The sequence below is a fragment of the Paenibacillus sp. A3 genome, assembly GCF_001399685.1.
In the GTDB taxonomy this organism is placed as follows: domain Bacteria; phylum Bacillota; class Bacilli; order Paenibacillales; family NBRC-103111; genus Paenibacillus_G.
Window position 1 is genome coordinate 1 of record NZ_JTHN01000069.1, and the last position, 52,554, is coordinate 52,554.

32 protein-coding genes and 1 pseudogene are annotated in these 52,554 nt (G+C 54.2%); 7 read left to right on the forward strand and 26 right to left on the reverse strand.

Going from position 1 to position 52,554, the window contains the following annotated elements; translation table 11 throughout:
• Positions 1–82: 82 nt before the first annotated feature.
• The 6 genes from QJ48_RS10105 to QJ48_RS10130 all read right to left on the reverse strand — a co-directional run bounded on the left by QJ48_RS10105 (position 83) and on the right by QJ48_RS10130 (position 9,265).
• The gene (locus QJ48_RS10105) at positions 83–1,717 is read right to left on the reverse strand and encodes a response regulator (RefSeq protein ID WP_054973498.1); all 1,635 of its coding nucleotides are present in this window, start codon (positions 1,715–1,717) and stop codon (positions 83–85) included.
• Positions 1,692–3,542 carry a sensor histidine kinase gene (locus QJ48_RS10110; RefSeq protein ID WP_054973499.1) on the reverse strand — a complete coding sequence of 617 codons (1,851 nt, stop codon included), beginning with the start codon at positions 3,540–3,542 and terminating at the stop codon, positions 1,692–1,694. The genes QJ48_RS10105 and QJ48_RS10110 overlap by 26 nt, the downstream gene beginning before the upstream one ends.
• Before the next feature lie 158 nt (positions 3,543–3,700).
• Complete coding sequence (locus QJ48_RS10115) at positions 3,701–4,426, reverse strand: response regulator transcription factor (RefSeq protein ID WP_054973500.1); 726 nt, start codon at positions 4,424–4,426, stop codon at positions 3,701–3,703.
• Between the two features lie 35 nt (positions 4,427–4,461).
• Positions 4,462–6,609: a cell wall metabolism sensor histidine kinase WalK gene (locus QJ48_RS10120; protein WP_054973501.1), complete on the reverse strand. Its 2,148-nt coding sequence runs from the start codon at positions 6,607–6,609 to the stop codon at positions 4,462–4,464.
• Positions 6,610–6,782: 173 nt separating this feature from the next.
• Positions 6,783–7,112 (reverse strand): hypothetical protein, encoded by a 330-nt coding sequence (locus QJ48_RS10125; RefSeq protein ID WP_054973502.1) that lies wholly within the window; start codon positions 7,110–7,112, stop codon positions 6,783–6,785.
• 251 nt (positions 7,113–7,363) lie between these two features.
• Positions 7,364–9,265: a DUF2334 domain-containing protein gene (locus QJ48_RS10130; RefSeq protein ID WP_054973503.1), complete on the reverse strand. Its 1,902-nt coding sequence runs from the start codon at positions 9,263–9,265 to the stop codon at positions 7,364–7,366.
• A 213-nt stretch (positions 9,266–9,478) separates the two neighbouring features.
• Here QJ48_RS10130 and QJ48_RS10135 point away from each other — a divergent pair, with 213 nt between their 5' ends.
• Entirely contained in the window at positions 9,479–9,670 is a 192-nt protein-coding gene (locus QJ48_RS10135) for a hypothetical protein (protein WP_054973504.1), read from the forward strand.
• A 407-nt stretch (positions 9,671–10,077) separates the two neighbouring features.
• The gene (locus tag QJ48_RS10140) at positions 10,078–11,622 is read left to right on the forward strand and encodes an ATP-binding protein (RefSeq protein ID WP_054973505.1); all 1,545 of its coding nucleotides are present in this window, start codon (positions 10,078–10,080) and stop codon (positions 11,620–11,622) included.
• A gap of 88 nt (positions 11,623–11,710) precedes the next feature.
• Here QJ48_RS10140 and QJ48_RS10145 read toward each other — a convergent pair whose 3' ends face one another.
• From QJ48_RS10145 to QJ48_RS10165, 5 genes are all read right to left on the reverse strand, one after another.
• Entirely contained in the window at positions 11,711–13,645 is a 1,935-nt protein-coding gene (locus QJ48_RS10145; RefSeq protein ID WP_054973506.1) for a hypothetical protein, read from the reverse strand.
• A 27-nt stretch (positions 13,646–13,672) separates the two neighbouring features.
• Positions 13,673–14,989, reverse strand: a complete 1,317-nt coding sequence (locus QJ48_RS10150; protein WP_054973507.1) for an efflux RND transporter periplasmic adaptor subunit — start codon at positions 14,987–14,989, stop codon at positions 13,673–13,675.
• Between the two features lie 21 nt (positions 14,990–15,010).
• The gene (locus QJ48_RS10155) at positions 15,011–18,118 is read right to left on the reverse strand and encodes an efflux RND transporter permease subunit (protein WP_054973508.1); all 3,108 of its coding nucleotides are present in this window, start codon (positions 18,116–18,118) and stop codon (positions 15,011–15,013) included.
• Between the two features lie 123 nt (positions 18,119–18,241).
• Positions 18,242–19,627, reverse strand: coding sequence for a HAMP domain-containing sensor histidine kinase (locus tag QJ48_RS10160; RefSeq protein ID WP_054973509.1), 1,386 nt, complete (start codon positions 19,625–19,627; stop codon positions 18,242–18,244).
• Positions 19,624–20,301, reverse strand: a complete 678-nt coding sequence (locus QJ48_RS10165) for a response regulator transcription factor (RefSeq protein ID WP_054973525.1) — start codon at positions 20,299–20,301, stop codon at positions 19,624–19,626. The genes QJ48_RS10160 and QJ48_RS10165 overlap by 4 nt, the downstream gene beginning before the upstream one ends.
• Before the next feature lie 194 nt (positions 20,302–20,495).
• On the opposite strand from QJ48_RS10165, the gene QJ48_RS10170 reads away from it, so the two are divergent.
• Positions 20,496–24,428 (forward strand): Ig-like domain-containing protein, encoded by a 3,933-nt coding sequence (locus QJ48_RS10170; RefSeq protein WP_054973510.1) that lies wholly within the window; start codon positions 20,496–20,498, stop codon positions 24,426–24,428.
• A gap of 292 nt (positions 24,429–24,720) precedes the next feature.
• Here the strand turns inward: QJ48_RS10170 and QJ48_RS10175 are convergent, their stop codons facing one another.
• The 4 genes from QJ48_RS10175 to QJ48_RS10190 form a co-directional block, all read right to left on the reverse strand.
• Positions 24,721–26,616: a PrkA family serine protein kinase gene (locus QJ48_RS10175; RefSeq protein WP_054973511.1), complete on the reverse strand. Its 1,896-nt coding sequence runs from the start codon at positions 26,614–26,616 to the stop codon at positions 24,721–24,723.
• Positions 26,617–26,968: 352 nt separating this feature from the next.
• The gene (locus QJ48_RS10180) at positions 26,969–27,532 is read right to left on the reverse strand and encodes an RNA polymerase sigma factor (protein WP_054973512.1); all 564 of its coding nucleotides are present in this window, start codon (positions 27,530–27,532) and stop codon (positions 26,969–26,971) included.
• 177 nt (positions 27,533–27,709) lie between these two features.
• The gene (locus QJ48_RS10185; protein ID WP_054973513.1) at positions 27,710–28,816 is read right to left on the reverse strand and encodes a cell wall metabolism sensor histidine kinase WalK; all 1,107 of its coding nucleotides are present in this window, start codon (positions 28,814–28,816) and stop codon (positions 27,710–27,712) included.
• Complete coding sequence (locus tag QJ48_RS10190) at positions 28,806–29,501, reverse strand: response regulator transcription factor (RefSeq protein ID WP_054973514.1); 696 nt, start codon at positions 29,499–29,501, stop codon at positions 28,806–28,808. Before QJ48_RS10190 ends, QJ48_RS10185 begins: the two co-directional genes overlap by 11 nt.
• Positions 29,502–29,855: 354 nt before the next feature.
• On the opposite strand from QJ48_RS10190, the gene QJ48_RS10195 reads away from it, so the two are divergent.
• The gene (locus QJ48_RS10195) at positions 29,856–30,491 is read left to right on the forward strand and encodes a HutD family protein (protein ID WP_054973515.1); all 636 of its coding nucleotides are present in this window, start codon (positions 29,856–29,858) and stop codon (positions 30,489–30,491) included.
• 42 nt (positions 30,492–30,533) lie between these two features.
• Here QJ48_RS10195 and QJ48_RS10200 read toward each other — a convergent pair whose 3' ends face one another.
• The 8 genes from QJ48_RS10200 to QJ48_RS10235 form a co-directional block, all read right to left on the reverse strand.
• Complete coding sequence (locus QJ48_RS10200) at positions 30,534–31,613, reverse strand: lactonase family protein (protein ID WP_054973516.1); 1,080 nt, start codon at positions 31,611–31,613, stop codon at positions 30,534–30,536.
• 475 nt (positions 31,614–32,088) lie between these two features.
• Positions 32,089–32,766 carry a deoxyribose-phosphate aldolase gene (gene deoC / locus QJ48_RS10205; RefSeq protein WP_054973517.1) on the reverse strand — a complete coding sequence of 226 codons (678 nt, stop codon included), beginning with the start codon at positions 32,764–32,766 and terminating at the stop codon, positions 32,089–32,091.
• Positions 32,767–32,808: 42 nt separating this feature from the next.
• Positions 32,809–34,110, reverse strand: a complete 1,302-nt coding sequence (locus tag QJ48_RS10210; protein ID WP_054973518.1) for a pyrimidine-nucleoside phosphorylase — start codon at positions 34,108–34,110, stop codon at positions 32,809–32,811.
• Positions 34,111–34,149: 39 nt separating this feature from the next.
• Positions 34,150–35,343, reverse strand: a complete 1,194-nt coding sequence (locus tag QJ48_RS10215) for a NupC/NupG family nucleoside CNT transporter (RefSeq protein WP_054973519.1) — start codon at positions 35,341–35,343, stop codon at positions 34,150–34,152.
• Positions 35,344–35,822: 479 nt separating this feature from the next.
• Positions 35,823–36,767, reverse strand: coding sequence for a sugar-binding transcriptional regulator (locus QJ48_RS10220; RefSeq protein WP_010496337.1), 945 nt, complete (start codon positions 36,765–36,767; stop codon positions 35,823–35,825).
• A 146-nt stretch (positions 36,768–36,913) separates the two neighbouring features.
• Positions 36,914–40,591 carry a carboxypeptidase regulatory-like domain-containing protein gene (locus QJ48_RS10225; protein ID WP_054973520.1) on the reverse strand — a complete coding sequence of 1,226 codons (3,678 nt, stop codon included), beginning with the start codon at positions 40,589–40,591 and terminating at the stop codon, positions 36,914–36,916.
• A 22-nt stretch (positions 40,592–40,613) separates the two neighbouring features.
• A complete protein-coding gene (locus QJ48_RS10230; protein ID WP_054973521.1) occupies positions 40,614–42,062 on the reverse strand; it encodes a glycosyltransferase in 1,449 nt (482 codons plus the stop codon).
• 74 nt (positions 42,063–42,136) lie between these two features.
• Complete coding sequence (locus QJ48_RS10235; RefSeq protein ID WP_237762862.1) at positions 42,137–46,558, reverse strand: hypothetical protein; 4,422 nt, start codon at positions 46,556–46,558, stop codon at positions 42,137–42,139.
• Positions 46,559–47,058: 500 nt separating this feature from the next.
• Here QJ48_RS10235 and QJ48_RS10240 point away from each other — a divergent pair, with 500 nt between their 5' ends.
• Positions 47,059–47,838, forward strand: coding sequence for a DUF2161 domain-containing phosphodiesterase (locus QJ48_RS10240; protein ID WP_054973523.1), 780 nt, complete (start codon positions 47,059–47,061; stop codon positions 47,836–47,838).
• Between the two features lie 60 nt (positions 47,839–47,898).
• The gene (locus QJ48_RS10245) at positions 47,899–48,669 is read left to right on the forward strand and encodes a polysaccharide deacetylase family protein (RefSeq protein ID WP_054973524.1); all 771 of its coding nucleotides are present in this window, start codon (positions 47,899–47,901) and stop codon (positions 48,667–48,669) included.
• A gap of 86 nt (positions 48,670–48,755) precedes the next feature.
• Here QJ48_RS10245 and QJ48_RS10250 read toward each other — a convergent pair whose 3' ends face one another.
• From QJ48_RS10250 to QJ48_RS10260, 3 genes are all read right to left on the reverse strand, one after another.
• A complete protein-coding gene (locus tag QJ48_RS10250; protein WP_054973526.1) occupies positions 48,756–49,679 on the reverse strand; it encodes an NAD(P)/FAD-dependent oxidoreductase in 924 nt (307 codons plus the stop codon).
• A 103-nt stretch (positions 49,680–49,782) separates the two neighbouring features.
• Positions 49,783–51,114, reverse strand: a complete 1,332-nt coding sequence (locus QJ48_RS10255; protein WP_082420446.1) for an MFS transporter — start codon at positions 51,112–51,114, stop codon at positions 49,783–49,785.
• A 240-nt stretch (positions 51,115–51,354) separates the two neighbouring features.
• A complete protein-coding gene (locus QJ48_RS10260; RefSeq protein ID WP_054973527.1) occupies positions 51,355–52,038 on the reverse strand; it encodes a helix-turn-helix transcriptional regulator in 684 nt (227 codons plus the stop codon).
• 133 nt (positions 52,039–52,171) lie between these two features.
• Here QJ48_RS10260 and QJ48_RS10265 point away from each other — a divergent pair.
• Positions 52,172–52,554: pseudogene (locus QJ48_RS10265) on the forward strand (flavin reductase family protein); the annotation flags it as partial.

Sequence of the window (52,554 nt, forward strand, 5' to 3'; positions counted from 1 at the left end):
GTAAACTCTTACGGGACATACCCCACCTCTATTAGTCTGAGTTTTTCTATTTTCAAGGCTTCCCAACACTTTAGGGGAGGATTTACTCCTCCCCTGTCGAGGTGCCGAGCCGCTGCTCGCGGTACTCGGACGGCGTAATGCCGTTCTTTTTCTTGAAAATTTCGCGGAAATATTTGCGGTCATGGTAGCCGAGCCGCTCGGCAATCTCATAGATGGGAATGGCGGCGTCCTCCAGCCAATCTTTGGCCTGGGCCAGCTTCAGATCGGTGACGTATTCCACGAAGGAGATTCCCGTCTCCCGTTTAAACAGGCCGCTGAAGTAGTTGGGGCTGACGCCGACATAATCCGCTACCGCCGACAGCCCGATCGGCTGCAGCAGGTTCTGCTCAATGAACGCCTTCGCTTCGCCGACAATCGATTTGGAGCCCGCTTGGACAAACTGCTTGACCTGCAGCGCCGCTTGATGGAACCAGAGCGGAATATGCTCCTTCAGCTCGCCCAGCTTCGCGCGGTTGCACAGCTCAAACCACGCCTCGGGCAGCGGGCCGCTTTCCCCTTCCGCCATCCCCAGATCGTGCAGAAGCCGGTTCAACGCAGTGACAAGCTGAATACAAGAGAAGCGGAAGTCGGCCGGCTTGCCCTCCTCCCCCTCGAGCGCACGGAAGAAGGAAGCCGCCGCTTCCTGGGCCGATTCCGCCTGGCCCCGCCTGACGAGCGTCAGCAGCTCCTGCTCCTGAAGCGCTGGGTAACCGGTCCGCTTCATCCGGAACGGGATCAAGTCCTCCACGTGTACCACCTGGTTGTTCCCGAAAAAATACACATGCTCGATCGCCTCGCAGGCTTCCCGGTATGCGCCGGGCAGCTCACGCAGCTCCGGACATAACGAGCTGATGCCGATCGTTACCGTAAGGCCCGAATGCTTCTCCACCGAAGTGCGGCACCAATCCGCAAATTTCAACAGCTTTTCCTTGATCTCTTTGGCCGGCTCGGCCGGATCGTAATTGACGAGCATCGCCAGCAGGCCCCACTCGGCATAAAAAGCGATGCCTGTCCCCCACGACGACAAGCAGTCGCCGATAATGTTCTCGACGATAAAGCGGCTGAGCTCAACCTCCTCTACGGGCTTATGCGAAATTTCATCGAAACGGTCGATCGCGACAGCCAGCAGCGCGAAGCTCGAAGGCTTGAGGGGGATTTCCGCAAAATCCCATTTATCCCGCAAACGCACCTGCCGCTCGTCCCGAAACCGGATCATCTCGTTCAAATATTGCTGCCGCAGGGCCGGCAGGCTGCGCCGGATCGTTTGCTGAAACTTCACCCGCTGCGCGTCCCGCTCCTGCTCCTTGCGAAGCTCGCTGAGCAGCTTGGCGATAATCCCGGTCATTTCTTTAATGTCAACCGGCTTCAATACATAGTTCGAAGCGCCGAGCGCAAGCGCTTGCTTCGCGTAGTCGAATTCCTCGTAGCCGCTAAGTACGACGAAACGGACGGCCCGCTCGAAGCGTGCTCTGATGTGCTCCATCAGCTCGATGCCGTTCATATTCGGCATCTTGATATCCGTCACGATGAGATCGGCCGGATCGGTTGCATAGCGGTGCAGCGCCTCCTTGCCGTCGAGTGCGATTTCGACCTGCGATACGCCGAGCGTCTCCCAAGGAATATGCTTGCGGATGCCCTGCACGACGCTCTCCTTATCGTCCACCAGCAGTACTTTCATGCGGTACCTCCTCCTTCGCATCGCGGATGCGGATCTCGAATCGCGAGCCTTCCCCTACCCGGCTCTCGGCCTGGAACGATGCGCGTTCCCCAAAAAAGTAACGAAGTCGTTCCTTGATATTCATAATCGCGTAGCCTTCTCCGCTCCGAGAAGCGACACCCGTCGCTGCGTCCGCGGTATGCAGCGGCGCGTTGAAAAGGCCGATTAGCCCCGGATCGATCCCCGAGCCGTTGTCTTCCACGGTCAGCACCGTCGTGTCCGTTCCTTCCCGGAAGCTTTTCACCCGGATCCGGTTATTTTGGTACTCGTTATCTCTGAACGCGTGCAGCACCGCATTTTCCGCCAAAGGCTGCAGGATGATTTTCGGTACGACAATTTCCTTCGTTCGCTCATCCACCGACACCTCGAACGCAAACTGCCGCTTATATTGATAATTGACGAGCTTCAAATATTGCTCGACGTGTTCCATTTCTTTCCCCACGGTCGTCGCTTCCTCGCCACGGTTCAGACTGAGCCGGAAGAAGCGGGACAACGACAAAATAATATCGCTGGCCGACGAATCGTTGAATTCGAGCGACTTCCAATAAATTTCATCAAGCGTATTGTACAGAAAATGCGGATTGATCTGCGCTTGAAGCGCACGCATCTCCGCCCTCCGCTTCGCGAGGCTCTCCTCCACCACCTGCTTCAGCAGCCGCTGAATTTGGTCCAGCAGCTCGTCAAACCGCCGCCCCAACTCTCCGATCTCGTCCCGGCTCTCGGAAGCGAAGCGCACGTCGAGGTCGCCTTTTTTCGCTTGGGACATGAGCCGCTGCAGCCTGCGCACCGGAAGGGTGACCCAGCGGGCGATCGATTTGTTCATGAAGAAAGAGAACGCCAGCAGCGCCACCGTCAGCAGTACGGTAAAATATTTAATGTAAGCGATCTTGACGAGCAGCTGCTTTTTCGGCTGAACGACTAGCGCCTGCCAGCCGGCAATCGGAATCGGCTTATGATTGACCAGATACGTTTGATCTCCCAGCTTTACTTCGAAAAACGACGGTTTCACCGAGAAATCCGGCACCTGCGCCTGCTCCAGAAACTGTTCCGTCACCTCGCTGCGGGAGGACAGCAGGATCGGCCGGCCGTTCTCGTCCAAAATCATCGAGAACCCGTCGGGCACCAGTTGGATGCTCTGCAGATTGCGTTCGAAATAGTCTGCCCGCAGCGAGATCACCAAATAATTGTCCAGCTCCAGCGCACCGGTGGCCGTCGCTGGTCTGCTGACCAGACCGATCACCGCCCCTTCCTCGACAAAGAGCGGATTTTCCCCGGCGTAGACCCAACGGTTCGTCGACGACGGCTTAATCGCTTCGTAATACGCCGTCTCCTTAAAATCGGTTTCCTTTCTTGCCGCCGGAACCCCTTCGAAAAATTCTCCCTTGGGCGTGTATAAATAAATTCCGCGAATCGTAGGAGAGGACAGACTCGCTTTCGAGAACAGCGAAAATACGTTATTGAAAATGACGGAATACGTTTCGTCCGACCGGTTCTGGCTCCATTCGATCGCCCGTGCCAGCTCGTCGCTGGAATTGATCCAGTACAGCTTGTCGCTGACGTTCTTCAGCTCGTTGCCGACATTGGCGCTAAGCTGGCTGACCGTCCGGTCTGCGGCGTTATAGGCGTACTCTTCGATATAGCGGGCCGCCTGATTGAACGAGAATGCCCCCGTCAGCGGCACGGCGATCAGAATGACGATGGACGTCATCAGAAACACCTTCCATTCGAGCCCCCAATCGAGGAAACGCTCCGCCGCCCTGCGCATGCGGGCTCCGAACCACCGCATAGCCACCACCTCTTTCTAGTCTGTTGTAGCATAAACCTCAGGGGCCGAAAAGGGATAAAAATTACAGGCTCTCCTGCTTCGAGCGTAAATATACCGCCTCTCTCCCTAACGCCCGGCAAAAAAAATAAACCGTGCCTTGAATGGCTCAAGGTTACGGTTTACAGTTTCAGTGCATGGCTCGCGCCGGCGGCGATGAATTTATAGCCTACGCCATGGACGTTGATAATATATTTCGGATTCGACGGGTCCGGCTCGATTTTCTTGCGAAGGTTGCTGACATGTACGATAATCGTTCTCGTGTCGTTGAAGCTTTCCTGTCCCCAAATTTCGCGGAACAGCTGCTCGTGGCTGAACGTCTGCTCCGGACGCGAGGCGAGAAAGCTCAGCAGATCGAATTCCTTGCGGGACAGCGTTACTTCTTGCCCGTTCACTCGCACCACACGGCTTAACCGGTCGATCCGCAAATTGCCGACGACCAGCTTGTCGGGCTGTCCTCCCGCCTGCTCCGCCGCAGCCAAATGCGGCCTGCGCAAATGCGCGCGTACCCGGGCCATCAGCTCGTTCGGGCTAAATGGCTTCGTAATATAATCGTCGCCGCCCAGATTCAACCCGGCGATTTTGTCCGCTTCGTCTTTTTTGCAGCTCAAAAATAAGATCGGCACGGGAGAAACCGCCCGAAGCTCCCGGCATACTTCAAAGCCGCTTCGCCCCGGCAGAAGTACGTCCAATATCGCCAGATCCGGCCGCTCCGCCTCAGCGATCTTAAGCGCTTCTTCGCCGCTGGTTGCGAGCAGGACACGGTAATTGTTTTTTTCCAAGTAAAGACGGATCACTTCCCGAATCTCGGGATCATCTTCCACAACTAACACTGTTTGCTCCGTCATCCGTTTCACCACCGCATCGATGTAGTTCCCTGGTCCTAAGAAGAGAATAAACAATTGGACTGTTGCCGGTCAAGCTTTTTTTGGGGATTGGCAACGGGTATCGTGAAGCAGAACACGGTTCCTCGTCCTGGTTCGGTCCGGTCTACCCAAATGCGTCCCCCATGGTATTCTATGATTTCTCTGGATATGGAAAGCCCGAGCCCTTTGCCGCCCGCAGCGGAATTGCGCGATCGGTTGCTGGTATAGAACCGGTCGAACACGTAAGGCAAATCTTGTTCGTTAATACCGCCCCCCGTATCGTTGACCCGGCACAGCAGTTGTTCCCCGTCGTCGACCATTTCTACCTGAATGGAGCCGCCTTCCGGCGTGAACTTGATCGCATTGAAGATCAAATTGCTGAACACCTGATGCAGCCGCTCCAGATCAACCTCCACCGCGGAAAATTCACGCGCCGGATCGTCTCCTTCGGCCCGGAGCGCCAGCGTATAATGAATGCCCGCATTGCGCGTATCCAGCTCGTAGCGGCTGAACAGCAGCTCGATCAGGCGGTCGGTGCGCATGAGCTGCTTTTTGAAGGTCACCTGTCTCGCTTCAAGCTGGGAGAGCTGGAACAGGTCCTCGATCAACCGGTCCATGCTGACGACTTTGCTGTGAATAAGCCGCAAATAACGCTCCTTCTGCTCCTCCGTATCCACGATGCCATCCAGCACTGCCTCCAAGTAGCATTGAATCGTCGTCAGCGGCGTGCCCAAATCGTGCGATATGTTGCTGAGCAACCGGCTCCGGGACTTCTCCATCCGCGACAGCTCGTCATTTTTCCGCTGCAGCTCCAGATTCGCCTGCTCAAGATCGGCCGTCCGTTCCTTGATCTTGTCATGCAGCCCGCTGTTCAGCTGCGTCAAAGCGGCCGAAAGCTTCTCCTCGCTCCCATACCCCCGCGACAGCTTGACCGACAGCAGCACCGATTGGGAGAAAATAAAGATCAGCAAGCCAAAAGCGGACATCTTGTCCGTCGTCTGCACCAGTTCGTGAGCATACAGCATATCATTGACGAGTGTAGCCGCAAAGATCAAGCTGGCGAGCAGCAGCAGCCCTCCGCCCTCTCTTCTGCGCAAAAAGGCGAGCACGATGATGCATAAAATGTAGCCGACACCCGCTCCCACAATGAGCTGCAATACGATAAGCCATTTCGTAATCAGCATGGTTGGCAGCAGCGGAACGACAACGGCGTACAGCAGCGTTACCGCGCAGAAATACGTCGTTATTTTCCGCGAGCTTTCCCTCGGATACATGCTGGCGAAAAACAAGACGAACAGCGGCATACTCAAATCCGCCGTCAAATACTCCAGAACCAGAGCCAGCGTCCAATCGAAGCGGGGAAACGCCTGAGTCACGACCATTTCCCCGATCAGCGCCATGCGCAGGCAGAAGACAAGGCAAAATAATCCGAAATAAAGCATGGCCAGCTCTTTGGTCCGTACGACAAACAGGCCGAGATGGTAAAGTCCCATGATCAGCAGGCTGCCGATCAGCAGCGTATCGAAGCCGACCGACAGCTGCTTCGCCCTCGCCACCGACTCGAACAGGCCGAACTCGATCGGCTGCCGGATGCCGCCCTTCTCGTGCGAATAGTTCGATACTTGAAGAACCAGCACCAGTTCGCTCGTATGGGTATGAGCGACGGCCAGCTGGGTTAAAAAATGAGGCTTCGATTCCGGTTCAGACTTGTTTGCGGTTCCGGCGGACGCGATTTCTTTTCCATTCACCCAGAGCTTATAAGACGTATAGATTGGAGGAAGCCGCAGGGCGAGCATCCGCTCATGATCGGACAACAAAATCTTGAGGCGGTATGTGGCGTACCCTTCGCCTCCCAGCACCGTTCCGTCCTTCGTCGTGCCGTTCCAGGAACCCGGAAGGCTGGCATAGCTTGGTGCTCCGAAGCGTTCCGCAGACAAGTCTTCGGGATGCTTGAATTCGTTCCAGTAAAACTCCCACTCGCCATTTAGCGGAAGATGTCCTTTCCGATCCCAGTTCCATTCCCGCAGATCCAATTCGCCCCGAACCGCCGTCGGCGAATTGCCGTAGGTGAAGAACAACCGTTCTCCCGCAATCAGTCCTACGATCAAAAATACGATAATGGTGAAAAATGCGGCAACCCGCCTCGATATTCGTTCCAGCGGCATGTGCTACCTCACGCTCCTCCGGCTTCGAGATACCGGCGGAAGCCGCTTGCGATTCTTTCAGCCAATTTCGTTTGGTATTCTTGTTGACATGATGATGGTTTAAAACTGATCCGTTCGATCAATTGTGTATTCGCCCCTCAAGCGTTAAATCCTGCTTTTTCCAGACTCCGGCCTCAGGCATGCGGAGCCGACTGCTTCGAGCGGACCGACGTCCAATCCGTGCGGTAGAACCGAATGCCCAAGGCCAGGGCAAAGGATGCAAGGAACGCGTAGAGCGACAGCCAGGCGCCGGTGCTGCCAAGATCCGCGACAAAGGTTAAGACGTAGGCCAGCGGCACAAAGAACAGCCAATTGAGCACCAGTGACGTCCGCAGCAGGAAGGTCGTGTCGCCCAGACCGCGCAGCGCTCCCGCATGTGCCAGCCAACCGACCGCAACGGCCAACAGCGCAACCGCGATGCCGACGTATAGCGCAACATACGTCCGGCGGACCGCTTGATCCATTTGTCCGGCCCCGTAATGTCCTCGGTTTATATGAGAATTTTAACCTATCTCTTCCCATTGTGCCTGAATTTGCCGAACTGAACAAGGGAGAAAATACTATAGTCATTTCTTCCTATTCCAAGGCAGTTTCCTGCCGCTTTCTTTCCTATGTAAAACGGCCCGGCGTAATCCGCCGGGCTGGGTAACAGCTCAATGAAATGAAAATATGCAATAGGATAGCTGACGCTCTGTAGTACTTTTCCATAGCTTGATTATTTGCTTTGGTAAGATAGGGCAAAATCCAAGTTGCCGCCGGAGCGGTCGATCAATACCAGGTCGGCTTTTCCATTGCCGTCGGCGTCCCGGACCATCAGATTAACGCCTTTTCCCGGCGTCCCCCACGGCCCGAAGGTGGAAAGGAGCCTCCACTCCCGGTCCTCGTCCCTTGAATAGACGGTGCAGCGCATCGTCTTCGGGTCCCAGCGGAGCGCGTCTTCCCGGCCGTCCCCGTTGAAGTCCCCGAGGCGGATCAAGCCGTCTTCATTCGGGAGACCGAGATCCACACGGGTCAGCTGCCACGTCATGTCGACGGTATCCGGCTGAAGCTGAATGCCGCCCGAGGCGCCGTTTTTAGAAGCAAACAGCGCGGGGCCATCCTCCATGCGAATCTGAAGCTCCTGATTCATTTCGCTTCGGAGCTTATACGGTTTAATCGGCTTCAGCTCCTTCCCCCGGATTCGCCAGCCGTACAGTTGGAGCTTATCCTTCGTTAGTCCGGCCACAATCACTTCACCGTTCGATAACGGGAGCGTATATAAGGAGCTCCAAGCTTTGGCTTCAATTTTCCAGCTCTGCGCCAGATGGAACTCCCGCCCGTCCGATACATAGCGGTCCAAGCGCCCGCCCGGATTCGCAGTCCAGAAGCTGCACGGCCCTTCCGTATCTTTGCCGCTGACGGCGGCGGCAGCCCCGTTCGCATATCCCGCCTGCCCCCATCGCACCGGCGCTGGCTGCGCCTCATTGCGCAGTCCCTTGTACCGGCCGGGAATCACGCTGATCTCCCCATTCGTCGCATTCCACTGCACCGTATCGGCTTGCCCGTCGCCGTCGGCATCTTCAAGGAAAACGTTCGTTTTGCCGCCCGGCAGCAGCTTGACGCTCTGAGCTGGCGTGAACGGAACATAGTCGTGGATAGAGCGGAAGGCGTACCCTTTCGCCCGAAGACCGGCGATGAGCTTTTGCAGCACGCTTTTATTCTGTTCGGGGTACCGATATTCCGGAAGGCCGTCCCGCATGACCGGTTCGCCTCCCGGGTCCAAGACGGGGGTCAGGTATTTAAACTCAAGAAAAGGATGATAAAAAAAGGAAGCCACGTGATTCGATTGACCGACCCGGTCCACAATCATTTTCTCGTCTTTATTGGAAGGGATGTAATCGTAAGGTGTCGGAACGTAAGCGGCGCCAAGCGTCGAACTTCCGTAGACGGAATTGCGCTGATTCCAATAAAAGACGGCTTCGGCATTGTTGTGAGACTGTACCTCCGCCTGATAATTCAGGCCGAAGTAGGATCGGAACACCCCATCCTGTTCGGCGGTGGTCCGGTAATGCGGCGCCTCCCAGAACTGCGGCTTCAGTCCTGCTCGCTCGAATATCGCAAGCCCGGCCTTGATACGCTGCTCGGCATACGATGCCTTCATCGTTTCTTCCGCATCCTCCACTTGGAACTCGTTGCCTATCCCAGATTCGTGGTGGCCGTCATCCCGGCGCACACTGCCGACTTGGTGCGTATAGCCGTGCATGCCAATGACCGCGCCGCTGTCCGAAGCCTGTTGGAGCACCTTGCGAAAAGCGGCCGCGTACGGGTTGCCCTCTTGGTCAAGCGGTACGTCGTACCGCGATCCGTCCGGGGGCAGATTGATCCAGCGGGGAATCACCGCCATATGATACGCCACCTTCTGGTCGCGCAAATATTCCAGCACGGTTCTCAGCTTTCCAAGCTCCTCAAGCGAAGTATATTGTCCGCCGGGACCGATGTCCTCCAAACGCATCAAGACGAACTTCGGCGTGCGGGCCTCGCCTTCTACGGTAAAAATCCGATACGCCGACAGCAGCAGCGTAAGCACGATTACAGAAATAACAAAACGTAGCCATTTCGAATGGCGCAAATAAGTCATCGGGTGTCCGGGGCTCCCTTCTGGCTGCGTAAATCTACACCCGAATTGTACCAGATTTCCCGCAGGGCGAGTATGTTTTTTTGTGGCGCTAGGGACGAAAGCATCGTTTATTCACTATATTTTCCTCCTCTCCCTGCCGACGGACCTAAACAGATCTGCGCCGCCCGAATCATATGAAGAACGAAAAATCCGAGAGAGGGGTGCTTTCGACGCATGGAAAATCAACTGCAAGCGATAACGAAAGAGCTGACGGACCTGCATAAGCGGTATGCCGGAATTTCCTTAAGCTTTGCCGCCCTTGAGCGGAAATTGTCAGCTATGGAGCACCGTATGAACACGCTTGAAACCGAGTTTGCGAGGCAAGTCCCCTTTCTGCCGGAAGAAACCGGCGCACCAGCCCACTAAAGGTACCTTCAGCCGCTGTTCTCCATCAGCCGTATCCTTATCCCGCCAAAGAAAGAAGCTCTTCCCCCTGTTGTCCGGAGGCTTGCGACTATGCGCAAGCTTCCATGCGCAGCTTGTCCTTCCCACGTTGCCTGTTTCAAAATAAAGACTACACGCCGTTTCCCCCTGCAAAAGTCCGCTATCCAAGGCTTGGCATTTACTTCCCGATTCGGCACGCTATATAATGAAATGGCCGCTTCTCCGCGCCTTTACCAGGCCTTGACAGATCGTTTGGAAGCCTGCTTGGCGCTTACGCTCCGAAGCACCTGACCCCCGTTCGGATTGCCTTTGGGCCTATTTTTAATCTGTTACGATGGGGGCAAGCATGGTATAATGAATCGAATGCGACAGGCAGGTGATATCAAAATATGCAAAAAATCCCAGTCATTCGTGATAAAAAAAGTTCTGACATCACCATCATTTCTTCCGATGAAGTCGTTAAAATCGAATGCGTACGGGATAAAGAATATATCATTCATACGGTTTCCGATAAATATTACTGGGCAGCGTCGCTGGAAGCTTTCGAAGAATGGCTGTACGAGGAGGGCTTTCGCCTGATCGATCAGATGAATGTGGTCAATATGAACCACGTAACGGAGTACGAGCCGCGCAAAGGAATCGTCACATTGCAGCACGGTCCTACGCCCCATTATAAAACCGCTTCCGCCGCCTGGATTCACGGCGAGCATATTACAAACGTCATGAATCTTCTAGGCAAGATGAAGGATCTCGACAAAGGTATCATCGACGATGAAGCCGATCGCATCTTCGAGAACGTGCTGGCCCAGGAAGAGGATCATCGATTCGCCCGGTCTTACGCGATGATCAAGGCGCTGTACGACAAGAAAAAGACCGAACTGCTGCTTGAAGAAAGCGAGCTGCGCTATAAATCGCTGTTCGAGCACAATCCCGATCCGATCTGCTCGCTGAATCTGGCGGGCCTCATTACGAGCGTCAATCCCGCCATGTTCGGGGTCACCGGCTACGCGGAAGCGGATTTGCTTCACCGCACGATCAATCCGCTTATTCTTCCGGAAGATTACATGCGGTGGCTCGACCATTTCGAGGAAACGCTCAACGGCATGACTCCTCATTATGAGATTACGTTTGTGCGCAAAGACGGCACCCCGGTCGAGCTCAGCGTATTTAACTTTCCGATCTTCGTCAACAAACAAATTGCCGGCGTTTACATGATCGGTCAAGACATCAGCGAGCGCAAGCGGGCCGAGGAAATGATTCTCCGCTCCGAGAAGCTGTCGATCGTCGGCCAGTTAGCCGCCGGGGTCGCGCATGAAATCCGCAATCCGCTAACCTCGCTCAAAGGATTCGTCCAACTGCTCCAAAGCAAGGTAAGCGGCTACGACAATTACTTCGAAATCATGATCGATGAGCTGGAGCGGATCAATTTTATCGTCAGCGAATTTCTGGTCATTGCGAAGCCGCAAGTCGTCAAGTACCAGCCGAAGAACGCCTTCGCCATTCTGGAAAATACGATTATGCTGCTCGGCTCTCAAGCGATGATCCATAATGTCGACATCGTCACGGAAGCGGACCCCGATCTTCCCGAAATCAATTGCGACGAAAATCAAATCAAGCAAGTATTTATCAACATTTTGAACAACTCCATCGATGCCATGCCGGAAGGCGGACAAATCCGCGCCGAATTCCGCAAAATGGAGGGTGGAAAGCTGCTGATGCGATTTACCGATCAAGGCTGCGGCATTCCGGAAGACCGAATTCCCCGACTGGGGGAACCGTTCTATACGACGAAGGAGAAAGGTACAGGGCTCGGTCTCATGGTCACCTTTAAAATTATCGAAAATCACGGGGGCAGCATGAAGATAAGCAGCGAGCAGGGAAAGGGCACGACCGTAGACATATATATACAGGGCGTCCGAAAAATCCGGTCTTAGCAAGCGATGCGGAAGCCCGATATAAGCAAACAGCCTTTTGAGTCCGACAGGATTCGAAAGGCTGTTTTGCGTTTTGCAGCAGCGCCGCTTATCGTTTGAGCGTGGTGATGTATCTTTTGGCCAACCCGTTTGGCGTATCGAACGCTTCGTAGACACGGATCGTAAACGGATTTTCGAACTGCTCCGTTTTTGCGGTGAAGGTCAAATTCTGCTTGCCTGTAACCAGCTTGTTCGGACCGGTGAACGGGCCATCGGCCGTGCCGAGCATGCGTCCTTGCGAGTCCACCAGCTCCATATAAAGCCTGGAGAAGTTCTGGTCGACCACGACGTTGTCGGTCTGCTTCACATCCAGCGTGAACGACAGCTTATAGCCGTAGGACAGGCCGGTCATTCCGGGGGAGGTTGTAGCAGACAATGCCCAATCGACGATTTTCAGATCAAACGGATACATAGCGAACGTATCCCCCGCCACCTCGCTGCTTGCAGCCGTCTGCAAGGAAGCAATCGTGCTCGTGTAAGGAGCTGAGGACTGCGTATCCAACAGCTTGATCGTCAACTGCTTGCCGTTCTCCGTCTTCGGCACGTTGAACGAATAATTCACGACATAGCTCATGTTCGGGTTCAACGCAGTCGCGACCCCGGATTGCCGCGCTCCGGCATAAGAGGCTCCGTCTCCTCCGAGGATCTCGGTCTGGAAAGCGGGCACCGGCACCGGTTTATCGCTCTTGTTCGTGATCCGGAATTTTGCGACTACCGAATGAAAGCCGTTGTCACTCTCATGAAGGTGCATTTCCATCAGGGTTACTTCCGTATTAGCATCGATCATCTTATTCAACGGATCGAAGACGATCGGGCGGCCGATCCGGTAAGAAATCGCAGGCGTCGTATCCGTCTTCGCACCGTCCGGAACCGCAATCTGCACGCGGCCGACGTCAAATCCCGTTGCCGTAGTGGGCGCACCCTGTCCTCCCCCCGAAACGAACGTTTCGGTCGTCGTAACGAATAAGGAGGTCAGCGTCACGTTATTTTCGACCGGTATGGCGAAATGAATATATTTTTTCTCGCCGGCATCGACCGTCACGGCGCCGTGCTCCGTACGGCTGCCGGTATACGTCTTCTGCTCCGATTGCCCGTCGATACGGAATTCGGGTACCGTTTCCCGCCCGATGCCAGGGTTTTCCACCAACAAGGTGACGAGCGCCACCGGACCTGTTGCTGCTGCTCCAGTTCCTGTTGCTGCCCCAGTCGCCTTCGTTGCGCCTGCCGGAGCTCCACCGGGCGCACCCGTCGCACCGCCGGGAGCCGCCGCAGCTCCTCCCGCTTCCGGCGCGGCTGCGCCACCGGAGGTCTCACCGGTCCCGCCGGCGGCCGCTCCCGCGGAAGCGCCGCCGGACGCTCCCGCAGAATTGCCGCCTATCGGATACTGGATCTTGATAGCCGAAGGGGTATAGCGCAGGCTGGAATTCAAGCCCGGAATCGTAAACGCTTCTCCCCAACCCTTCGGCTCGGCGGCTTTATCCGCTCCTGCCGCCGACGCGTACCACACTTGCCTCGCGCCTAGCGGAATCGTCAGCAGGTTCGTTTCCTTTTTCGGATAAACATACTCATCCACATTGACGAAGGACAGCTCCGACAGTTTAATCGCCGGCGTGCCCTCGATAACGGTCATATACACGAGCTCGCCGATTTCGCCCGGCTCGAGCGCCGTCTTGTTCCCAGCGCTCGCCTTCAGCGTATATTGAACTCCGTCCGCCGTGCGGACGTGCAGCTGATGATCGGGAACCCGTTTTTTTTGCGTTCCTCCATTATACAAGCGAACGGATGCGCCTATGCGCGTGCCGCCGGCGGTCGTTTCGATCGCCAAACTTTTCACAGCGGCACGGATCGAATCCGTTAAGCCGAAGTTGCTCGGAGCGGCCACAGTCGCTTGGGTCGTATCGGCCGCAAGCGCCGGCAGATTTGCCGGAAGGAGTGTCGTCCCGATTATGACGAAAGTTAGCGCTGTTTTCCAAGGTTGTTTCATCGATGCTTCCTCCTTATGCAGTGGATTTTATTTTTTAGCCGGCTCTTGAGCCGCCGGAGCGGGTTGGCCTTGAGGGGCCGGTTTGGCCACCTCCACCTTCTGGCCGTCCTTCAGCTGGTGCTGCCCACTCGTTACGATTTGCTCTCCTTCCTTGACGCCCTCCAGTACTTCCTGATAAGCGTCGCTGATACGTCCAAGCTTGATTTTACGCTTCTGAACCGTATCCCCTTGAAGCACGAAGACGAACGAATTCGATTCTTCGCGGACAATGCTGAGCGTCGGAACGGCAGCAACCTGCTCCTCCGCCTCGGTCGTGAGCTGAACCATGGCCCGGGTACCCGGTTTCAGCTTCTGATCCGCGTTCTGGACTTCCAGCTCCAGCGAATACGATTTGGTCGCAGCGCTCATGACGTTCGATAAAAACGTAATTTTGGCCATGCCTTTCTCGGCCGGATTATCCGGGCTGTAGTAGGCAAGCTCCTGCTTGTTTTTGACCAGCTCATACGACGGCTCCGACAGCTCGACCTTCAGCTTGATCGGATCGATCTGCTGGACTTGCCCTATCTTGCCGTTAGGCGAAACGGTCCCGCCAAGCTCTATCGTATAATCCGTTAGCACCCCGCTGACAGGCGCTTTGACGTCATAATTCTCAAGCGACCGCTGCGCCTCCTCCAAGCTGATCCGCGAGGACTCCACCTCCGTCTGCTGGTCGGCCAGCGAATTCGTTTTGTCCAGGGCTGTCAGCTTGTTGCGCTGCGCCTGCACATCCATGCGGGCATTCTTCAGCGCCTGCTCGGCCTGTTCCAACTGGCGCTGCGTTGCTGCACCACCGTCAAAATCGTTGCGCAATTTGTTGTAGTCTTTCTCCGCGTCGCTCGCCTTCTGCTCCGCCTTCGTAATCTCGTCCTGCAAATTGCGGCGGGAATTGGCGTTGTCCTCCACTGTTTTCGCAAGCGTCTGCTCCGAGCTCTTCAGCTTGAGCTGGCTTTTTTTCAAGGACGTTTCGGCCCCGCGATTGTCGATTCGGAACAACACCTCACCCGCCTGCACAACATCTCCGCGTTTCTTCAAGACTTGCGTAATCTGGCCGCTCGCCTTCGGGATAACGTCCATGGCGGACATCCCCACCACTTCCGCCACCTGCTCGCGCGGATCGCTGATTTTACGCTTGGCGATCGCCTCCGTCTTCACCGGGCGGTTATCCAGCTTAAGGTCAACCGTGGATTCTCCCTTGGCGCCTGGGGCCGAGCAGCCTGCTGCAAGCAGGGCAGCCGCTGCCAATAAGGCGAAGACCCGAAGCGTGAGGGCTTTCTTCATCGCAACGTCTTTTCTAACCTTTCTCATCTTTCCGTGCCTCCTCCTTCGTTACATCTCTATTGTCGCCGGCTTCGAACCGTCGTCTGGTTTTTTTCGATTAAACCAACCGGAAATCCGGTTTTTCCAGTTCTCAATCATTTCATAGACAATCGGCACGACGACCAGCGTGAGAATGGTCGAAGTCGTCAAACCGCCGATAACGACAACTGCAAGCCCTTTGGAAATCAAGGTGCCATGCGCAAATCCGAGCGCAAGCGGCAGCAGAGCCACGATCGTAGCCGCGGCGGTCATAATAATCGGACGCAGGCGGACCTTGCCCGCTTCCATCAGCGCGTGGCGCACCGTGTACCCTTCCTCCCGGAGCTGCTGCACACGTTCGAGCAATACGATGGCGTTCGTAACGACGATCCCGATCAGCATCAAAAAGCCAATCATCGACGTGATATTAAGCGATTCCCTTGTGATGAGCAACGCCAGCAGACCGCCGATAGCCGCAAGCGGCAGCGAGAACAGAATGGCGAACGGCGCCGAGGCGTTGCCGAAGGCCAGCACCATGACCAGATACACGATAAATACCGCAACGCTCATCGCCATATACAGTTGACCGAAGTTTTCGTCGGTGTCCTTGTTGACTCCTCCGAGCTCACGGGTTACCCCCTCCGGGAGCTCAAGGGTCTTCAGAGCCTCGTTCACCTGGAGACTGACGCCGTTTTTGTTCGCGCTATTAATTTTCGCCGTGATCGAGACCTCTTGCTTTTGGGTTTTCCGGGAGATGCTCGCCGGAGCCTCCACCTCGCGGATTTTGGCCACTTCGTTCAAATAGACGGTTCCCGTCTTTGTAGAAATCGGAAGCCGGCCAAGCTTCTCCAGCGTATCTTTATCTTTTTTACTAAGCGAAACGGTCGTCTTGTACGTGACGTCGTCCAGCTTAACATCGCCGAGCTGCTGCTTCTGAACCCAGCCCCGCGCCGTTTCGCGGATCGTGCTAACATCCAAGCCGTACGTTCGCGCCTTTTTCTGGTCCACGACGATATCGACTACGGTTTTGGCGTCGCTTAACGCGTCCTTCACTTCGTAAAGCTCCGGGAACTCCGCCAGCTTCTTCTTGACGATCCCCGCCGCAGCAATCAAATCCTTCTGATTGTTTCCGTACAAGGTGTACCCGAAGTCAGTCGTCGCCGGACCTCCTCCGCCGAGGGAAGAAGGGAGAACCTCGGAGCCCTTCGGCAGCTCGGCCAAAATCGCGTTCTTGAATTGATCCCTGACTTGATCGGGCTTCACGTTCTCGTTCATTTCCATAAAGAGCTGGAACGCATATGGCACCCGGTCGTTATTCACTCCGTCTCCGCCGTTATATCCGACAAGCGCCTCCACGTAACGGAATACGGGATCGCCGTTCGAATCCTTGCTCTCCATCAGCATCTTTTCCAATTCCTTGGATTTGAGATCGGTCGCGGCATAGGAAGTCTCGTAGGGCAGCTTCACGGTATAATAAATATTGCGCGGTTGAGCGCCGCCCGGGAATAGCGCGATAGCCAAATTAGGTACGACGATGACAATCGAAAGGATAAACAGCAGGCCCGATATGAGCAGCGACTTGATCCTGTGCGTCAAAGACCACTCCAGAGCCGATTCGTACATCGAGGTAAACCGGCCGACTTTCGTTTCGTCGTGCGCTTTGAACTTGCCCCGCAGCACCAGCAGCTTGGCAAGCATCGGAATGACGGTCAACGCCACCAATAACGAAGCCATCAAGGCAACGGCTATCGTAATGGCGAACGGCCGGAAAAATTCACCTACCATCCCGCTGACCATCCCGATCGGAGCGAATACGGCCACGGTTGCAACTGTCGAGGACGTAATGGCCATGGCCACCTGCTTGGTCGCCATCAGGATGACCGATTCGTTGCGCTCCTGCGCTTTTTCCAGCGACGTATAGATATTCTCGATTACGACGATCGAATCGTCTACGACCCGTCCGACAGCGATGAACATGCCGCCGAGCGTCATCATATTGAGCGTGATGTTTAAATAATGCAGCAGCATCAGCGTGATCAGCATGGACAGCGGAATCGAGACGAGAACCACAAGCGTCATCCGGACGTTGCGCAGGAAGATGAGAATCATGAGCGAAGCAAGTATCGCCCCCATCACGCCTTCCCGCAGCATGCCGCTGATCGATTCCTTCACTTCGTCCGCCGTATTAAAGATCGAGCGGAAGGTGACGTTCGGCATCGTCGTCTTCCAATCGCTCATCAGCTTGTCAGCGGCATCCGAGAATTCCACAGCGTTCGCATCGCTTGTTTTAAACAAATGAATGCCAAGCGCTGCCTTGCCGTCGAGTCTGGCCATGAATTTGGATTCCGTCACAGCGGAAACTTTCGCCACCTGAGACAAGAGGACCGTTCCACCGGAGCTCACGGTCAGCTCCAGCTGTTCCACAGCATACAAGCTTTCCAAATCGCCGAATACGCGGGCCATCTTCTCGTTGCCGCTCAGCTCGACGGAGCCGATCGGTCCTTTGGACAGCGCGGATTCGATCGAAGCGGTCACCTGCGATGGCGTCAAGCCGAAGGCGCTCAGCGCGTCGGCATTAAGCTGAATGTCCATCGTCGTTTCCCGGTTGCCGATGGCCGTGATATGGTCGATGCCTTTAATGCCTTCGAATCCCGGCTTGATCTTGTCCTTATACAGCTTGTCGAGCTCGGTTTGACTCACGCCTTCGTTCGCCGACACGACCAGATAATAGGCCGGTGCCGACGAAAATCCGAACGTCATCGCCTTCGGTCTTTGTGCCGTAGAAGGCAAACTGACTTCCTGGAGCAAATTTTCAACTTCCCGCTTTTTCTTGTCCAGGTCCACCCCATGCTTGAATTTAACCTCAAGAAAAGAATTGTTGTCGTTTGAGGTCGAAGTCAGCAGTTCGAGGTCCGGCATATTCGCCAGCTTATCCTCGATCGGCTTCGTCACGTTGTCCATTACATCCTTTGGCGAGCCAGGGTATGTGGTAGTAACAAAGACGCCCGGATAAGTGATATTGGGATAGTTCTCCTTCTTCAGCTTCGTTGCCGAAAACATCCCGCCGCCGAGCAGCATGGCGACGATGATGATCACTGCCGCGACGTTCTTCATCGAAAATTTAATCAGTCCGTTCATTCCACTCCTCGCTCCTTTATAAATGTCCATCCGATTCTGGAAAATACTTTACCTTGCAAATATGAACGGAGCGTGAACCGGACAAAAAAAAGATCAACCCGATTTGGATTGATCTTTGAGCTGTTATTTCTTATCCGGGGCGTGACGCTTGCCGGAGAAGCTGGGTAGCGTAACCGTAAAGACGGTGCCCTGCCCGGGCTTGCTGCGCACCTCGATCGTGCCGTGATGCAGATCGACGATCTTTTTCACGATGGCAAGTCCAAGTCCGCTGCCGCTTTTCTCCCGGTTCCTAGCCCGGTCCGCCTTATAAAACCGGTCAAAAATGCGGGCCTGATCCTCCTCGGAGATCCCAATGCCCGTATCGCCGATCCGGACCTGAATCCGGTCGGTGGCCGGAAGAAGCCGCACTCTGACCATGCCGCCCTCCGGCGTGAACTTCAAGCTGTTGGTGATCAGATTCATCCACACTTGGCTGAGCTGATCCGCATCGGCATAAATTTTCGCCGAGGGCAGCCTTAAATCAAGCTCCAGCTTTTTGGCCGACCAGATTGGCTCTGTGGCTACGATGACACTGCGAAGCTGCTCATCCAGCGCATACGTCGTAGGGTGAAACGGATGATGCTCCGATTCAAGCGAAGCGAGCTTGAGCAAATTCTCGCTGAGCCGGGACAACCGTTCCGCCTCCGTCTGAATGATCTCCAGATATTTCCGGCGTTCCTCCTCCGACATCGCCTTCTCCCGCAGCAGCTTGGAAAATCCGGCGATCGACGTAAGCGGAGACTGAATCTCGTGCGAGACATTGGACACGAAATCCTGCCGCATCCGCTCCATCTGCTTAAGCTCTCCGGCCATCTCGGTGAAGCTTTGGGCAAGCTCGCCCAGTTCGTCCTTGCGAAATTTCCAATCGAAGCCGATATTGAAATCGCCCTTGGCCATCCGCCTGGCCGCTTTGGTCATGCGCTTGATCGGTTTGACCAAATAACGGCCGGCCACCATGATGAAGACGCTGCCGATAATCAAGGCGTTGATCAGCGAGATGTTCAAATAGCTTTGCAGGAGCCGGTCGGACTTGTTCGAGGCCGGCTGCAAAAACATCGCATACGAATGCCCTTGGATCTTCACCGGGTAACCCAGTATGCTGACATCCATACTCGACTCGTTCCAAAGCTGTTCCCCGTGCAGCACCTGAGCAATTTCTTGCGGAGTAATGACCTTTCTCGTCTCGACGTCGGTATATCCGTATAACGCTTCTTTGCCTGCCTCGTCATATACCCTGATGAAGAAAGGCTTGGCAAGCTTGCGGTTAAGCATGTACGAGTCGAAATCGACATTATCCGTCGCTTTATAGGTATCGATCAAATCTTGCGCCACCAGCCTCATGTCATCCCGAAGCTGCGCGTTCAGCCTCTCCGAGAAAATGAAACCCATGATCACAAAGGCCACGACCAATCCGAAGATGACCGCCGCCAAATAAACGAGCACCATCCGCGTGTAAAGCGTCTTGATCATCCGCTCACCTCAAGCTTGTAGCCAAGTCCCCGGATGGTGCGGATGGTGAAGCTGTCCGTCTCGTCCGCAAACCGTTCTCTGAGCCGCTTGATATGAACGTCCACGGTACGGTCGTCTCCTTCGTAATCGTGCCCCCAGATTTGTTCGATAAGCTGGTTCCTCGTGAAAATTTGGTTCGGATGGCTCGCCAGCTTGTAGAGCAGCTCAAATTCTTTGAGCGGAAGCGTCAGCTTCTCGTCGCCTTTCAGAACCTCATGGCTTTTCTTGTTCAGCTCGATCCGGCCGAATTGCACGGTATCCGACGCATGGATCCGGTATCGCTTCAGCAGCGCCTTCACCCGCACGACCAGTTCCAGCGGATCGAACGGCTTGACCAAATAATCGTCCGTTCCCAGCTCGAAGCCCTTGACCTTGTCTCCCGTCTCGCCCTTGGCGGTTACCATCAGAAGCGGAAGGTCCGTTTGCTGCATCCGAATATGACGGCTCAGCTCCCAGCCGTCCATAAACGGCATCATAATGTCGAGAATGACCAGATCTACCCGGTTCTCCTGCAGCAGCTTCCATGCGTCCTGCCCGTTCTCCGCCTCCAGCAGGCGGTAGCCCTCCTCGCGCAGACTGACTCGGATCAGCTCCCGAATATGCCGGTCGTCATCCACGATCAATACGGTAATCATCAACAGTCCCCCCAAAAACCGAAAAATCCGGTAAATCACAGTACCTTCATGATAATGGACCCGCAGGCCGTATTTCAAGCAAACCTATTCTAAACAAAACTTTAAAAACCAATTAACACTTGACGAACAGTTCTTTTTTAAACTAGAAAAGGTTGCCATCTATAACCCAAGATACCGTTAAAGGAGCGAACACGATGTTAACCCGATTTGTAAGAAAAAGCGGTAAACTGCTGGCGCTGATCAGTGCTGCCGTCATGCTGGTGACAGCCGTTCTCGTACCGGCCGCAAGCCAGTCGGCATTAGCCGCAAGCGCGCCATCCGCGGGAAGCTTCCAGCTTGCCGTTCTTCCCGACACGCAAATGTATGCCCGTTACAAAAAAGAAATTTTCTTGTCGCAAACCGAGTGGATCGCAAAAAATCAGTTCAACGAACGCATTGCATTCACAGCCCACGTCGGCGATATCGTGGACAGAAGAAATCAAGATTACGAATGGCAGGCTGCCGACGAGGCGATGAAATGGCTCGACAAATACCACGTTCCTTACGGCTATGTGGCCGGAAATCACGATATTAACGAATGGCAATGGGATGACCAGCGCAATAACAACGCCGAGAAATTTATGCAGTATTTTAACCCTGCGACCCGCATGTCTGGCAGCCCGGGCTTCGGCGGCGTGTCCCCGAGCGGATATTGCTCCTACTACACCTTTGAAGCGGCCGGCAAAAAATTTCTCGCTCTCTTCCTGGACTGGCGTACCTCCGATGCGTCCATTCAATGGGCGCAGCAAGTCATTGACGCTCACCCGGATCTTCCTGTCATTTTGATCACTCACCAGCTGCTGAACATTGCCGAGGACGGAAAAACGGCCTTCATTACGGCAGAGCACGGCCAAGGCTTGTGGGACAAGCTGATTAAGAAGAACGATCAAATTTTCCTGACGGTGAACGGACATCATCACGGGGCCGCCCATATGGTGAAACCGAACGACAACGGGAAAGACGTGCTCATGATGGTCGTGGATTACCAAGGCGGCTACATGGGCGGCAACGGCTGGATGCGGATGCTCAATATCGATTTGAAAGGCAACCAAATCAAAGCTTACTCCTTCTCTCCCTGGGTGATGAACATCCCCGAAGAAGAGCGGGACGAATTCGATATGGAACGTTTGACCGACGCAAACAACGAATTTACCGTATCCATGAACTTCGAGCAGCGATTCGGCTCCTTCTGGGGATCGCAGAATAAAGTTCCGATCGCCAAAAATGTCGATTTCGATACGCTCCAGGACAAACCGGTCAGCGGCAAGCTGAAAGGGGCCGATGCCGATTTCGATACGCTCACTTACCGCATCGGCAGTCAGGGGTCCAAAGGCACGGCGACGATTACCGATCCCGTATCCGGCGCCTTCACCTACACACCGAATGCCGGTCAAACCGGGATGGATACGTTTACTTATGTGGTCAATGACGGGAAAGCCGACTCCCCTCCCGGGACGGTATCCGTTCGTATCAAAAATCCCGACGAAACGAATCAAGGTACGGTCGCCCATTGGCGTATGGAAAGCGACCAAACGGTCGAGGGACAGCCGCTCCCTGACGGTATCACGGTCGTGAAAGATCTGTCCGGCAATCATAACGATCTATATCGTCATAATGTCGGAAACAGCAAGCCGGGAGACTTGGTCTGGTCCTCGGATGCGCCGTTCAAAAGTCAAAGCAAGGCCAGCATTCGCCTTTTCGGCGACAAATCTCAAGGCAAAGCTTCCTATCTGAAAACCGCCGATCAGGCGGCCATCAATAACATGACGTTCGAACAAGGCTACACCATCGAAGCATACGTCAAGCTGGCTCCCGACTTCGATAAGGACAAGCATGGATGGATGGGTATTCTGGCCCGCGACGAAACCGGAGCCAACGCCGGCAAAACAGGCGGCGACCCCGCCGAGCCGACGGCCTCGCTGGCAATTTCCACGTTGAAAGAGATGCAGTGGGCCGTTTACCCGCAGAACATCAACGATACGGTGACCAACTGGTCGGGCGAGCTTTTCTTCAAGTGGTACCATGTTGCCGTGGTCAATGACGGTCAGACGACGAAAATGTACATCGACGGAGCTCCCGTGCTGCGCAACCCGGACGGCAATCCGGTAGGAATTGCGACGGCAGGCAAGCCGTGGACTATCGGCTCCGGTCATTATGATAATGTGCACGAGCTTTCCTTCAACGGCTGGATCAGCGAGATTCGCATTACGGACCACGCTTTAAAAAGCAACGAGTTTCTCATGGTGCAAAATCAGACACCGGTCGCAGAGAACGCGTCCATCAGCGCCGATCAGGATAAGTCTGCCTCAGGGAACATGAAAGCTACCGATCCGGACGGCGATAAGCTGACCTACAGTATCGTTAACAAGCCGGCCAAAGGGGTAGTCACCGTTACAGACGAGGTTTACGGCGCATTTACGTATACGCCGAATCCTGGCGCAACTGGCACCGACTCTTTTACGTTTAAAGCCAGCGACGGTAAAGCCATGTCCAACGAAGCGACCGTAACCGTCGACATCCGGACGAATCACGCGCCGAAAGCAGAAAACGCCATGTATACCGTTATCGCAAGCGGACAGCTAAGCGGTAAGCTGGCTGCTGCGGATGCGGACAGTCAAGACAAGCTGACCTATTCGATCGTTAGCCAGCCGACCAAAGGCACGCTCACACTTGAAAACGCCGTTCTCGGAACGTTTGCGTATAAACCGAATCCGGCGGCTGCAGGCATCGATTCCTTCGTTTTCCGGGCACACGACGGCAAAACGAACTCAAACGATGCGCTCGTCGTTATCGACATCGAGAAGCAGACCGATGGCAGCGGCAACCGTAAACCAACCGCAGAATACATGACATTCAAGACGAATGAAAGCTTGTCGCTTCAAGGAAAGCTGATGGCCGCCGATCCGGACGGCGATCCGCTCTTCTACCGTATCGTGAAGCAGGGGGCTAAGGGAACGGCGGCGATAACGGATTCCGTATACGGAGCTTTTACTTACGCTCCGAATCCGAAGCAATCCGGAAGCGACATGTTCACGTATGAAATCAGCGACGGCAAGGGCGGCACAGATGAAGCTGCCGTCGTCATCGAAATTAAGCCTAACCAATCGCCGAAGGCAGACAACGTTACTTACACCACGAACCAAGGCGTTGCGTTAAACGGCGAGTTCAAAGCAACCGACGGCGATCAAAACCGGCTTACGTATTCGATTGCCAAAGAAGCGGACATGGGAACCGTAACCGTTACGGATGCGACCTACGGCAAATTCACGTACAAGCCGAAACCGGGTCAAACGGGGACCGACGTGTTCCACTATAAAGTAACCGACGGCTTGGCCGAAGCTTCGGCCACTGTCACGATTACGATCACGGAGCCTGACTCGGACAGCGGTTCCTCCCCGGCTCCGAGCACTGGCAGCGGAACGAACACAGGAAGCGGCAGTACTGGCGGAGGCGGTGGCGCTCCGGGAACGAAGCCGAGTACGGACAAGCCGTCCGATGAAGTAAAGCCGGGTAAAGGCGCTGGCACGAATACGGGGAACAACAACGGTTCCGTTCCTGCCGTAACCTTCAATGACATGAACGCCCATTGGGCGAATGAGGCGGTCGGTAAGCTGAGCACGATGAAGCTGTTCGACGGTTTTCCCGACGGCTCCTTCAAGCCGGAGCAAGCTATGACCCGGGCGGAATTCATTACCGTCATCGTTCGGGCTTTGAAATTAAACGCGAACTCGCAGGCGGCATTCTCGGACACCAGCAGCCATTGGGCCAGCCAAGCGATTGCAGCCGCCGTCGCCAAGGGCGTCGTCGACGGATTCGGGGACCAATTCAAACCGGACCAGCCGATTACGCGAGAGCAAATGGCCGTCATTCTGGTGCGTGCCTTCGGACTACACGCTAACGGAGCCGAAGCAAAGCTTTCGGATAGCTCGGCTATCTCCGAGTGGGCCCAATCGGCAGTTTCGACTTTGATAAATCAAAAGCTCATTCAAGGATACAATGACGGCTCCTTCCAACCGAAGCGTGCCGCCACAAGGGCTGAAGTCGCCACGATGCTGCTGCGCCTGCTCGAATTCAAAGCACAGCCATAAAAGAAAAAGATCGCCCCTCGGGCGATGAGCTTGTTGAGAAAGTGGTCAATTGAGGTAATAGAGGTGTACGAGGGGGTGGGGTATCTACTTCCGACCGCTCTTGTCATCGGGAAATTTGATTGAAAAGCCGCTTATTAGCGGACATTTCCCGATGACAAAGGCGGACGCTATCGCTTCTCCAGTAGATACCCCACCTCCGTAAGTTTCTCTATTTCAGTCAAAATCCTCTTTTTCAACACTCTGATCGCCCCTCGGGCGATCTTTTCTTCATTGGTTACCCCAGGCAAGCAAATTACCGGTTCAACAAGCTGCCGACGTAACGCAACAGCTCATTGGCCGAAGCAGTCGTATAGCCGTGCTCCTCGACAAGACGCTTAATGACCTCGTTGATTCGCTTCAGTTGGTTCTCATCAGGGGTTTTCGTCGAAGTCGTAATTTTGACGATGTCCTTCAGATCGGCGAACAGCTTCTTCTCGATCGCTTCGCGCAGCCGCTCGTGGCTGCTGTAGTCGAACCGCTTCCCTTTGCGCGAATACGAGGACATCCGGATCAGTATCTCCTCACGGAACGCCTTCTTCGCATTTTCCGAAATGCCGATCTGCTCTTCGATCGAACGCATCAGCCTCTCGTCCGGGTCCATCTCTTCGCCGGTCAGCGGGTCTTTGATTTTGGTCCAGTTGCAATACGCCTCGATGTTGTCGAGGTAGTTGTTGAACAGCGTCTTCGCCGACTCGTCGAACGAGTAGACGAATGCTTTTTGCACCTCTTTCTTGGCCAGCTCATCGTACTCCTTGCGCGCGATGGAGATGAAGTTCAAGTACCGCTCCCGTTCCTCCTTCGTGATGGAAGGGTGCTGGTCCAGACCGTCCTTGAGCGCCCGCAGCACATCCAGCGCATTGATAAATTCCAGACCTTGCCGGATCAGCGCGCTGGAAATCCGGTTGATGACATAGCGGGGATCGATTCCGCTCATGCCTTCCTCCAAATATTCGCTCTGCATTTCCTTTAAATCCGCTTCCTTGTACCCTTCGACCTCTTCGCCGTCGTACATGCGCATTTTTTTGACGAGATCCATCCCCTGCTTCTTGGATTCCTTCAACCGGGTCAAAATCGAGAAAATCGCCGCGGCCCTCAGCGAGTGAGGCGCGATATGCACATGCTTCATGTCGCTTTGCTGGATCAGCTTGGCGTAAATTTTCTCTTCGTCCGACACCTTCAAATTATAAGGAATCGGCATAACGATCATCCGCGATTGGAGCGCCTCGTTCTTTTTATTGGAAATAAACGATTTATATTCGGATTCGTTCGTATGGGCGATAATGAGCTCGTCTGCCGAAATCAAGGCGAACCGTCCGGCTTTAAAGTTGCCTTCCTGCGTGAGGGACAGCAGGTTCCACAGAAACTTCTCGTCGCATTTCAGCATTTCCTGAAACTCCATCAAGCCCCGGTTAGCCTTGTTCAGCTCTCCGTCGAAACGGTAAGCCCGCGGATCGGATTCCGAGCCGTACTCGGTAATCGTGGAGAAATCGATGCTCCCCGTCAGGTCGGCGATATCCTGCGATTTCGGATCGGACGGACTGAACGTCCCGATGCCTACGCGGCTATCTTCGGACAGCAGCACGCGCTCTACCAGTACGTCTTCGATGCGTCCCCCGTAATCATCCCGTAAGCGGATTTGGCAGGAAGGGCAAAGGTTACCCTCGATCCTCACGCCGAATTCCTGCTCCACCTCGCTTCTCAGCTCATGCGGAATTAAGTGCAAAGGCTCCTCGTGCATCGGGCAGCCTTTGATCGCATATACAGCGCCTTGATCCGTGCGCGAGAACTGCTCAAGTCCGCGCTTGAGCATCGTGACAATGGTCGACTTCCCGCCGCTGACCGGCCCCATCAAAAGCAAGATCCGCTTGCGGACGTCCAACCGACGCGCCGCCGAATGGAAATATTCTTCCACCAGCTTCTCAATCGCAGAATCGAGCCCGAAAATCTCTTTTTCGAAAAAGTTATACTTTCGACGCCCATTTTCTTCCAGGATGCCGTGGGAGGCAATCATTTCGTACACCCGTGCATGCGCCGTCATAGCCAGATGCGGATGCCGGCGGAGCAGCTCGATGTACTCGGCGAAGGTTCCGGTCCAGGCCAGCCTTTCGGTTTCCGTGCGATAGTCGGCGATTTTCTTGAATATATTCATGATCTTACCTCCTGAGGGTTTTGCGCTAAGCAAAACCGGCTTCGAAAGGATACGCTTTGAGTTTTGCTTTAGCAAAACTGGCTTCGTAAGGATATGCGCTTCGAAACGATGCGTAACGCCGTTAGCCGCCGCTTCCGGGCTTTTGCCCCGGCTTCTTCTTCGGATTTGAAGTGTAATAAATACCTATGCAGAAAGCAAAGGGAAGTTGACCGAAAATTTCTGGCAAATTCGGAAAAGAAGCCGTAGGCTTGTCCGGACGGAAATAACGAAAGGAAGGGCGAAACGGAGGGAACTTTTAAGCGCGACAGGGGGCATACCGGGGTGCGGGAAGATCCGGCGAGACGGGGAGCCGTTATGGGCGCCCCTCGACTTGGAGGCGCCGGACAGCTTCTTTCCGCGCCCGATGCAGTCTTGTTTTGATCGTCGTCAGCGGGAGCTTTAAGTAGGAGGCGATTTCACCGGGCTTCAGTTCGTATTTGGCCTTAAGCAGCAGCACGTCCCGAAACGCCAGAGGCATCTCCAGAATCATCCCGAACATTTCACGGCTATCCTCGCGCTTTAAATATTCCTCCTCCGCGGACGTATGGGCCTTCTCCGTCTCGACCCTGTCCACAACCGTCACTTTGCGAAAATAGGAGCTTCTCCGATAATCGAACACGGTATTGCGGGTGATCGTGAGCAGCCACGCCCGCACGGAGCCGTCGCCCCGAAACGAAGCGATTCGGCGGTAAGCCTTCAAAAACACATCCTGGGTAATATCGTCGGCCACATCGTGTTTACGGGTTAATCCATAAGCGTAAGCCCATACCTCGCGGCGGTGCTGCTCCATCCATGATCTAAAAAGAACCTCATCCTTGGCGGACGGGCGATTTTCCAAGTTAAGGCAATTTCTGGTTTTCTCTAATTGTTGCGGCATCTCTATCCAAGCCTCCTCCGACAAACGAGCGCTTCCGGAGCGCTTTTTTTCTTTATTATGAACTTCATTACTTAACGATCAACTAAGAAAAGTTAACGAATTTCTTAAGATTTTCTATATAAAGACGAAAAAAACGCGCCTACCCCTGCAGGTTCGGCACGTTTCATGTACAGTTTCTTAAGAATTAGCCTTCTCTCCCAGGAGATTCAGGCGTACCGTAAAGACGGTCCGCTCCTCGTCGCTGGACGCGGAAATGGTGCCTCCGTGCAGCTCGACGATGCTTTTGGCGATGGCCAAGCCGATGCCGGAACCCCCGGTATGCGTCGCACGGGATTTCTCCACGCGGTAAAACCGTTCGAAAATATGAGGCAAATCGGTTTGCGGGATCGTTTCGCCGTAATTGATAATCTGGATCACGGCTTCATCCCCTTCCTTGAAGCCCATCACTTCAAGATATTTCCCTTCACTGCCGTACTTGATCGCATTGGAGATCAAATTCTCGAATACCCGCCGCAGCTTGTTGCCATCGGCCATGACCAGCAGCTGCGACTCGAAAAAGGTCATATGCTGCTCGATCCCGACCTCCTGAAGCTGCAGCCGGAACTGCGCGAAAAGCTGGCGCATCATTTCGACCAGATTGATCGGGGCCTTCTGGATCGTCGCGCCCGTAATATTGCTTAAGCGGGTGTATTCGAACAAATCCTGAATTAATTGAAACATCCGTAGCGATTCCTCGTACGCCATGTTGACATAATAACGCAGCTCCACTTCGTCCCGGTAACGGTCCTGCTCGATCAGACCGAGATAGCCGGTAATCGAGGTGAGCGGAGTCCGCAGATCGTGGGATACGTTCGTAATCAGCTCGTTCTTGGTGGACTCGGCCCGCCGTTCCTCGTCGATCGACGTTTTGAGCCGCTCGACGACCTGGTTGATGTTCCCGGCCAATTGGCCCAGCTCGCCGATAGACTGCACGGGCACCTTATGATCGAAGTCGCCGTCGGCGATCCGCTGCACGTCCTCGATAATATGGATCAGGTACCTGTGGTAGCGGGCGTCTTTTTCCCGTTTGAAAAAATATAAGGCCGACAGCATGAACAAAGGCAGCGCCGTAAGATAGTAAATATCCGGATAACCGATATAATAATTAATCCAAATAAACAGCGAATTTAATGACAGCTTGGAAAAATAAATCGACTTGGCGATCGTCGAAATGACCGCCAGCACGACCGCGGTCGTTAATACGCTCCAGAAGAGCGGCACCGCGACTCTCCAGTTAGTTCTCAATTTTGTACCCTACCCCCCACACCGTGTGAATCAGCTTTTCTCCCGCCATTTCCTTCTCCAGCTTCTCGCGCAGCCGGCTGATATGAACCGTTACGGAGTTGTTCGTCTCAAAATATTTTTCCTTCCAGATCAGCTCGAAAATTTCCTCCGATCCGAAAACCCGGCCCGGATGGCTGGCAAGCAAAAATAAAATGCCAAATTCGATCGGCGTCAGCTTGATCGGGCGGTCGTCGATCGTGACGGCATGGTTGCGCTTATCGATTTGCATCGACTTGATCTTGATGATCCCCTCCGCATCCGGCTGTGCCGTCTGCGCGCTGAAATACGACCGCCGCAGCAGCGACTTGACCCGTGCCACCAGCTCCAGCGGATTGAAGGGCTTGCCCATATAATCGTCGGCCCCCGTCATCAGGCCCAAAATTTTGTCCATATCCTCATCTTTGGCACTCAGCATCAGGATCGGCGTCGTCTTGTCCTCCCGGATTTTGCGGCAAACCTCCATCCCGTCCAATTCGGGCATCATTACGTCCAAAATGACCAGATGGACGGTTTCCTCCTCCATCCGTCTTATGGCGTCGATTCCGTTATGCTCCTTAAGAACCTCGTAGCCTTCGTTTTTTAAGTAAATCTCAAGTAAATTCGCGATTTTATGATCGTCGTCGACGATGAGGATGCGTTTGTTCATACAAGTCTACCTTCCTTAACCGGTTAGTTTAACGGCAGATTACCACGTTCCGGGAAGGAAATCAACGACTTGGCTTTCCTCGATGCCGTACGGCCATACAGTTTCTTCTTTTCTCATGCTGCGGACATAGCGCTTCTCCTCCCCTTTCCAGCGGCAACAACCCGATCGTCCCCGTCATGACTATTGAATTCCATAGCAACGCGCGCTTCCTTACTTTACCGCCTGTTCGTTAACCGAAAGCTAAGCAAAGCTTACGAAAAGGTTACGCTTCCTTGCTAAAATCTTACAATACCGGACAAGCCTTGATTCCTGAGCCGTCCCGTTGTATGTTCATCCTAAGAATAAGAAAGCGATGTGATCGATTCGATGGGCTTTTCGGTCAAAATCATTCGGCAAGAGGATCAAAAAACGGCGAGCTGGTCGGGAGGAGCCACGACGCAAATGGCGATCTATCCGGAAGGCGCGTCGTATGAGCAGCGGAATTTCGACTGGCGGATCAGCAGAGCGGCAATTCACGCGGAGGAGTCCAGCTTCACGAGTCTGCCCGGCTACCGAAGATTGCTGATGGCAACGCAAGGCGAATTTGTGCTGGAGCACGAACAGCGGCATACGGCCGTGCTGAAGCCTTTTGATCAAGACCGCTTTGACGGGGCTTGGACGACCCGGTGCCGGGGAAAAGGGAACGACCTCAACGTGATGCTGGGGCCCGGATATTCGGCCGAAATGCTGCCTGTTCTGATCCGTGATTCTCACAGAGAAGATGTGCAGCGTTCGGGGCTGGCCGCGGATATGGTGAGCTACGAATGCATACATCCGGTTGACGGGGATGTGGAATTTTCATCGGGCGACGATTTATCGGTTGTGCTGCGTCAGGGGGATTTGCTCCTTTATAAAATCAACGGATGGCCGGAGAAGCCGCTAGTGTTCCGCTATGCGAAGGTTGGGGCTCCGGTTCATGTGGTACGCATCTCCATCCGCGGTTCAAAATAAAAAACGACGGGGTCCTTGGTGAACAAGGACCTCCGTCATGAACTAACCGATTGCCGCAAACTTGATGCACACGGGCTTTGACACATCCAGTCTGTCCCCCGTAGGCCGAAGCTTCCCGGTAGCCGCGTCCCGCGAGAACGTCACGATTTGATTCGAATCCCGGTTGGCTACGAGCAGGAAGCGACCGTCCGGCGAGAGCGCGAAGTTACGCGGATGTCCTCCAAGCGTCGAAGCATGCTCGACGAGCGTGAGTTTGCCGGTTGAGGAATCGATGGCATACACCGCGATGCTATCATGTCCGCGATTGGAGCCGTACAGAAATTTGCCGTCCGGCGAGACGTGAATATCGGCGCACGCATTGTCCCCTTCATAAGAAGCGGGCAGCGTCGAGACGGTCTGTATTTCGCCAAGCTTGCCCTGCTCCCGATCGTAGGAGAATGCCGTAATCGTTGAACCCAGCTCGTTGATGACGTAGCCGTAAGACAGCGACGGATGAAAAACAAAGTGCCGCGGTCCCGACCCCGGCGCTACCCGAACTTCGTCATGAGGAAGCAGCTGTCCGGCAGCGACGTCGAGTTTGTAAGTAAAGACGCGATCCAGCCCCAGATCGCAGACGATGGCGTAGCGGTTGAAACGATCGACGAATACGGAGTGCGCACGCGCCTGATTTTGCACGGGCAGGACGCTGGAGCCTTCGTGCCGGCGGATGTCCGCGGTCTTGCCGATGCGTCCGTCCTCCAGCAGCGAAGATAGCCCGATCAGGCCGCCGTGGTAGCTTGCGACCATGATGTATGTATGGGTGCGGTCCAAAGTAATGTGACACGTGGTCGCCGGCACCGTCAGCTCCTTGCCGAGCAGCGACAGCTTGCCGGTTTCGGGATCGAACCCGTAGGCCGCGGCAGCCCCACAGCGCTTGCCTTCGGAATCTGCTGCCTCCGTGATCGCATATAGCTTCATGCCTTCAGCATTCACATCCAAAAACGTCGGATTCTGCAGCCCGGCCGTTTGATCGGTCAGTTCGAGACTTCCGGTATCGGGATCGAATCTGCATGCGTACAAGCCCGGATCGGCCGCATCCGCATACGATCCCAAAAAAGCGAAGATCTTCTTCTTGCTCTCCATCCAAACACCTCTCTATCTCATTCATGTCCTATAGGCATTATCGCAAATCCGCCGGCCTCAGGCAACCGGGCCGCACGTTAAAAAGGACCTCCCGTAAGGAAGGTCCTGGGTTTGTTGAGAAAGTGGTTAATTGAGATAATAGAGGTTACGAGGGGGCGGGGTATCCGCTTCCGACCGCTGCCCCACCCCGCAAAGTGAAGTTGAATCAGGAAGCTTAGTCCGAATACTTTGCGGGGACCCCGGGTCCTCGGGAAATTTGATTGGAAGCCGCTTGTTAGCGGACATTTCCCGAAGACAAAGGCGGACGCTATCGCTTCTCCAGCGGATACCCCACCTCCGTTTGCATCTCTATTTTTTTGTGAAAATCCACTTTCTCAACAGCCTAAAGGACCTCCCATAATGGAAGGTCCTTGGAGCCTAAGTAAATAAATGTTGCATTGCAGGGAGCTTTGAGGCGCGCTTCGTTCAATTTCGATTAGTACGCGCTGCTGGACTGCTCGCCTTTGACGATCGATACGCCGGAGCTGGAGCCGATTCGGGTAGCCCCCGCTTCGATCATTGCTTTAACATCCTCCAGGCTGCGCACGCCGCCGGACGCCTTCACTCCGATGTCCGGGCCTACCGTTTTGCGCATCAGCGCGATATCCGCTGCCGTAGCTCCGCCGGTCGAAAAACCCGTCGATGTCTTCACGAAATCCGCGCCGGCCTTCACCGCCAAACGGCATGCCCGCTCCTTCTCTTCGTCGGTCAAGAGGCAGGTTTCGATAATGACCTTCGTCAGCGCCTTGCCTTTAGCCGCTTCGACGACGGCCCGGATATCCTGTTCCACCAGATCGTCCTGCTTATCCTTGAGCGCACCGATATTGATCACCATATCGACTTCCGTCGCTCCGGCAGCGATAGCTTCCCGGACTTCGAACGCCTTCACTTCCGGCATCGTCGCCCCCAGCGGAAAACCGATGACCGTGCACACCTTCACGTCGGGCGTGTCCTTCAGCACTTCATAAGCTGTCTTCACCTGTGCCGGATTGACGCAAACCGAGGCGAAACGGTACTGCTTCGCTTCCTCCGCCAACCGGATCACCGCCTCACGGCTAGCATCGGCTTTTAATAAGGTATGGTCGATTAATCGGGCGATTTCGTTTGTTGTCATCTGCTTACTCCTCCGTTCGTTTTTCAACCCTCGAAACTAAGTTTAATGAATTTCCGCGTGCACCAGAACCGGACGTTCCACTTTGCCGGAGGCGATGGTGTACGATTCGTAGATGCTTTCAATAACGTCATCCACCGTTTCGCGATTGCTGTGAATGGTAACAAGCTTATCCCCGGGCTTCACTTCGTCGCCGATTTTTTTGTGCAGCATCAGGCCAACACTCAGATCGATCTCGGATTCCTTCGTTGCGCGTCCCGCGCCCAAGATCATCGCCGCGGTGCCGATACTGTCGGCGACGATCTCCGAGACATAGCCCGCCTCTTTCGCCTTCACCTCGATACGGTATGCGGCAGCCGGCAGTTTGGACGGGTCGTCTACGATCGACGCGTCTCCGCCCTGTGCGGCAATGAACGCTTTAAACGTCTCCAATGCCCGGCCGCTGGAAATCGCTTCCTCCAGCTTACTCCGCGCTTCGCTCACGCTAGCAGCCTGCTTTGCCAAATATACCATATGACTGCCGAGCGTCAAGCACAGTTCGTGCAAATCTTCGGGACCTTCGCCGCGCAGCGTATCGATCGCTTCCTTCACCTCGAGCGCGTTGCCGATCGCAAAGCCGAGCGGCTGATTCATATCGGAAATGACCGCCATCGTATTGCGTCCCACGTTGTTGCCGATGTCTACCATCGCCTTCGCCAGCTCCTTGGCGCTGTCCAAGTCTTTCATGAACGCGCCGGCGCCTACTTTGACATCCAGAACGATAGCATCGGAACCGGAGGCGATTTTTTTACTCATGATCGAGCTGGCCATCAGCGGGATCGAATTGACCGTCCCGGTCACATCGCGAAGCGCGTAAATCTTTTTGTCCGCCGGGGTCAGGTTTCCGGTCGGTCCGGTCACCGCAACTTTCACTTCGTTCACTTGCTTGATGAATTGTTCGCTGCTGATTTCAGCCTGGAATCCCGGAATCGCTTCGAACTTGTCTACCGTTCCCCCGGTATGGCCGAGTCCGCGCCCGGACAGCTTCGCTACGGGAACGCCGACCGCGGCGACGAGCGGCGCAAGAACGATCGTCGTCGTATCGCCGACGCCTCCGGTGCTGTGCTTGTCCACTTTGACGCCTTCGATAGCGGACAGATCGATCGTATCACCCGACGCTACCATAGCCATCGTCATATTCGCCGTCTCCATCGGGGTCATGCCGCGGAAGAAGGCCGCCATCAGAAACGAGGACATCTGGTAGTCCGGGATCGTCCCGTTCGTATAGCCTTGCACGATGAAATCAATTTCCGTCTTGCTAAGCTCGTGACCGTCACGCTTGCGGGCAATCAAATCAACCATTCTCATGTTTCTCGTCTCCCCGTGTTTAGTATAGTAATCGAATATTTATAGGAACAGCCCGATGAGCGTGGCCGACAAGATCGAGGCCAGCGTCGAGCCGAGCAGCAGCTTCAAGCCGAACTGTGCAGCCTCGTCTCCCCGTTTGTCGTTCAGCGCTTTCACCGCGCCGGTGATAATGCCAATGGAGCTGAAGTTCGCAAAGCTGACCAGGAATACCGAGACGATCCCGACCGTACGGGCCGACAAGCCCGAAGCGATATCTTTGAAGCTGAGCATCGCAACGAATTCGTTGGTCACCAGCTTCGTCGCCATGATGCCTCCCGCCTGCACGGCTTCGCTCCACGGGATGCCCATCAGGAACGCGACCGGTGCGAAAATATACCCCAGCACGGATTGGAACGAAATGTGGAATATCAGCTCGAATACGTAGTTGATCATATTCATCAAAGCGATAAAGCCGATGAGCATCGCGCCCACGATAATCGCCACTTTGAACCCGTCCATAATGCTTTCGCTGATCATCTGGAAGAACGATTCCTTCGGATGATGCTCCTCGTCGGCCACAACCGTCGCCTGCTCTTCCTCCGGCTCGAGCTTGTATGGGTTAATAATGTTGGCGACAATCAGCGCCGAGAAAATGTTCAGCACGATGGCGACCACGACGTACCTCGGTTCAAGCATCGTCATGTATGCCCCGACGATCGAGATGCTGACCGCGCTCATCGCCGATGTGCAAAGCGTATACAGCCGCTGCTTCGTGACCTGGCTGAGCTGCTTCTTCGTTGTCAGGAACACTTCCGATTGACCGAGCAGCGCGGCGGAAACGGCCACATAGTTTTCCAGCCGGCCCATGCCGTTCAATTTGCTGAGCGCCAGACCTACGTATTTGATGACGAACGGCAGCACCTTCACATAGTTCAGGATGCCGATCAGAATCGAGATAAAGATGATCGGCAGCAGCACGTTAATAAAAAAGGTCGAAGCGCCCTGATTTTCCAAGCCGCCGAAGACGAAGTTGACACCGCCTACCCCGAATTCCATCAGCTTGTTGAACAATCGGGAGACGAACGTGATCAGTTCCAGACCGATCTTCGTATTCAGTATGATAAAGCTCAGCACAATTTGCGTAACGAGCATAGCCAGAATCGGTCTGCTGCGAATTCCTTTCCGGTTGTTGCTGAACAAATAGCCCACCGCAAACACCAGCAGCAATCCGGCCGCTACGAATAAAAATTTCATCGGAATTCCCCCAGCCTCGTCTAATTTGGCAAGTAAAGAGAAGCGAACTGTTTGATTGAAAGCGTTAGCAACGAATGCAAAAAAGCTTCAACATCGAACACGAAGATGGAACAACGGGTCTGTACGATGCTGTCATTTTAGCATTTCCTTGGCCATGATGTTTTTATGTGCTTTAAATTATGATGTTGTTTCGAAGCGGCTTCGATTACAATTTAACTATAACAAGCGACTGAACAAATGTAAATATGTTATTGAACTTTTGTTCTTACCAATAAAGCAATTTTGAACAAATTGTGGAATACCTTGCGTTTTCTATGGTTGACCTCATGATTCCGATTCCAAAATCCCTGTTTTTTTCGATCATTTGTATGGTTTATCATTCACATTCGTTCTGGAATTGGGCAAAAAAGAAACCATCCAAGCTTGCGCCCGGATGGTTCCTTATCCTTTTAGCGGGATGCCTAATCTGATAAAATGCGTTACCCTTCTTGCTCCAATAATATTTTAGCCGTGTACTGATCCGTTACCAACACATTCGCGTACTGCGCTTTCAATGCGCCGCGGATGCCTTCGACCTTCTTCAAGCCGCCTGCGATGAGAATCGACTGGTCTTTCGTCTTAAGCTCGTGCAGTTCGATCCCGATCGTGCGGGCATTCAGCGTCTCGTTGCAAATGGCGCCGTTTTTATCGAAGAACCGGGAAGCGATATCTCCTACCGCATGGTCGGCGATCAGCTGCATATCCTGCTCCGTAAAATAGCCAAGCTGGAACAGCAGCGAATCCGTCCGGGGTACGCCAACCGTGAACAAAGCGATATTCGCCTGCTTCCCCATATCAAGCAGCTTCCGGATGTGGCGGTCCGCCTCAATCGCCTGTTTCACCACGACGTGGTCGACGATGGCTGGCAGCGGCAGCTGGTAAGGCGTCGCATCGAACGCCATCCCGAACAAATGAAGCGTTTCCGAGGCGTATGTCTTCTTCTCGGAGTGGCTGACGCCGCCCTTCAGTTGGACGATTCGGACGTCCTTCAGCGCTTTGTGCTCCAGGTGCGTCGCCACCTGATAGATGGTCGTGCCCCAGATGGTACCGATGATATCGCCGTCCTGGACGATTTCCCTCAAATAGTCCGCCGTCAGCTTGCCCAAATACTGCTTGATTACATGATCCTCGAACAACGGGATGGACGCGACCAGCGCCCGCTTCAGCCCGAATTTCTCTTCCAGCTGCTCGCTCAGGATTTTGCGGTCCTCGGTCGGGTCCGAAATGCGAATCTCGACGATTCCTTCCTCCTTCGCCTGCTGAAGCAGACGAGAAACGGTCGGCCGGGAAACCTCCAGCTTGTTCGCGATATCCTGTTGGCTGTAATCCAGCAAATAATAAAGCTTGGCGGCCTCGATCATTTTTTTTAGCTTCTCTTGTTCCATAAAGCCCCCGACTCCATCCCTGAACACTTTACCATGTATTGTGACACAAATGTCCGCCGCACTGCAAGCGTTTCAGCTCAAAAACGTCCCCAACTCCAGTTAGGGACGCTTTACCCGACTAAAGGTGATTAAATCTCAATACACCATTAGTTGGTGAACTTTACGTATTGCAAGAATCGCTTAAGCACCGTTGCGACTTGAGCTCGCGTCGAATCCAAAGAAGGCTCGAACGTCGTTTCGGTCATTCCTTCAATGATCCCTGTTCGAACAGCTTGTTCAATGGAAGCAACCGTCCACTCGCTAATGGCTCCGCGGTCCTTGAATTTGTCTATCCGCATCTCAGCCTCTTTGGAAGACGGATCGCTTCCCGCTGCCTTAAGCGCTCTGTTGATCATGACAGCCATCTGTTCGCGGGTAATGCTGCCGTTCGGTTCGAACGTCCCGTTTTCGAAGCCGTTCACAAGACCCGCTTTTACAGCAGCACCGACCGATCCGGCGTACCAATCTTTTGGCTGAATGTCATTAAAGGTCGGATAGCCTGGATCTTCCAGCAAGCCTAACGAACGGACAAGCAGCGAAGTAAATTCCGCGCGCGTTATTTTTTTATCGGGCTCATAGAGCTTGTCGGTCATCCCCTTTACAATAAACTTCGACGCCAGCCGCCGGATGTCCGATTCCGCCCAGTGTCCGACAATGTCATCAAAGGTATGATTGGCCGTTACTACGGTATAAATGCTATTATGGGTCGAAAAAATTTTAACTGTAGAAGCATTCTCTCCTTTTTCGAAATAGGAAGGAATAAAGGTCGCTTCATGGGTAACCGGATCAATCGTAACGGCTGTAACATGGTCCCTATTGGGATCGGTGCCGGGAACAATTACTTTACGCTCCACATAAACTGCCCCAAAATTCACTAGCTCCTGCGATAAACCGTTGCTGCCTTCGGCCGTAATTTTGAAATCCAAAGGATTGGGAAGCAGTGTCCCGGTCAGTTGATTCGTCTTGATAATCTTCTCATTCCTACTTGACGGCAGCTTCTCGATAGCCACGGTAATCTTGATGTTTTGCATCGTTGTCAAAGACTGGGTCCAAGTACGTAATACGTGAACCGGCAGCTTATATTCCACCGCATCTGTGCGTAACGTGATCATGGCACCGGCTTGAATTTTATCCGGAGTTTGGAATGACTCCCCCGGAAGCTCGACTTTAGTCAATACGTCGGCACGATCGATTTGAACGATTACCGAGCTGGCCGCTTGCAAAGCTGCGGCTAATTTGTCCTTGTCTAACGTTATTTTGGTTGCCGTTTGTCCTAAGCTATTGGTCTCTTGGACAACAATCCCGTCTTTGCTCGGATCCAGAACGACTTCCGCCGCGTTCGGTGTCGGCGTTGGTTGCGACCCGCCCGCAGATCCGGCGGTACTTTGGCTAGAGCTTGACGTACCACTATCCGACGAATTGCCGCTAGAGGTATAAAGCGTCATATCGTTAACCACGATCTTGTCCGCTATTGCCGTTACGCGAGTTTCAGCAGAAACGAATCCCGACGACTCCGCTCGGAAGACGTAAGTTCCGGCAGGCAACGTGATGGAAAAGGCCCCGTCCTGCCCTGTTTGTATTTTCTCAAGCAGCATGCCGTCGGCAGAATCATAGACTTTAACCCATGCTTGTGCTGCAGGGTTAGACCCGTTCGTAATTCTCCCCGCCATAACACCGTTTGTTTGCAATGAAGCTTGGACGAATACATCCTTTTCCTTGTTGACGGCTACGTTTTTCGTTATGCTTCCCACATTGCTTTTTTTCGCTGTCAACGTATAAGTTCCGGCAGGAACAAACAAGGCAAACGTGCCGTCACCGTTTGTTTTCGTATAATTGGAATAGGCTTCATTAGTCGCGCGGACGATGACCCCACCCAGTGGAGTTTTGCCGTCTGCAGCGAAGATCGTGCCGCCAATTTTACCGGCTTCCGTTGTCAATTTGTGATGTAATGTTTGCTCCGCGGCAACGGTTATCGCAGTCGGTGTCTGATTGCCGTCAAAAGATTTACTATCAACGGTATATTGGCCGGCCGGAAGCATCAAGGAAAAGAAGCCTGTATCCGCGTGAGTCGCGATACGATCGACAGGCGTTCGAGTCTGATCGAGTACGATAGCCGAAGCTCCGCCTACGTTTGTTTTCCCGTTGGAAACATAACCATTGAATATGCCGGCCGCGCCTAATACCGGATTTACCGTAACGCTTGAGCCTCGGGAGACGCTAACATTTTTATTTAGCGCCACTTTATGGTAATGCATTGTTTTTAATGTATAGCTTCCGGGCGGAACCTTTAGTGTGTATGTCCCGTCTTCCTTCGATGTGGTGAAAGAATAGGATCTGCCGTCTTGAGACAGAGCAACGATTGTCGCATATCGTATCATCGTTCCGTCCGCTTCGGTCACTTTACCGGTGATTTCTGTCGGATTTATCGTCGGATCATACGTGCTGGTCTGTCCTTCCAGAATGCTCAAATTTTCTTTTACCGCGACCGAATCTCCCGCTGCCGCAGTAATACGATAATTTCCTACAGGCAAAAGAGTCTCATAGCTGCCATCATGAAGCGGTGCCAGCTTGTCGACAACTTGTCCGTTCTTATCTTGCACGGTGATTGAAATGTCCTCAAAGCTTGTTTGCGGTCGGTTATCAGAATAAGATACTTTGCCCGATAATGTACCGGCATTTCCCAACGTAATCGCTACAGACTCATTTTTGCCGGGTGAAAGAGTTACGGGCTGACTAATCCCGGCGTATGCCCCAGCGCTAGCTTTCACAATGTAAGTTCCGGGCGGCAATAAAAATGCATAAGTACCGTTGGGAGACGATGGATCGACACCCGGAGCATAGGCGTTGCCTAGCAAATCGAAAACGCGAACACGACCAGTTGAGTCAGTTGGCGCATTAGCCAGACTCACCTTCAAGCCGGAATTCATAACCGTCAGATTCATTGTCGTTGAACCGGGCGTAATGGCCGCTTCGGAAGTAGCTTGCGTGCCGGTTTCATTTTCTACGGCTGCAATGATGGCAACTTGGCCAGTAGGGACTGCAAGCGTATAAAGACCGTTCTCATCTGCCCGTGTTTCGTTCAACATCATTCCCTGTTGATTAAGGGCTTTTACTTTGAATTTCGCTGTTAATCCGGATGCGGATTGAATCGTACCGCTGACTTTTCCGGCCGGGTTAAGCTCGATCGTAAGAGGGGACTTTGACGAATCCGTTGTAAGGCCCGATACAGAGCCGTAATACGGTTCGTCTTGAGACGAATAGACCGCCACGGTATAAGAGCCTTCATTGATCGGAACCGTAAAAGCTCCGTCCGGCGAAACGGAAGCCTCATTATACATAAAGCCCGTATTCTCATCGATCAGTCTCACTTTTGTTCCGGAAGGCAGCGGGCCATTGGAGCCGCTTCTCGTGACAACACCGCTAAGCAGCATCGTATTCAATGAAAAGTTGGCTGTCTTGGTTTGATCCTGACTAACAGTAACGGAACTGCTGGAACCCTCGGTTTCGTAAATGGCCTCAATCGTATACGTTCCAGGCGTAACGTTCAGACGGTAATTGCCGTCCGGATTGGTGATATCCTGCGCAACCGTTTGGCCGCGGCTATCCAAAGCAACCACGATTGCATTCGGTATCGGCTTCCCGCTGCGGTCCGTCACGTCCCCGCTTACAGTCCCCTTGGCTGCACTGCTATTCGGCGCTGTATCTGCAAAAGCCGAAACGGGTATAGCAATCGCCAGGGACAAAATCAGGAGCACTTGAATAACGATCCTCTTGCTCAAAAACATGAATGCTCGCCTCCGTCTGTTTTCATCTTTGCTGATTGTATTGATCAAGCAATCTTCGCTGTAGATCAAAGAAGGCTAGTTTGTTGGATAGAACCGTCATTTTGGGATGGCCTTGCCTCACTTTTTTTAACAGAAACCCGGCTTCCGCTATTTTCCCGGAGTGAACCAATAAATCAGCCTTTAGGACATCGGCTTTCCATGCAAGAATGTCGCGGTCCGCAGTCACGGTCCCCCGGTAAGTTCCAAAGCCTTCAACAGCTGCTCCAATGTGTCCTTCGGCCTCTTGAAGCAACAACCGTGCTTTTCTCATCTGTATTTCCGCGAGCGCATAACGGGCATCGGGAAAGTCAGGATGGAGCTTCAACGCCTTGCGGCAGCATTCTTCGGCCTGCTCCCATTCGTTGCGCGATGCCAGTATTCGGGTCATCAGCATGTAAACTTCTGGCATTCTTCCAAATTTGGGATTGGCACGGGCATGCTCCTCGGATTTTCTCAGATAGTCCAAAGCGTTGTCGTAATCTCCCAGGGACATCGTCTCTCTCCCCAAAAAATACCACCAGCCCGAATTTTCGGGCTCTTCTTGCGTCATCAGACGAAGGAGATGGATATTGCGGTTAAACTTATCTTTATCCTCTTTAACAAAGGCTTCGTAGCCGTCGTGGAACACTCTGATTTTAGTCGGTTTATGCAAAACATTGGAAGTAAATATTCCTTCTTCCTGCGTAGCGATTTGTTCATGGATTCGGCCGCTGTAATAAAGTCCCCGTTGGGCCGGGAATAAACGGGGTACGGAATAATCGCATACCTCCGTACCATTTACTTGATTGATCAATCCGACATGCAGCACCGGGATAATATGGCCTAAACCAGAGTAAAGCGCTGCAGCCGTTCGAATATTTGCCTGATCTTCGGGATGAAGCCACTCGTCCGCATCCAGCCAAAACACCCAATCGGAGGTGACATGGGCAAGTGCCTCATTGCGCAATTGCGAAAAACTATCGTTCCATACCGTTTGATGAACTTTAACGGTTGGGTAATCCGTTAGGATCGACAACGTTTGATCGATCGAACCGGAATCTACAACAACGATCTCGTCAAACACCCCAATGATGCTATCAAGGCAGCGCTTAATGCAGCGCTCTTCATTTTTGACAATAATAGCTGCCGATACGCTAACCGGTTTTGTTTGCAGCAAATCGACGATATCCTGTCTCACACCCCCTATAGGGGTTTTCTCCAGTTCTTGATACGCTGATGGCATCCAAGTTGCCTCGGGGTCCAAAAGATGCGCCCTCTCAAACATAAGGCGTGCCATTTCACCGTTCTGTTGATGCAATAACGCCTCTCCCAATAGAACCCACCCTTGCCCGTCTATGGGAAATAAACGGACGTGCTCGATGGCATGGGCTTCCGCTTCTTGATATCGTTGTTGTTTTAACAAATGAGTTATCATCTCATGACGCGGATGCATAGAACCGACCTTCCTGCTTCAAAAATATATCGGCCAACCGTCCGATTGGCCGATTTCGTTCAGTTATAAAATGTTTAATGTTGAGCGTTGATCGTTACTGTGTTGGCTACATATCCGCTGTACCCATCCGTTGCGTGGATGACGATTTGGGTCGTTTCCTGAGCAGTCCCTGACAACAGCAACAGCGTTCCGCTTATCGAAGCGCTGAGCGTGTTTGACCACGGATACGTCGAGCCGTAAACATACGTCAATACGTCCTGATTCGCATCGATAAAGTAGTTCCTCAAGTCGATTTGCGTCAATCCGCCCGTCAAGGAAACGGCCGGCTGAGACAATGCTTGGGGAGCTATGTTTTGGCTGCTGCTCCCTATGCTCACCGTATTGGATACGTACGTGCCGTGTCCGTCTGTCGCATGCACGATTACATAACCCGGCTCTTGCGCCATCCCCGACAGCAGCAGCATCGTTCCGCTTATCGAGGCGCTCAGCGTGCTAGACCATGGATATTTCCAGCCGTAGTAGAACGTGAGCTCGTCGTGATCTGTATCCTTAAAATAGTTTCTCAAGTCAACCTGCGTCAGTACACCGGACAATGAAACCGCAGGTTGCGACAATGCCTTAGGTGCAAAGTTTAAGCTGAAGCTTTCTTCCGCTGATGCTCCGTGCGTATCGGTCGCCTTTACCCGGAACGTCGCCGGTGCCGTCGGCGTGCCGCCCAAATACAGCATGTTGTTGGCGATGCTCGCCGACATTCCACTGCCGGCCGACGGCGCTTCGGTTATCGCGTAGCTCAGTCCGTCCCCGTTTGCATCATAGAATATGTTCCCTAACTGGATGGCGCTGGAGGCGAATGCCCCGCTGTTCGGGTCGTACGTGACCAGATTGTGGCTCGACCAGCTTTTCGGTGCGAAGTTCAACACTTCCGTCAGGTCCGCATACAGCCCGCTCGGGTCTGTCGCCCGTACCGTAAACGAATCGTCCGTTCGCGTCGGATTTCCACTTAAATGCACCAAGCTTCCGCTTACGATGCTTGCTGAAAACCCTTGCGGCTGTCTCACGATCGAGTACGTCAACGGATCCGTATTCGAGAAGTACGCTCCCGCGTCCATGTCGTTGTTCACAAAGCGGCTTCCCGCCGGATCCCACGTCGTATACATCAGACCGCCGCTCGGGAGCACTTGCGGAATGCCCCCGGTCGGCTGCACGCTTACCGTATTGTTCGCATACGTGCCATGTCCGTCCGTTGCTCGCACGATCACATAGGTCGGTTCCTGCGCCATCCCTGACAGCAGCAGCAGCGTTCCGCTTATTGAGGCGCTCAACGTGCTCGACCACGGATATGTCCAGCCATAATGGAATGTCAACTCGTCCTGATCTGCATCGTTAAAATAGTTTCTCAGGTCAACCTGCGTCAGCACACCGGATAAAGATACCGCTGGTTGCGACAACGCCTTGGGCGCAAAATTCAGGCCGAAGCTTCCTTCCGTAGATGCACCGTGCGCATCCGTCGCCTTTACCCGGAACGTCGCCGGTGCTGTCGGCGTGCCGCCCAAATACAGCATGCCGCCGCTGAGGCCCGCCGTCATCCCGCTGCTTAAGGATGGTGCCTGTACCATTGAATAACTCAGCCAATCCCCGTTCGCATCATAGAATACACTTCCCAAGTTGATAGCGCCGGTTACGAACGCTCCGCTGTTCGGGTCAAATGTTACCAGATTGTGACTCGACCAACTCTGCGGCGCGAAGTTCAATACTTCCGTCAAATCCGCGTACAGCCCGCTCGGGTCCGTCGCCCGCACCGTAAACGAATCGTCCGTGCGCGTCGGATTTCCACTTAAATGCACCAAGCTTCCGCTCACGATGCTCGCCGAGAACCCCTGCGGTTGCCTCACAATCGAGTACGTTAACGGATCCGTATCCGAGAAGTACATCCCTGCATCCGCATCGTTGTTCACAAACCGCTGCCCCGCCGGGTCCCACGTCGTGTACACGATGCCGCCGCTCGGCAGCACTTGCGGGATGCCGCCTGTCTGCTGCACGCTTACCGTATTGCTCACGTTCGTGCCATGTCCGTCCGTTGCCTGTACGATCACGTAGACCGGCTCCTGAGCCATTCCCGACAGCAGCAGCATCGTTCCGCTTATCGAGGCGCTCAGCGTGCTTGACCACGGATATTTCCAACCATAGGAGAACGTTAGCTCATCGTGATCCGCGTCGCTAAAGTAGTTTCTCAAGTCAACCTGCGTCAACGTACCGGACAATGAAACCGCAGGTTGCGACAACGCCTTAGGCGCAAAGTTTAAGCTGAAGCTCTCTTCCCCTGATGCCTCGTGCGTATCGCTCGCCTTCACCCGGAACGTCGTCGACGACATCGGTGTCCCGCCCAGATACAGCATGCTGCCGTTGAGGCTCACCGTCAGCCCGCTACTTACGCTTGGCGCTTGTACCATCGAATACTTCAGTTCATCCCAGTTTGCGTCGTAGAAGATGCTTCCCAAGTTGATCGCGCTGGTCACAAAAGCTCCGCTGTTCGGGTCGTACGTGACCAGATTGTGGCTCGACAAGCTTTGCGGTGCAAAGTTCAGCACTTCCGTCACATCTGCGTACAGCCCGCTCGGATCCGTCGCCCGCACCGTAAACGAATCGTCCGTGCGCGTCGGATTTCCACTTAAATGCACCAAGCTTCCGCTTACGATGCTTGCTGAAAACCCTTGCGGCTGTCTCACGATCGAGTAGGTCAACGGATCCGTATCCGAGAAGTATGCTCCCGCGTCCATGTCATTGTTCACAAACCGCTGCCCCGCCGGGTCCCACGTCGTGAACACCATGCCGCCGCTCGGCAATACTTGCGGTACTCCGCTGGTCTGTAGCACGCTCACCGTATTGCTCACATACGTGCCGTGTCCGTCCGTTGCTCGCACGATCACATAGGTCGGTTCCTGCGCCATCCCTGACAGCAGCAGCAGCGTTCCGCTTATCGTGGCGCTCAGCGTGCTTGACCACGGATATGTCCAGCCATAATGGAACGTCAACTCGTCCTGATCTGCATCGTTAAAATAGTTTCTCAGGTCAACCTGCGTCAGCACACCGGATAAAGATACGGCTGGTTGCGACAACGCCTTGGGCGCAAAATTCAGGCCGAAGCTTCCTTCCGTAGATGCACCGTGCGCATCCGTCGCCTTTACCCGGAACGTCGCCGGTGCTGTCGGCGTGCCGCCCAAATACAGCATGCCGCCGCTGAGGCCCGCCGTCATCCCGCTGCTTAAGGATGGTGCCTGTACCATTGAATAACTCAGCCAATCCCCGTTCGCATCATAGAATACACTTCCCAAGTTGATAGCGCCGGTTACGAACGCTCCGCTGTTCGGGTCGTACGTGACCAGATTGTGGCTCGACATGCTCTCCGGCGCGAAGTTCAGCACTTCCGTCAGGTCCGCATACAGCCCGCTAGGGTCCGTCGCCCGCACCGTAAACGAATCATCCGTGCGCGTTGGATTTCCACTTAAATGCACCAAGCTTCCGCTTACGATGCTTGCTGAAAACCCTTGCGGCTGTCTCACGATCGAGTACGTCAACGGATCCGTATCCGAGAAGTACATCCCCGCATCCGCATCGTTGTTCACAAAGCGCTGCCCCGCCGGGTCCCACGTCGTGAACACCATGCCGCCGCTCGGCAATACTTGCGGAACTCCGCCGGTCTGTAGCACACTCACCGTATTGCTCACATACGTGCCGTGTCCGTCCGTTGCTCGCACGATCACATAGGTCGGTTCCTGCGCCATCCCTGACAGCAGCAGCAGCGTTCCGCTTATCGTGGCGCTCAGCGTCCTTGACCACGGATATGTCCAGCCATAATGGAACGTCAACTCGTCCTGATCCGCATCGATAAAGTAATTTCTTAGGTCAACCTGCGTTAGTACGCCGGACAATGAAACTGCTGGTTGCGACAACGCCTCAGGCACAAAGTTGAGCCTAAAGCTCTCTTCCGCCGAGGCTCCGTGCGTATCCGTTGCCTTAACACGGAACGTCGTCGGTGCCGTCGGCGTGCCTCCCAGATACAGCATGCTGCCGCTCAGGCTCGCCGTCATCCCGCTGCTTACCGACGGTGCTTCTGCCACCGAATACTTCAGTTCATCCCCGTTCGCATCCCGGAACGTGCCCCAAAGGTTTATGGCACCGGAAACAAATGTACCGCTGTTCGGGTTGTACGTTACCACATTGTGGCTCGACAAGCTCTCCGGAGCAAAGTTCAACACGGCCGTCACATCCGCATACAACCCGCTAGGGTCCGTCGCCCGCACCGTAAACGAATCGCTCGACCATATCGGATTCCCGCTCAAATGCACTAAGCTACCGCTCACGATGCTCACCGAAAACCCTTGCGGCTGTCTCACGATTGAATACGTCAACGGATCCGTATCCGAGAAGTACGCCCCTGCATCCGCATCGTTATTCACATACCGCTGCCCCTTCGGCTCCCACGTCGTATAGATCATACCGCCGCTCGGCAACACCAATGGCGGGCCGGACAACTCGCTCAGTTTCATTTTATTTAGTTGATAGGAAATATTTGGATTATAAACGGGATAATGATACTTTTCCAAGCTGTCATATACCGACTCTTCTTTTACTACTCTCTTTTCACTCCCTGTGAGCTCGATAGAGCCTGCATTGACATACGGTGCAAACTGAGGGTATAAAACCATGGTGGCTTGCAGTATCCTTAAAAGCTTCTGATATTGATTTTCTCGAGTCAACATGCTCACCTTGTTTCTTATATTTTTGAAATGAAATACTCAACATCCATTCAATCAAAAAATCTAGTAATTTTCTCCTGTATATATCGACAAAATAATACCATTTTATTAGACTTTTGCACTATAACAAATTGCTTTTTCGTATCAAAATGCCTTTCTCTTTTCACCCTCCTCCCCTCCCAAGGTATGGTATAATTACACTACCCTATCACCGCAAGCAAAAAAGGAGGCACGACCCCTTGGCAATCAAAAGTGAAACGGAGCTGTACGCCCCCGTTAAAGCCTACTTGGAGCAGCTCGGTTACACGGTGCGCGGCGAGGTGCGGCATTGCGATCTGGTCGCCATTCGCGGGGAAGAGCCTCCGGTCATCGTCGAATTGAAGAAAAGCTTCTCGATCCCGCTCCTGCTGCAAGCGATCGACCGTCTGAAGATCAGCCGTTTCGTGTACGTCGCTTTCGAGCGGCCGGCCAAAGGACGCGCGCCGCACGGCGCCAGCTGGCCGGAGCTTCGCAGACTGTGCGGCATGCTCGGCCTCGGCATGATCGCCGTGCAATTCTATAAAACGCGCAAACCGCGGGTTGAGGTCGAATGTCATCCGCCGGACGGGTCCGGGCTCGCGATGCCGCTTAAAATGCCCAGACATAACAAATATGCAGCCGGCAAGCTGATGCAGGAGTTTCAGGAACGCCGAGCCGATTATAACGTCGGCGGCAGCACCAAGCGAAAGCTCGTCACCGCTTACCGCGAAAAGTCGCTTCATCTCGCATCGCTGCTGTACACCCATGGCCCCATGAGCCCCAAACAGCTGCGCGACCTGACAGGCAATGCCCAGGCCGCAGGCATGCTCCAAAAAAACGTATACCTTTGGTTCGAACGCGTAGCCCGCGGCGTATACAAGCTCACCCCGCAGGGAGAAGCGGAGCTGCAAACTTTTGCTCATGTCGTAGAGGCTTACTTGCCTGTCGCTGAGGCGGATACCGTCGATGCTTCGCAAGTCCCTGTCCTGCAAAATGCATAAATCCTTCGGGCAGCGGGTATGTATAGAGTGATAGACTACCGTGCAGAAAGGACGTGCGCCATGAAACCGTTCGTTCGGGCTCTCTTCGCGTTATGTCTTGCTATGCTTGCGTCGACATTGTCACTCTTCCCCCCTGCCCTATCATCGCCCGCGCAGGCCGCTTCTTCCATTCGCATCCCCGTGCTCAACTACCACAGCATTACCGTCGATCCCGGCAACCGGGCCACCATCGCCCCGGACAAATTCGAAGAGCAGATGCGCTACTTGGCTGACGAAGGCTACACGACGCTCACGCTCCAGCAATTCACCGCTATCCTCGAAGGCAAAGAAAAACCGCCGGAAAAACCGATCCTGCTCACGTTTGACGACGGCTATGCGGACAACTACGAACACGCTTATCCGCTGCTCAAAAAGTTGAATTTTCATGCTACCTTATTTATGGTCCCCGGGTTTGTAGACGACGGTTATTATTTGGATTGGGAGCAGGTCAAAGCCATGAAGGAGGCGGGTTGGGACATTCAGCCTCACAGTATGACCCACCCGCACTTGCCGAAGCTGAATGCCAAGAAGCAAGCGTATGAAATTACCGAATCCAGGCGGCTGATCGAGGAACAGCTCGGCACGACGGCTGATATTTTTTGTTATCCGTATGGCGAGTCCAACCGGACAACCTTGAAATTGTTAAAAGAAAATAAATTCCGGTATGCATTCACCATCGATCAGGGGTGGGCGTCGTCCGATCAGGACCCGCTCAAGCTGAAACGGCTGTTCGTCAACGGAGAAGCATCGATGAAAGCATGGAAACGGCTGCTGGAGCCGCCAAAATCTTGACTTCCCCTCCGTAATCGGGAAACATAAAGGGACCGAAGCGCCCCCTTGAACGGAGATGGCTTTGGTCCCTTATCCTGCGGTGCAACTTAAACGAAGACCGCGGTATTCGTTTTCCTCTTCAAAAGCTCTTTATGAATCCAAATCGCCGCCTGCGAGCCCTCGCCCATCGCGATCGTGACCTGTTCCGAATGCACTCCGATATCTCCGGCCGCCCAGACACCGGGAACGTTCGTCATCTTGGTGCGCGGATCGGTGACGATATGACGGTTCTCTAGCCGCTCGATGCCAAGCGACGCCATCCATCCGGTATGCACTTGGTTGCCGCCGAAAGCGATAAAGCCGCGCTCTCCCTCGATCGTCCGGCCATCCGACAAGCGTACGCCGTCGAACCGGGCATCCGGCCCTCCGAGCACCTCGGCGATTTCCGCTTCAACATGCGGTATGCCCGCTTCCATCAGCTTGTCCGCATGCCCGCTGCCTACCGCTTGCCGCTCATGATTAACGTAAACAATCCGATCGGTCCAATAACGCAGAGCAAGCGCCATTCCTGCTCCCGTATCGCCCGATCCCATCACGACGGTACGCTTCCCGCTGACCTCATAGCCGTCACAGTCGGGGCACACGTAAACGCTGATCCCAAGGCGTTCTTCCAGCCCGGGTAAAGGCGGGAAACGGTCCAGTACGCCGGTTGCCGCAAGCAGCGTCTCGGTGTGGACGGCCCCGCCCCCATCGGCAAGCGCAATCTGAAAGCCGCAACCGTTCCTTGCAGCTGCCACCGCCTCATCGCGGCGAAATTCCACCCCGAGCCGCTCGGCATGCTGCCGTCCGAGATTGCGGAGCTCTTGGCCGGAGACTCCATCGGGCCACCCCAGCACATTATGGTAGCTGCGGCACAGCGTTGAGCGCCCTCGCCCTTTGTCGATCACCAGCACGCGATGCCGATACCGTCCAAGCTGAATGGCCGCCTGCAAGCCGGCAATGCCCCCTCCGACGACGATGCAATCGTACATGATATACGCCCCTTCGTTATTCGTTACCGTTAGCATCCCCCCATAGTCCTTGTTTCCATTCCATCCGTTTCCTAAGCAGTACGAAAAAAAGCCTCCTCTTCAATCAAGAGGAAGCTTTCATACCGGGACGGGAGCCGCTCTTCGAGCCGGGACCGCGCACCGCCGTGGCCTCGCCCAAAGGCGGTTCTTCATCGGCGCGTCGGCTCAGCAGCCAGACCAGCCCGATTTGCAGCACGGCCGTTGCCGCCAGCACCCAGGGAAGCACCTGGCTGCCTGCGGTGCTTGTAAGCCAGACAAGCAGGCCGATTGATGCAACGCGTCCTCCGTTCAAGAACGTCTCGCGCATCACGACCGATTCGACCCGAAGCTGGCCTTTGAGCGGCAGCACGCCGATCAGGCGGTAATAGTACGAAGTGATCGTGTTGCCCTGCAGCGGCGCGCAAATGGAATAAATGATCATAAAAGCGATAACGGTGCCCAGCGTCAGTTTCCACAAAATGAACGCCGTGCCGATCACGAATCCTATGGTTGAGATGAACATAAAGGCTTTCGCTTTGGATTCGGTGCCGTATCGGGAAATGAACATCCCCGTGCCGATGCCGAGACTGGCGTACAGTACCCCAAGGTAGCCGACCAGATCTTCCCGGCCGACGATCTGAAAAAGCAAAATATTCGGCAAAAACAGCATCAGCCCCTGAAACAGCCCCATAACCAAAAAGGCGATTAGCGAGTAAGTCCAGTCCCGGTTTTTGCGCATCAGCAGGCCGACGTATTTCAGATAATACGCTTTATGGTGCGAAGCTTTCATCGGGATCTTGAAGCTGCCGAGCGCCGCCAGCAAAAACATAAGGAACGAGATGCCGAAAACGATCGTATAGCCCTGCAAGCCCTCGAATTGCCGAATGAGAAATCCGGCCAAGGCCGGTCCGATCAGCCCGCCCAGCGTAAACGTTATCATATTGATCGCGAGAAAACGGATGCGGTTCCGGTCCGTCGTAACGTCATACATCAAGGTCAGATAACCTCCCCAATAAAACGAACTCGCGATGCCGTTCAGCACGGCAAAGAGCACATAATATTGAGCCACCAGCTCCCCGGAGAAAACAACGGACAAATAAAACAGCGCAATCATCGCAATGCCCAGCCGGTACGTCACCATGCGGTCCTTGCGCTTGATCATCCAGCCGCCGAGCGCGAATGCCAGCGGAGCCACCGCGTAGTTAATCGCATAATAAGCTCCGTTGATTTCAAGGCTGTGGGTCAGCCGCCACAAGTACAGCGTCAAAAAGACGCCGGACATCGAAGCTCCGAACTGAAAGCAAAAATGAATAAAGAGCGAAGCGACGGCCTCGGCCGACAGCCTCTTTTCTTCCGGTACCGCCGTCTTCCGCGACTCCGCCCAATGCCTGACCGCTTCTCCGAGTCGTAACCCCATCCGAACCTGGACCGCCTCTCCCGGCAAACAGGAGGCGCCCATACCCTCCGTTCGCTCAATATCGATTTTACGACCATTGTATCAGCGGGAGGAGCCGTTTGTGAAACCGCAAACAAGCGCGATTGCAAGCGTATCCGGTCATTTTTCGCCAGCAGCGGGATGAGGCCCCGGTCAACCTCCCGTTATTAGCCATTTCCCCGTCCCTTGTCGGTTTGATGCACCACTGTACCAGTCGCCCGTTTAATCCAGCCGAATTCCGAATCGCTCTGCTATGCCTTGCTTTCCTTCTTGTGTGATTCGCACGGCCCGGCTTTTCTCCTCCCGGCGAAACCAATCCATCGCAATCATCCGTTCGGTTAGCCCTTGCCCGAGGGCGCCGGCCAAATGATGCTCGCGCTCCGTCCAATCGAGACAGCAGCGGGAGAAAGCCCGCCGCTTCTTGCGAAGCTGCGGCAAGTCCAAGCCGAAATCCGCAAAAAAACGTTCGCCGGAAGCCGTAACGTGAAGCTGCAGCCCGTCTTTCTGCAAATGCCCAGCGCTTTGCAGCGATTCCGTAATGCGTACCGCAGCTTCCCCTGCCAAATGGTCGTAGCACATCCGGGCGTGGCGCAGCTTTTTCATTTGGTCCGATTGCCGTAACGAGACGACAGGCGCCGGCCCGGCAAACGAAAGCAGTTGCTCAATCATTTCCGCATCGCTCGCCTGCGCAATCCGGTAATACCGGTGCCGGCCGTGCTTTTCTACCGTTACAATTCCGAGCTCCGCCATTTTGGCCAAATGGAAGCTGGCGGTTTGCGGCGTGATTCCCGCTGCGGCTGCCAAATCCCCGGCCGGATGGCAGCGGCCGTCAAGCAGATGCAGCAGGATGGCCGCCCGGGACGGGTCGCTAATCAGCGAAGCAATGGATGATACATTCCGATTCAGGCTCATCGTAGTCCTCCTTTTCATTGCATTCCACATTTCGATGATAATGGAAACGTCCATGAATTACAATGAGTCAGGAACAGTTATCCTGCATTTCCTATCGGACAATGATAACCATCGGAGGTAATGAAGCATGAACACAAAAGCATCCCCTACGGAAGCAAGCCATTTGAACATTCAGCCAAAAATTTTATACTACGGCATGCCCGTTATTCTCGCTACGACGCTGAACGAAGACGGTACGACCAACATCAGTCCCCTTTCCTCGTCTTGGGCGCTCGGACGTTATCTGGTGCTCGGCATGGGCTTCGGCGGCCAAGGCATCGACAATCTGCAGCGGACGCCGGAGCTGGTCGTCAACGTTCCCGACGCCGCCATGTGGCAGCAGGTCGAAAAGCTGGGCTCGCTCACCGGAAAACATCCGGTGCCGGACTACAAAGCGCAGATGGGCTACCGCTACGAGCCGGATAAATTCACCGCCGCCCGGCTTACGCCAGCCGATTCGCTGTCCGTTAA

Coding starts and splice junctions, on each gene's coding strand:
- QJ48_RS10105 (WP_054973498.1), bottom strand. CDS start 1,717: ATGAAAGTACTGCTGGTGGACGATAAGGAGAGCGTCGTGCAGGGCATC.
- QJ48_RS10110 (WP_054973499.1), bottom strand. CDS start 3,542: ATGCGGTGGTTCGGAGCCCGCATGCGCAGGGCGGCGGAGCGTTTCCTC.
- QJ48_RS10115 (WP_054973500.1), bottom strand. CDS start 4,426: ATGACGGAGCAAACAGTGTTAGTTGTGGAAGATGATCCCGAGATTCGG.
- QJ48_RS10120 (WP_054973501.1), bottom strand. CDS start 6,609: ATGCCGCTGGAACGAATATCGAGGCGGGTTGCCGCATTTTTCACCATT.
- QJ48_RS10125 (WP_054973502.1), bottom strand. CDS start 7,112: ATGGATCAAGCGGTCCGCCGGACGTATGTTGCGCTATACGTCGGCATC.
- QJ48_RS10130 (WP_054973503.1), bottom strand. CDS start 9,265: ATGACTTATTTGCGCCATTCGAAATGGCTACGTTTTGTTATTTCTGTA.
- QJ48_RS10135 (WP_054973504.1), top strand. CDS start 9,479: ATGGAAAATCAACTGCAAGCGATAACGAAAGAGCTGACGGACCTGCAT.
- QJ48_RS10140 (WP_054973505.1), top strand. CDS start 10,078: ATGCAAAAAATCCCAGTCATTCGTGATAAAAAAAGTTCTGACATCACC.
- QJ48_RS10145 (WP_054973506.1), bottom strand. CDS start 13,645: ATGAAACAACCTTGGAAAACAGCGCTAACTTTCGTCATAATCGGGACG.
- QJ48_RS10150 (WP_054973507.1), bottom strand. CDS start 14,989: ATGAGAAAGGTTAGAAAAGACGTTGCGATGAAGAAAGCCCTCACGCTT.
- QJ48_RS10155 (WP_054973508.1), bottom strand. CDS start 18,118: ATGAACGGACTGATTAAATTTTCGATGAAGAACGTCGCGGCAGTGATC.
- QJ48_RS10160 (WP_054973509.1), bottom strand. CDS start 19,627: ATGATCAAGACGCTTTACACGCGGATGGTGCTCGTTTATTTGGCGGCG.
- QJ48_RS10165 (WP_054973525.1), bottom strand. CDS start 20,301: ATGATTACCGTATTGATCGTGGATGACGACCGGCATATTCGGGAGCTG.
- QJ48_RS10170 (WP_054973510.1), top strand. CDS start 20,496: ATGTTAACCCGATTTGTAAGAAAAAGCGGTAAACTGCTGGCGCTGATC.
- QJ48_RS10175 (WP_054973511.1), bottom strand. CDS start 26,616: ATGAATATATTCAAGAAAATCGCCGACTATCGCACGGAAACCGAAAGG.
- QJ48_RS10180 (WP_054973512.1), bottom strand. CDS start 27,532: ATGCCGCAACAATTAGAGAAAACCAGAAATTGCCTTAACTTGGAAAAT.
- QJ48_RS10190 (WP_054973514.1), bottom strand. CDS start 29,501: ATGAACAAACGCATCCTCATCGTCGACGACGATCATAAAATCGCGAAT.
- QJ48_RS10200 (WP_054973516.1), bottom strand. CDS start 31,613: ATGGAGAGCAAGAAGAAGATCTTCGCTTTTTTGGGATCGTATGCGGAT.
- deoC (WP_054973517.1), bottom strand. CDS start 32,766: ATGACAACAAACGAAATCGCCCGATTAATCGACCATACCTTATTAAAA.
- QJ48_RS10210 (WP_054973518.1), bottom strand. CDS start 34,110: ATGAGAATGGTTGATTTGATTGCCCGCAAGCGTGACGGTCACGAGCTT.
- QJ48_RS10215 (WP_054973519.1), bottom strand. CDS start 35,343: ATGAAATTTTTATTCGTAGCGGCCGGATTGCTGCTGGTGTTTGCGGTG.
- QJ48_RS10220 (WP_010496337.1), bottom strand. CDS start 36,767: ATGGAACAAGAGAAGCTAAAAAAAATGATCGAGGCCGCCAAGCTTTAT.
- QJ48_RS10225 (WP_054973520.1), bottom strand. CDS start 40,591: ATGTTTTTGAGCAAGAGGATCGTTATTCAAGTGCTCCTGATTTTGTCC.
- QJ48_RS10230 (WP_054973521.1), bottom strand. CDS start 42,062: ATGCATCCGCGTCATGAGATGATAACTCATTTGTTAAAACAACAACGA.
- QJ48_RS10235 (WP_237762862.1), bottom strand. CDS start 46,558: ATGATCTATACGACGTGGGAGCCGAAGGGGCAGCGGTATGTGAATAAC.
- QJ48_RS10245 (WP_054973524.1), top strand. CDS start 47,899: ATGAAACCGTTCGTTCGGGCTCTCTTCGCGTTATGTCTTGCTATGCTT.
- QJ48_RS10250 (WP_054973526.1), bottom strand. CDS start 49,679: ATGTACGATTGCATCGTCGTCGGAGGGGGCATTGCCGGCTTGCAGGCG.
- QJ48_RS10255 (WP_082420446.1), bottom strand. CDS start 51,114: ATGGGGTTACGACTCGGAGAAGCGGTCAGGCATTGGGCGGAGTCGCGG.